At 64.7% G+C, this 56,874-nt stretch carries 49 protein-coding genes and 1 pseudogene (1 of these 50 only partly in view); 31 read left to right on the top strand and 19 right to left on the bottom strand.

Annotated features, from left to right (window positions below):
* Positions 1-97 precede the first annotated feature (97 nt).
* From ACW5W4_RS07240 to metJ, 3 genes are all read right to left on the bottom strand, one after another.
* Positions 98-436 (bottom strand): tRNA-binding protein, encoded by a 339-nt coding sequence (locus ACW5W4_RS07240; protein WP_456688923.1) that lies wholly within the window; start codon positions 434-436, stop codon positions 98-100.
* Positions 437-520: 84 nt separating this feature from the next.
* The gene (locus ACW5W4_RS07245; RefSeq protein ID WP_456688924.1) at positions 521-1,264 is read right to left on the bottom strand and encodes a helix-turn-helix domain-containing protein; all 744 of its coding nucleotides are present in this window, start codon (positions 1,262-1,264) and stop codon (positions 521-523) included.
* Positions 1,265-1,299: 35 nt separating this feature from the next.
* On the bottom strand, positions 1,300-1,623 hold the full coding sequence (gene metJ / locus ACW5W4_RS07250; RefSeq protein WP_042001009.1) for a met regulon transcriptional regulator MetJ: 324 nt from the start codon (positions 1,621-1,623) through the stop codon (positions 1,300-1,302).
* A 172-nt stretch (positions 1,624-1,795) separates the two neighbouring features.
* Here metJ and metB point away from each other — a divergent pair, with 172 nt between their 5' ends.
* Together metB and ACW5W4_RS07260 are read left to right on the top strand one after the other, a co-directional pair.
* Positions 1,796-2,962 (top strand): cystathionine gamma-synthase, encoded by a 1,167-nt coding sequence (gene metB, locus ACW5W4_RS07255; protein WP_456688925.1) that lies wholly within the window; start codon positions 1,796-1,798, stop codon positions 2,960-2,962.
* Positions 2,959-5,460 (top strand): bifunctional aspartate kinase/homoserine dehydrogenase II, encoded by a 2,502-nt coding sequence (locus ACW5W4_RS07260; protein ID WP_456688926.1) that lies wholly within the window; start codon positions 2,959-2,961, stop codon positions 5,458-5,460. Before metB ends, ACW5W4_RS07260 begins: the two co-directional genes overlap by 4 nt.
* Positions 5,461-5,561: 101 nt before the next feature.
* Here ACW5W4_RS07260 and ACW5W4_RS07265 read toward each other — a convergent pair whose 3' ends face one another.
* Both ACW5W4_RS07265 and ACW5W4_RS07270 read right to left on the bottom strand, forming a co-directional pair.
* Positions 5,562-6,251, bottom strand: coding sequence for an LrgB family protein (locus tag ACW5W4_RS07265; protein WP_427261973.1), 690 nt, complete (start codon positions 6,249-6,251; stop codon positions 5,562-5,564).
* A complete protein-coding gene (locus ACW5W4_RS07270; RefSeq protein ID WP_408793523.1) occupies positions 6,244-6,639 on the bottom strand; it encodes a CidA/LrgA family protein in 396 nt (131 codons plus the stop codon). Before ACW5W4_RS07270 ends, ACW5W4_RS07265 begins: the two co-directional genes overlap by 8 nt.
* Positions 6,640-6,764: 125 nt before the next feature.
* On the opposite strand from ACW5W4_RS07270, the gene ACW5W4_RS07275 reads away from it, so the two are divergent.
* The gene (locus tag ACW5W4_RS07275) at positions 6,765-7,655 is read left to right on the top strand and encodes a LysR substrate-binding domain-containing protein (protein WP_456688927.1); all 891 of its coding nucleotides are present in this window, start codon (positions 6,765-6,767) and stop codon (positions 7,653-7,655) included.
* On the opposite strand, the gene pdxR is transcribed toward ACW5W4_RS07275, so the two are convergent.
* Entirely contained in the window at positions 7,652-9,130 is a 1,479-nt protein-coding gene (gene pdxR, locus ACW5W4_RS07280) for a MocR-like pyridoxine biosynthesis transcription factor PdxR (protein ID WP_456688928.1), read from the bottom strand. The two genes, ACW5W4_RS07275 and pdxR, sit on opposite strands and share 4 nt — an antisense overlap.
* A 119-nt stretch (positions 9,131-9,249) precedes the next feature.
* Between pdxR and ACW5W4_RS07285 the strand changes: the two genes are divergently transcribed.
* Together ACW5W4_RS07285 and ACW5W4_RS07290 are read left to right on the top strand one after the other, a co-directional pair.
* Positions 9,250-9,687, top strand: coding sequence for a rhodanese-like domain-containing protein (locus ACW5W4_RS07285; RefSeq protein WP_408793529.1), 438 nt, complete (start codon positions 9,250-9,252; stop codon positions 9,685-9,687).
* Entirely contained in the window at positions 9,677-10,402 is a 726-nt protein-coding gene (locus ACW5W4_RS07290) for a GNAT family N-acetyltransferase (protein WP_456688929.1), read from the top strand. The genes ACW5W4_RS07285 and ACW5W4_RS07290 overlap by 11 nt, the downstream gene beginning before the upstream one ends.
* 162 nt (positions 10,403-10,564) lie before the next feature.
* Here ACW5W4_RS07290 and ybaK read toward each other — a convergent pair whose 3' ends face one another.
* Positions 10,565-11,035, bottom strand: coding sequence for a Cys-tRNA(Pro) deacylase (ybaK, locus tag ACW5W4_RS07295; protein WP_427261968.1), 471 nt, complete (start codon positions 11,033-11,035; stop codon positions 10,565-10,567).
* Positions 11,036-11,233: 198 nt separating this feature from the next.
* Here ybaK and ACW5W4_RS07300 point away from each other — a divergent pair, with 198 nt between their 5' ends.
* The gene (locus ACW5W4_RS07300) at positions 11,234-12,721 is read left to right on the top strand and encodes a sensor domain-containing diguanylate cyclase (protein ID WP_456688930.1); all 1,488 of its coding nucleotides are present in this window, start codon (positions 11,234-11,236) and stop codon (positions 12,719-12,721) included.
* A 93-nt stretch (positions 12,722-12,814) separates the two neighbouring features.
* Here the strand turns inward: ACW5W4_RS07300 and ppc are convergent, their stop codons facing one another.
* Together ppc and argE are read right to left on the bottom strand one after the other, a co-directional pair.
* Positions 12,815-15,448, bottom strand: a complete 2,634-nt coding sequence (gene ppc, locus ACW5W4_RS07305; RefSeq protein WP_456688931.1) for a phosphoenolpyruvate carboxylase — start codon at positions 15,446-15,448, stop codon at positions 12,815-12,817.
* 326 nt (positions 15,449-15,774) lie between these two features.
* Positions 15,775-16,920: an acetylornithine deacetylase gene (argE, locus tag ACW5W4_RS07310; protein WP_456688932.1), complete on the bottom strand. Its 1,146-nt coding sequence runs from the start codon at positions 16,918-16,920 to the stop codon at positions 15,775-15,777.
* 288 nt (positions 16,921-17,208) lie between these two features.
* Here argE and argC point away from each other — a divergent pair, with 288 nt between their 5' ends.
* From argC to argH, 6 genes are all read left to right on the top strand, one after another.
* Positions 17,209-18,216 (top strand): N-acetyl-gamma-glutamyl-phosphate reductase, encoded by a 1,008-nt coding sequence (gene argC / locus ACW5W4_RS07315; RefSeq protein WP_427261963.1) that lies wholly within the window; start codon positions 17,209-17,211, stop codon positions 18,214-18,216.
* Positions 18,217-18,231: 15 nt separating this feature from the next.
* Positions 18,232-19,011: an acetylglutamate kinase gene (gene argB, locus ACW5W4_RS07320; protein WP_408793550.1), complete on the top strand. Its 780-nt coding sequence runs from the start codon at positions 18,232-18,234 to the stop codon at positions 19,009-19,011.
* Positions 19,012-19,033: 22 nt separating this feature from the next.
* On the top strand, positions 19,034-19,945 hold the full coding sequence (locus tag ACW5W4_RS07325) for an ornithine carbamoyltransferase (RefSeq protein WP_427261962.1): 912 nt from the start codon (positions 19,034-19,036) through the stop codon (positions 19,943-19,945).
* Between the two features lie 51 nt (positions 19,946-19,996).
* Positions 19,997-21,232, top strand: a complete 1,236-nt coding sequence (locus ACW5W4_RS07330; protein ID WP_042000966.1) for an argininosuccinate synthase — start codon at positions 19,997-19,999, stop codon at positions 21,230-21,232.
* Between the two features lie 62 nt (positions 21,233-21,294).
* Positions 21,295-21,615 (top strand): hypothetical protein, encoded by a 321-nt coding sequence (locus ACW5W4_RS07335; protein WP_005891802.1) that lies wholly within the window; start codon positions 21,295-21,297, stop codon positions 21,613-21,615.
* A 102-nt stretch (positions 21,616-21,717) separates the two neighbouring features.
* Positions 21,718-23,103: an argininosuccinate lyase gene (argH, locus tag ACW5W4_RS07340; protein WP_456688933.1), complete on the top strand. Its 1,386-nt coding sequence runs from the start codon at positions 21,718-21,720 to the stop codon at positions 23,101-23,103.
* 103 nt (positions 23,104-23,206) lie between these two features.
* On the opposite strand, the gene ACW5W4_RS07345 is transcribed toward argH, so the two are convergent.
* On the bottom strand, positions 23,207-24,100 hold the full coding sequence (locus tag ACW5W4_RS07345; protein ID WP_456688934.1) for a LysR substrate-binding domain-containing protein: 894 nt from the start codon (positions 24,098-24,100) through the stop codon (positions 23,207-23,209).
* A gap of 96 nt (positions 24,101-24,196) precedes the next feature.
* Here ACW5W4_RS07345 and ACW5W4_RS07350 point away from each other — a divergent pair, with 96 nt between their 5' ends.
* The 4 genes from ACW5W4_RS07350 (at position 24,197) to ACW5W4_RS07365 (ending at position 26,246) form a co-directional block, all read left to right on the top strand.
* A complete protein-coding gene (locus ACW5W4_RS07350; RefSeq protein ID WP_456688935.1) occupies positions 24,197-24,523 on the top strand; it encodes a carboxymuconolactone decarboxylase family protein in 327 nt (108 codons plus the stop codon).
* Entirely contained in the window at positions 24,514-24,906 is a 393-nt protein-coding gene (locus tag ACW5W4_RS07355) for a tautomerase family protein (RefSeq protein WP_456688936.1), read from the top strand. The genes ACW5W4_RS07350 and ACW5W4_RS07355 overlap by 10 nt, the downstream gene beginning before the upstream one ends.
* Positions 24,903-25,427, top strand: coding sequence for a DUF4865 family protein (locus tag ACW5W4_RS07360; RefSeq protein WP_456688937.1), 525 nt, complete (start codon positions 24,903-24,905; stop codon positions 25,425-25,427). Before ACW5W4_RS07355 ends, ACW5W4_RS07360 begins: the two co-directional genes overlap by 4 nt.
* A 183-nt stretch (positions 25,428-25,610) precedes the next feature.
* Positions 25,611-26,246, top strand: a complete 636-nt coding sequence (locus tag ACW5W4_RS07365; RefSeq protein WP_456688938.1) for an FMN-binding negative transcriptional regulator — start codon at positions 25,611-25,613, stop codon at positions 26,244-26,246.
* Between the two features lie 146 nt (positions 26,247-26,392).
* Here the strand turns inward: ACW5W4_RS07365 and ACW5W4_RS07370 are convergent, their stop codons facing one another.
* The 5 genes from ACW5W4_RS07370 to ACW5W4_RS07390 form a co-directional block, all read right to left on the bottom strand.
* Positions 26,393-26,854 carry a GNAT family N-acetyltransferase gene (locus ACW5W4_RS07370; RefSeq protein WP_427261956.1) on the bottom strand — a complete coding sequence of 154 codons (462 nt, stop codon included), beginning with the start codon at positions 26,852-26,854 and terminating at the stop codon, positions 26,393-26,395.
* A gap of 37 nt (positions 26,855-26,891) precedes the next feature.
* Positions 26,892-27,104: a hypothetical protein gene (locus ACW5W4_RS07375; RefSeq protein ID WP_456688939.1), complete on the bottom strand. Its 213-nt coding sequence runs from the start codon at positions 27,102-27,104 to the stop codon at positions 26,892-26,894.
* An 88-nt stretch (positions 27,105-27,192) separates the two neighbouring features.
* A complete protein-coding gene (locus tag ACW5W4_RS07380) occupies positions 27,193-27,534 on the bottom strand; it encodes a DUF1294 domain-containing protein (RefSeq protein WP_456689014.1) in 342 nt (113 codons plus the stop codon).
* Positions 27,531-28,118: a sugar O-acetyltransferase gene (locus ACW5W4_RS07385; RefSeq protein WP_456688940.1), complete on the bottom strand. Its 588-nt coding sequence runs from the start codon at positions 28,116-28,118 to the stop codon at positions 27,531-27,533. Before ACW5W4_RS07385 ends, ACW5W4_RS07380 begins: the two co-directional genes overlap by 4 nt.
* Before the next feature lie 65 nt (positions 28,119-28,183).
* Positions 28,184-29,434, bottom strand: a complete 1,251-nt coding sequence (locus ACW5W4_RS07390) for an MgtC/SapB family protein (RefSeq protein WP_427261952.1) — start codon at positions 29,432-29,434, stop codon at positions 28,184-28,186.
* 285 nt (positions 29,435-29,719) lie between these two features.
* Here ACW5W4_RS07390 and ACW5W4_RS07395 point away from each other — a divergent pair.
* From ACW5W4_RS07395 to ACW5W4_RS07420, 6 genes and pseudogenes are all read left to right on the top strand, one after another.
* A pseudogene (locus ACW5W4_RS07395) lies at positions 29,720-29,815 on the top strand (alpha/beta hydrolase); the annotation flags it as partial.
* A 322-nt stretch (positions 29,816-30,137) separates the two neighbouring features.
* Positions 30,138-31,991: a M3 family metallopeptidase gene (locus tag ACW5W4_RS07400; protein WP_456688941.1), complete on the top strand. Its 1,854-nt coding sequence runs from the start codon at positions 30,138-30,140 to the stop codon at positions 31,989-31,991.
* Positions 31,992-32,647: 656 nt separating this feature from the next.
* Positions 32,648-33,991, top strand: a complete 1,344-nt coding sequence (locus tag ACW5W4_RS07405) for a TackOD1 domain-containing metal-binding protein (RefSeq protein WP_456688942.1) — start codon at positions 32,648-32,650, stop codon at positions 33,989-33,991.
* Positions 33,984-35,324: a glycosyltransferase family 2 protein gene (locus ACW5W4_RS07410; RefSeq protein ID WP_456688943.1), complete on the top strand. Its 1,341-nt coding sequence runs from the start codon at positions 33,984-33,986 to the stop codon at positions 35,322-35,324. Before ACW5W4_RS07405 ends, ACW5W4_RS07410 begins: the two co-directional genes overlap by 8 nt.
* Positions 35,324-36,373, top strand: coding sequence for an HlyD family secretion protein (locus ACW5W4_RS07415; protein WP_456688944.1), 1,050 nt, complete (start codon positions 35,324-35,326; stop codon positions 36,371-36,373). The genes ACW5W4_RS07410 and ACW5W4_RS07415 overlap by 1 nt, the downstream gene beginning before the upstream one ends.
* Positions 36,374-36,743: 370 nt before the next feature.
* Complete coding sequence (locus tag ACW5W4_RS07420) at positions 36,744-37,223, top strand: L,D-transpeptidase family protein (RefSeq protein ID WP_427261937.1); 480 nt, start codon at positions 36,744-36,746, stop codon at positions 37,221-37,223.
* A gap of 105 nt (positions 37,224-37,328) precedes the next feature.
* Here the strand turns inward: ACW5W4_RS07420 and ACW5W4_RS07425 are convergent, their stop codons facing one another.
* The gene (locus tag ACW5W4_RS07425; protein WP_456688945.1) at positions 37,329-38,525 is read right to left on the bottom strand and encodes an amino acid aminotransferase; all 1,197 of its coding nucleotides are present in this window, start codon (positions 38,523-38,525) and stop codon (positions 37,329-37,331) included.
* Positions 38,526-38,904: 379 nt separating this feature from the next.
* Here ACW5W4_RS07425 and bcsG point away from each other — a divergent pair, with 379 nt between their 5' ends.
* The 7 genes from bcsG to bcsC are packed head-to-tail and all read left to right on the top strand — an operon-like array spanning position 38,905 to position 50,772.
* Positions 38,905-40,563: a cellulose biosynthesis protein BcsG gene (gene bcsG, locus ACW5W4_RS07430; RefSeq protein ID WP_456688946.1), complete on the top strand. Its 1,659-nt coding sequence runs from the start codon at positions 38,905-38,907 to the stop codon at positions 40,561-40,563.
* A gap of 50 nt (positions 40,564-40,613) precedes the next feature.
* The gene (bcsR, locus tag ACW5W4_RS07435) at positions 40,614-40,781 is read left to right on the top strand and encodes a cellulose biosynthesis protein BcsR (protein ID WP_456688947.1); all 168 of its coding nucleotides are present in this window, start codon (positions 40,614-40,616) and stop codon (positions 40,779-40,781) included.
* On the top strand, positions 40,778-41,425 hold the full coding sequence (locus ACW5W4_RS07440; RefSeq protein ID WP_427261933.1) for a cellulose synthase operon protein YhjQ/BcsQ: 648 nt from the start codon (positions 40,778-40,780) through the stop codon (positions 41,423-41,425). The genes bcsR and ACW5W4_RS07440 overlap by 4 nt, the downstream gene beginning before the upstream one ends.
* Positions 41,422-43,992 carry a UDP-forming cellulose synthase catalytic subunit gene (gene bcsA / locus ACW5W4_RS07445; protein WP_456688948.1) on the top strand — a complete coding sequence of 857 codons (2,571 nt, stop codon included), beginning with the start codon at positions 41,422-41,424 and terminating at the stop codon, positions 43,990-43,992. The genes ACW5W4_RS07440 and bcsA overlap by 4 nt, the downstream gene beginning before the upstream one ends.
* Positions 43,989-46,235, top strand: coding sequence for a cellulose biosynthesis cyclic di-GMP-binding regulatory protein BcsB (gene bcsB / locus ACW5W4_RS07450; RefSeq protein WP_456688949.1), 2,247 nt, complete (start codon positions 43,989-43,991; stop codon positions 46,233-46,235). Before bcsA ends, bcsB begins: the two co-directional genes overlap by 4 nt.
* On the top strand, positions 46,235-47,344 hold the full coding sequence (gene bcsZ, locus ACW5W4_RS07455; protein WP_456688950.1) for a cellulose synthase complex periplasmic endoglucanase BcsZ: 1,110 nt from the start codon (positions 46,235-46,237) through the stop codon (positions 47,342-47,344). Before bcsB ends, bcsZ begins: the two co-directional genes overlap by 1 nt.
* Entirely contained in the window at positions 47,326-50,772 is a 3,447-nt protein-coding gene (gene bcsC / locus ACW5W4_RS07460) for a cellulose synthase complex outer membrane protein BcsC (protein ID WP_456688951.1), read from the top strand. Before bcsZ ends, bcsC begins: the two co-directional genes overlap by 19 nt.
* 28 nt (positions 50,773-50,800) lie before the next feature.
* On the opposite strand, the gene ACW5W4_RS07465 is transcribed toward bcsC, so the two are convergent.
* On the bottom strand, positions 50,801-51,076 hold the full coding sequence (locus tag ACW5W4_RS07465; RefSeq protein WP_456688952.1) for a metal/formaldehyde-sensitive transcriptional repressor: 276 nt from the start codon (positions 51,074-51,076) through the stop codon (positions 50,801-50,803).
* Positions 51,077-51,147: 71 nt separating this feature from the next.
* Here ACW5W4_RS07465 and dmeF point away from each other — a divergent pair, with 71 nt between their 5' ends.
* Positions 51,148-52,122 carry a CDF family Co(II)/Ni(II) efflux transporter DmeF gene (dmeF, locus tag ACW5W4_RS07470; protein ID WP_427261927.1) on the top strand — a complete coding sequence of 325 codons (975 nt, stop codon included), beginning with the start codon at positions 51,148-51,150 and terminating at the stop codon, positions 52,120-52,122.
* Positions 52,123-52,176: 54 nt separating this feature from the next.
* Here the strand turns inward: dmeF and ACW5W4_RS07475 are convergent, their stop codons facing one another.
* A complete protein-coding gene (locus ACW5W4_RS07475; protein WP_456688953.1) occupies positions 52,177-52,587 on the bottom strand; it encodes a hypothetical protein in 411 nt (136 codons plus the stop codon).
* A 265-nt stretch (positions 52,588-52,852) separates the two neighbouring features.
* On the opposite strand from ACW5W4_RS07475, the gene pulA reads away from it, so the two are divergent.
* The gene (pulA, locus tag ACW5W4_RS07480; RefSeq protein WP_456688954.1) at positions 52,853-56,500 is read left to right on the top strand and encodes a pullulanase-type alpha-1,6-glucosidase; all 3,648 of its coding nucleotides are present in this window, start codon (positions 52,853-52,855) and stop codon (positions 56,498-56,500) included.
* A gap of 200 nt (positions 56,501-56,700) precedes the next feature.
* Here the strand turns inward: pulA and ACW5W4_RS07485 are convergent, their stop codons facing one another.
* Positions 56,701-56,874, bottom strand: partial view of a zinc/cadmium/mercury/lead-transporting ATPase gene (locus ACW5W4_RS07485; RefSeq protein ID WP_456688955.1) — the 3' end only. The gene runs 2,223 nt beyond the window's last position; only the last 174 of its 2,397 coding nucleotides appear in the window; its start codon lies off the right edge, out of view; the stop codon is at positions 56,701-56,703.

The following is a 56,874-nucleotide window of genomic DNA, read 5'->3' on the forward strand; positions in this document are numbered from 1 at the left end:
GCCCTGTGCACTCACGGCGGGCGGGGCGGCCAGATTGCGCGGCGCCCATAACCACCCCCGGCGACCCCGGGGTCGCCTCTCTGTTTTCATGGGGCCATCAGCCCAGCTTGGCGCCGTTCTCCACCGCCTGTTCCGGGATGGCCATCACCACGGCGCCATCGGCCCGGTAGAAGCCGGTCAGCAGAAACTCCGACTGGACGGGGCCTATCTGCTTGGCCGGAAAGTTCACCACGGCGACGATCTGGCGTCCCACCAGATCCTCGGGGCGATAGAGATCCGTTATCTGGGCGCTGCTCTTGCGCACCCCCAGTTCGGGGCCGAAATCCGCCCACACCTTGTAGGCGGGCTTGCGCGCCTCGGGGAAGGGCTCGACCCGCACCAGGGTGCCCACCCTCAGCTCCACCATCTCGAATTGCTGCCAGCTTATGGTCTGCATCTTGGCTCCTCGTTGCCCATACCTTGCATGAGCCTCAGCATGCCTCGAATGCCCGGGGATTGTCTTCGGCAAAGAGCCGACCGGTTACGGCAAGTGGCCGTTTTGCCGGCGCCAGCGGGTGGGGGTGAGGCCGGTCTCGGCCAGGAAGCGCTCGGCGAAGGCCCCCTGATCCTGATAGCCGCAGCGGCTGGCCACCTCGCCGATGGGCAGGGCGGTTTGGGCCAGCAGGGTGCGCGCCAGGGCCATGCGCCGCCCGCGGATGTAGCGGGAGGCGCTCAGGCCGAACTGCTGGCGAAAGGCGTGCTTGAACTGGCTCTGGCCGAGGCAGGCGATGGCGGCGAGCCGCCCGTTGCCGAGGGGCTCGGCGAGGTGGGCCTCGATGTGGCGCTGCACTCTTGTCATGCGCGGGGTGAGGGCGGGGCCCATGCCCTGACCCTGGGCCAGCAGGCTCAGCCAGATCTGCTCCATGCCGGCCACGTGGCGACCCTGGCGCACCACCTGATGGAGGAAGGCGAGGTAGTGGCGCTGGGGCTCGTCCAGGGGGATGAAGGGGCGCTCGCCCAGGGCCTCCGGCAGCCAGAGGCTCTCCTGCACCAGAAACGAGAGCGCCGGATCCGCGGCGTAGTCGTGACGCAGGCCCGGGGCTATGATGCAGGCAAAGCCGGGGGCGAGGCGCCGCCCCTGACCCTGCACCTCGATCTCGAGGGGGCCGTCCAGGGGGATCACCAGCTGGGCATGGTCGTGACTGTGGCTCTGGATGTTGCTCTGGTAGCGGCGCAGGCTGAACGGGGGGCTGGATAAGGATGACGCGGCACAAGGCCGCGTCATCGAAGGGGAAAGATCATCTGCCATGGGCCGCCAGATCACTCGGCGTCGTAGTCTTCGATCTCTTTGCCCAGGGCCTCCATGATGGCGCGGGCTTCTGCCGGGACGCTGTCCGGATGATCCTTGCGAAGATCGTCGTCGCAGGGCAGCGGCTGACCGGTGAACGCATGGAGAAAGGCCTCGCAGAGCAGCTCGCTGTTGGTCGCATGACGCAGGTTGTTCACCTGGCGACGGGTGCGCTCGTCGGTCAACACCTTCAGCACCTTGAGCGGGATCGAGACGGTAATCTTCTTGACCTGTTCACTCTTCTTACCGTGTTCCGCATAGGGGCTGACGTAGTCGCCGTTCCACTCTGTACCCATGATTCACCTGTTCTCATTTGGCCTTGAGCGCGGATTTTAACCCTTAAGGAATTCAATGGCAATCCAACAGCAAAGCCATTTAGACGTCTAGAAGTGTTGACGGCCCTCTTGGGGTGGCGTAATGTCTCGGGCAATGGCGAGAGTGGACTCGCGCAAGGATGAGGAGAGAGAGATGACCCACAAGGCAACCCTGGCGGTGCGCACCGGCATAGAGACAGATACCCAGCATGGCGCCGTGGTGCCCCCCATCTATCTCTCCAGCAACTACACCTTTGCCGACTTCGGCGTGCCCCGTCAATACGATTATGCACGCTCCGGCAATCCGACCCGTGGCAATCTGGCGGACGCGCTGGCCGCCCTGGAAGGGGGGGCGGGCGCCGTGGTGACCGGCACCGGCATGGGGGCCATCCATCTGGTGACCCAGGCCCTGCTGCAGGCGGGGGATCTGCTGATCGCCCCCCATGACTGTTACGGCGGCACCTGGCGCCTGTTCGAATTCCTGGCCGCCAAGGGCAACTATCGCGTCAAGTTCGTCGATCAGGGGGACGAGCAGGCCCTGGCCGCCGCCCTGGCCGAGGGGCCCAGGCTGGTGTGGGTGGAGACACCCTCCAACCCGCTGCTGCGGGTGGTGGATGTGGCGGCCATCTGCGAGGCTTCCCACGCCGTGGGCGCCCTGGTGGCGGTGGACAACACCTTCCTCTCGCCGCTGTTGCAGCAACCCCTGGCCCTGGGGGCCGATCTGGTGGTCCACTCCACCACCAAGTACATCAATGGTCACTCCGACGTGGTGGGTGGGGTCGCCATCGCCAAGGAGGCCGAGCTGGCCGACAGCCTGCTGTGGTGGGCCAACTGCCTGGGGCTGACCAGCGGCGCCTTCGATTCCTATTTGACCCTGCGCGGCCTGCGCACCCTGGGGCCGCGCCTGCGCACCCATCAGGAGAACACCCAGCACATTCTGGCCTTCCTGCAGACCCAGCCCCTGGTCAAGACCATCTATCACCCCAGCCTGCCCAGCCACCCCGGCCACGAGATAGCCCGTCGCCAGCAATCCGGCTTCGGAGCCATGCTGAGCTTCGAGCTCGACTGCGACGAGGCGGGTCTGCGGGCCTTCCTCGGCGCCCTCAACTACTTCTCGGTGGCTGAGTCCCTGGGCGGGGTGGAGAGCCTGGTGGCTCACCCGGCCAGCATGACCCACAGGGCCATGAGCGCCGAGGCCCAGCAGGCGGCGGGGATCAGTCCCCAGCTGCTGCGGATCTCGGTGGGCATAGAGCACGGCGAGGATCTGGTGGCGGATCTGGCCCAGGCCCTGGCGGCGGCAGAGCGGGAGGCGGCGAAATGAGTCAGGCCGAGCAGAACGCCCCCTTGAGTGGGCAGGCAGCAGTGAACAACAAGCGAGACAGCGTGGAGGAGGTTGCCGTGACGGCAGGGGTGAAGCATAGACAGGTACACAAGTTTGGCGGCAGCAGCCTGGCCGACCCCGTCTGTTATCGCCGGGTGGCGGCCATCGTCGAACAGCAGGGAGATGGCAGCGAGCTGATCGTGGTGTCGGCGGCGGGCAAGACCACCAACCGGCTGATCCAGCTGGTGGAGCTGGCCGAGGCGGGGGACGAAGCGGCCGGTGAGGCCCTCCATGCCCTGCGTGCCTACCAGCAGGGGCTGATCGACGGCCTGCTGGAGGGGGAGCTGCACCAGAGCCTGACCGAGCAGCTCAACGGGGATCTCGGCCGCCTGGGCCAGACGCTGGAGGGGCAGTTCGACCGCTTCGAGCGCAACGGCCTGCTCGCCTTCGGGGAAGTCTGGTCGGCGCGCCTGCTGGCCGCCCTGCTCACCAGCCGGGGCGAACCCGCCATCTGGCTCGACGCCCGCAGCTTCCTGCGCGCCGAGGATGGCGCCCTGGTCAAGGTGGACGAGGCCCTCTCCAGCGAGTTGCTCAAGGCCCGTCTGGCCGAGCATGACGGCCGCATCGTGGTGACCGGCTTCATCGCCGCCGACATGGAGGGACGTTCCCTGCTGCTCGGGCGCAACGGCTCCGACTACAGCGCCAGCCTCCTGGCCCTGCTGGCGGAGGGCGAATCCACCACCATCTGGAGCGACGTGGCCGGGGTCTACAGCGCGGATCCGCGCCGGGTGAAGGAGGCGCGCCTGCTGGAGCGCCTGAGCCTGGCCGAGGCCAACGAGCTGGCCCGCCTGGGCTCCTCCGTGCTCCACTCCCGTACCCTGCAACCGGTGGCCGACAGCCGCCAGCGCCTCACCCTGCGCTGCAGCTACAACCCCGACGAGGGCTGCACCCACATCTTGCGCCGCGCGCCGCGCAGCAACGGGGCCCGCATCGTCAGCTCGGTGGATCAGATAGCCCTGATCGAACTCAAGGTGCTGGCCCAGGGGGACTTCGACCAGGCGGTCAAGACCATAGAGGCCCACCTGGCCCGCCATCGCCTGAGCCCCCTCACCCTGCAACGCCAGCCGGATCGGCGGGTGCTGCGCCTGGCCTACACCCTGGAGGTGGCGGTCGGCGCCTATGATCTGCTGCGGGACTTCCAGCTGCAGGGCAACTTCACCGGCCTGATCCAGAAGGAGGGCTACAGCCTGGTGGCCCTGGTGGGTGCCGGGGTGACCGACAACGCCGAGCAGTGTCACCGTTTCTACCAGCTGCTGTCGGATCAGCCCCAGGAGTTCGTCCAGGTGGCCAGAGACGGCCTGAGCCTGGTGGCCGTGCTGCGTCAGGTGGTACTCGAGCCCCTGCTCATCGCCCTGCACAGCGCCCTGTTCAGCCGCCCGACCCGGGTCGGCCTGGTGGTGTTTGGCAAGGGCAACATCGGCAGCCAGTGGCTCAGCCTCTATGGCCGCGAGCAGGCCCGCCTCGAGCGCGAGCTGAACGTGGCGCTCACCCTGTACGGGGTGTTCAACTCCCAGGGGGGCCTGCTGGACGAGGAGGGGCTGGATCCCATCAGGGTGCAGAAGCACTTCGAGCCCAGCCCCCTCATCTGGCCCGAGCTGCTGACCCAGCTGGAGCAGCACAGTTTTGACGCCCTGATCGCGCTGGATCTGACCGCCAGCGAGACGGTGAGCCGCTACTACCCGGATTTTGCCCAGCTCGGCTGCCACATCATCGCCGCCAACAAGTTCGCCGGCGCCGCCGAGAGCGAGTTCTACCAGCGCATCAAGCAGAGCTGCCGCGACCATCAGGTGCAGTGGCGCTACAACGCCACCGTGGGGGCCGGCCTGCCGATCCAGTCCAGCATCCAGATGCTGCGCCAGAGCGGCGACCCCATCCAGGGGGTCTCGGGGATCTTCTCCGGCACCCTCTCCTGGCTGTTCCAGCAATATGACGGCAGCCGCCCCTTCTCCGAGCTGGTAGACGCGGCCTGGCAGCAGGGGCTGACCGAGCCGGATCCCCGGGAGGATCTCTCCGGCCAGGACGTGCGCCGCAAGCTGCTCATTCTGGCGCGGGAGGCGGGCTTCGAGCTGGACTCCGCCGACATAGCGCTGGAGAACCTGGTGCCCCTGGCCCTGCGTCCGCTGTCGGTGGAGGGCTTCATGGACAGGCTGGATGAGCTCGACGGCCCCATCCAGTCCGCCTTCGAGGGGGCGCGCCGGGTCGGCAAGGTGCTGCGCTACGTGGCCCGCATCGAGCGCGGGGGCAAGGCCCGTGTCGGCCTGGAGGCGCTGGAGCCCCACCACCCGTTCGCGAACCTCTTGCCCTGCGACAACGTGTTCGCCATCGAGAGCGACAGCTACCGCACCAATCCCCTGGTGATCCAGGGGCCGGGGGCGGGGCGTGAGGTGACCGCCGGGGCCATCCAGTACGATCTGTGGCAGATCTGCGCCGCGCTGTGAGGCCGGGCAAGGAACGACAAAAGGGCGCCTTATGGCGCCCTATTTGTTGCTCCTGCTCCCTGGGGAAGAGCCCCGGATCATGGCGCCGCTTCGGGGCGCGCTCACCACAGCAGCTGGCCGAGCAGGGGGGCGAGCAGCACAGTCACCATGCCGGCGATCATCATCACCATGCTGGCGACCACCCCCTCTTCCTTGCCCATCTGATAGGCCCGGGCCGTGCCCGCCCCGTGGGCCGAGGCGCCAAAGCCCGCCCCCCTGCCGAGCCGGCTGCGGATGGCGAGGCGGCGCAGCACGCACTCCCCTACCGCCATGCCGATCACCCCGGTCAGCACCACGAACAGGGCGGTCAGATCGCTCTGGCCCCCGACGCTCCGGCTCGCCTCCACCGCGAACGGCGTGGTGATGGAGCGCATGGCGAGGCTGCGTTGCAGCAGATCCGACAAGCCGAACCAGCGGGCCAGCAGCACCGAACTACCCACCGCCATCACCACGGAGGCGAGCACCCCGAGGGAGAGGGAGAGCCAGTGCTTGCGCATCAGGGCCCGGTTCTCGTAGACGGGAATGGCGAAGGCGACCGTGGCCGGGCCCAGCAGCCAGAGCAGCCAGTGACTGTCGGCCATATAGGCCTCGTAGGGGATGTGGCAGAGCAGCACCAGGGCGACCAGCAGGGCCGGGGCCAGCAGCAGCGGCATCAGCGGCAGTATCTGCACCCGGCGATAGAGCCACTTGCTGAGGTAGTAGAACAGCAGGGTGAGCGCCAGGCAGAGCAGGCTCAAGGCTTGGCTAGTCATGGCGGCGATGCCTGCGGGCCAGCCTGAGCTCGAGCCGGTAGACCCTGTCCACCACCAGGGCCGTGGTGGCGAGTACCAGCACGGTACTGAGCCCTATCACCAGCAGGATCCGCACCCCCTGATGGAGCATCAGCTCCTGATAGTTGACCACGGCCACCACGGCGGGCACGAAGAACAGCAGCATCTCCGCCAGCAGCCAGCGGGATCCCGCACTGAACCAGCGGGTCTTGACCACCCCGAGCAGGATCAGGGCGAGCAGGGCCAGCATGCCGGTGAGGTTGGCGGGCAGGGGCAGGTGGAACAGGCGCACGGCGCCATCGGCCAGCCACCAGATGGCGGCCAGCAGGGCGACCTGCAAGGGGGTGAGCAACCAGGAGGGCAGTGACATGGGGGCGGGCCGGTTGTTGAGACTGGCACCAGTGTAGCGCCGGGACAAACCTGCAAAAAATGAATTTAAATTATCAAAATCATGCCAAATTGGCATGATATAGCCCCCATCAGCGGAGAGAGTCCATGGATATCCGAGCCCTGCGTTACTTCGTCGAGCTGGTGCGCGAGCAGAGTTTCACCCGCGCCTCCCAGCGGCTGTTCGTCACCCAGCCCACCATCAGCAAGATGATCCGCAACCTGGAAGAGGAGCTGGGCCAGCCCCTGCTCAGCCGGGTGGGCCGCCGCTTCACCCTGACCGACGGGGGGAGGGTGCTGTTCGCCCGGGGCCAGGAGATACTGGCCCAGATGCAGCAGCTGGAGACGGAGCTGGCGGACTTGCAGAGCCTCAAGGGGGGACGGCTGGCCCTGGGCATGCCCCCCATGGTAGGCCACGTCTATGCGGATCTCATTCGCCGCTATCGCAGTCGCTACCCCGCCATCGAGCTCTCCATCGTCGAATATGGCGGTCGGCGCATCGAGCAGGCGGTGCTGGAGGGGGAGCTGGATCTCGCCATCACCATGCTGCCGGCCCGGGAGACGGCCGAGCTGGAGACCCTGGATCTCGACTGCTACCCGATCCAGCTGGTGCTGCCCGCCGAGCCCCGCTGGCGCGAGCGAGCCTGCGTGCGCCTCTCGGATCTGCGGGAAGAGCCCCTGCTGCTCTACACCCAGGCCTTCACCCTGAGCGAGCGCATCGAACAGGCCTGCCTCGCCGAGGGATTCACCCCCCAGGTGGCGGCGCGCAGCAGCCAGTGGGATTTTCTCACCGCCATGGTGCGCAGCGGCATGGGGGTCGCCTTCCTGCCCGAACCCGTCTGCCGCCGCCTGACCCAGGATGGCCTGATCCTGCGCCCCCTGTTGCCGGAGATGAGCTGGCGGCTCGGGGTGATCTGGCCGAGGGGCCGCTACCTCTCCCGCAGTGCCGAGGCCTGGCTGGCCCTTTGCCGAGAGCGTCAGCAGGGAGGGTCGGCCTAACCCCCGGGCTGAGCCGGATCGTCCGGCGCCTGGGCCATCAGCCGGCCCAGGGCGCGGCAGAGCTGGCGCAGGCTGGCGTTGTCGAGCGCCCCATAGCCGAGCAGCCAGCCTTCGTGGCGGGGCGGCGACGCCGCGTCTGGCGGGGTCAGGTAGAAGTCGCTCAAGGGGCGCAGCCCCAGCCCCTGGCGATTGGCCCGGGCCGTCCAGCGCGCCTCCTCCCCCGGGGGGAGCAGGGCGCACAGCTGCAAGCCGGCGCCGGTATGGATGGGGGTCAGGGCCGGGCACTGGCTGGCCAGGGTCTCCACCAGCAGGTCGCGGCGGCTGCGGTAGAGGGGGCGCATCTGGCGCAGGTGGGCGGCGAAGTGTCCTCCCTGGATGAAGTCGGCCGTCACCCCCTGCAACAGCTGGTTGCTGTGGCCGTCGATGGCGGCGCGGGCCTGGCAGAAGGGGGCCATCAGGGCGTGGGGCAGCACCAGATAGGCGAGGCGAAGGGATCCGAAAAGCACCTTGCTGAAGGTGCCAACGTAGAGCACCCGCCCCTGGCTGTCCAGCCCCTGCAGGGCGGGGAGCGGACGTTGGTCATACTGGAACTCGCCGTCATAGTCGTCCTCTATGATCCAGGCGTTGTGGCGCGTCGCCTCGGCCAGCAGCGCCATCCGCCTTGGCAGGCTCATGGCCATGCCGAGGGGATACTGGTGGGAGGGGGTGCAGTAGATGAGCCTGGGGGCGGGCAAGGATCCGACCGGATTGAGCCCCTCTTCGTCCACGGGCACGGGATGCACCCTGGCCCCGGCGCTCACCATGGCGCTGCGGGCCCCTGGGTAGCCCGGCTCCTCCAGCCAGACGCAGTCCCCCGGATCCGTGAGCAGCTGGGCGGCGAGCTGGATCCCCTGCTGGGAGCTGGTGAGGATCAGGATCTGCTCCGGATCGCAGTTGACTCCCCGCGACTGCATCAGATAGCCGGCGATGGCCTCGCGCAGGGCCGGCAGTCCCTGGGGATCGCCGTAGCGCATCAGCTGTTCCCCCTCCCGGCGCCAGCGCTGCTGCAACAGCTTGCCCCACAGCTCGCCGGGGAAGGCGAGGGCATCGGCCTGACCCGCCCCGAAATTGGGCCTGGGGTTGACCTCCTCGCGGCAGCTGCCGCTGGCCTGCATGGCCTCGCCGCGCCGGGAAAGGGATCGCGCCGCCCTGAGCGGGGCGGACCTGGGGGGCGTCTGGCGCGGTGCTATGGCGACGAAGCTGCCGGCCCCCACCTTGCGCACCAGATAGCCCTCGGCCTCGAGCCTGGCGTAGGCCAGCTCCACTGTGCTGCGGGACAGGGCGAGATCCCGGGCCAGGGCCCGGCTGGCGGGCAAGCGGCTGTGGAGGGGCAGCTGACCGGCCAGGATGGCGGTGCGCAGGGCGCGTACCAGCTGCTCGTGCAGTGGCAAGTCCCCCTGCTGCAGATTGGCGAACAGGGTCGGCAGGGCGGGCATGGTGGGCTCCGGGTGGTGAATTGGTCTGGTCTGTCTGCCAGAATTGGCTATCTTGGCAGGGCCATTATGGCGCTAGATTAGGCTCATTGACCACCCGCATCATGTAGAGGGAGATAACCATGAGTGCCGTTCTCGCCACCGGATTGGCCAGCCCCCAGGCTGCCGTCAGCTTCTTTACCGACCAGCTCGCCTATCGCACCGACCCGGCCGATCTCGCCGCCGACCTGCTGGCGGGGGAGGCCGCCATCGTCGTCATCGACACCCGCTCCCCGGGGCACTATGCCGAGGGCCATATTCCCGGCGCCCTCTCCTTGCCCCACCGCACCATGGACGCGGCCAGCACGGCCTCCCTGGATCGGGATCTCGTCTATGTCTGCTACTGCGATGGCATCGGCTGCAACGGCTCGACCCGCGGCGCCCTGAAACTGGCGGCCCTGGGCTTCAAGGTGAAGGAGTTGATCGGCGGATTGCACTGGTGGCGCCAGGACGGCTTTGCCGTCGCCACCGGCCAGGCGCCCGGTCGCCTGCTGGCAGGGGGGAGCGACTGTGGCTGCTGAGGTGGAGATAAACGGCTTCGGTCAGGCGGTCGGCGCCAAGCTGGCACATTGGGCGGGGGCCGAATTCCCTCCCCATCAGGTCATGAGTGGTTGGGGCTGCCGCCTGGAGCCCCTGGATCCCGCGCGCCACTGCCCCTCGCTCTGGCAGGCCTTTGCCGCCGATGATGGCGCCATGTGGACCTACCTTACCAGCGGCCCCTTCGCGGACGAGCCGGCCATGCTGGCCTGGTTGCAGCAGTGCGCCGCCAAGGAGGATCCCCAGTTCTACACGATCGTCGATGAGGCGAGCGGCCGGGCGCTGGGGCTGGCCAGCTACCTGCGCATCGACCCCCAGGCGGGCAGCATGGAGGTGGGCTGGCTCCATTTTTCTCCCGCCATGCAGCGCACCCGCCTCTCCACGGCGGCCATGGCGCTGATGATGGCGCGGGCCTTCGCCCTGGGGTATCGCCGCTACGAGTGGAAGTGCAACGGGCTTAACGTGCCGTCCCGTCAGGCGGCACTGCGGCTGGGGTTCAGCTATGAGGGAACCTTCCGCCAGGCCAGGGTGGACAAGGGGCGCAACCGGGATACCGCCTGGTTCTCGGTGATCGACGGCGAATGGCCCGCCCTGCAGCGTGGCTTCGAGCGTTGGCTGGACGACGCCAACTTCGACGCACAGGGGCGCCAGCGGCTGCGGCTATCGGATCTGACCGCCGCCTGCCGGGTGACGCCATAGTCTGTGGTCCCGCCTGACTGGCAAAGCTGAAGAGGCCCCGCTTGCGGGGCCTCTCTCATGCTGCAAGCTGCCCAGCCATGGCGCCGACCCATGGCGCTCGCTCGTGCCTTGCTCTGGGGCATGCAGTCCATGGCGTTCGCTCGTGGGGCTTATTCGCGGCGCTTATTCGTGGGGCTCGCCGATGGGGGCGGCGAGCCACTTCAGCAGCGCAATCATGTCCTTGGGCGCCACCCCCACCGAGAGGCCGCGCTTGCCGCCGCTCACCAGGATCTCGTCGAACGCCATGGCGGAGTCGTCCAGCACGGTCGGCAGCGGCTTCTTCTGGGCCAGGGGGCTGATGCCCCCCACCTTGTAGCCGGTCAGCTTCTCGGCATCGGCCGGTTTCATCATCTCCACCTTCTTGAGCCCGGTGGCCTTGGCGAGCTGCTTGAGGCTGCACATACCGGAGGAGGGCACTATGGCCACCACCGCCTGCTTGTCGTGATGGGCGAGCAGGGTCTTGAACACCTGAGCCTGGGGCAGGCCGAGCTGGGCCGCGGCATGTTTGCCGAAGTCGTCGTGGGCCTCACACTCGTAGGGGTAGAGCCTGTGGGGGATCTTGAGCTTTTTAAGCAGGTTGATTGCGGGGGTCATGGAGATTCCTTGAATCGCGACAAGGTCAGAGAGTGTGCGCTCAGGGGGCTGGCATGGCAAGTGGCCCGCGCCCCTGGCCGCCTCCCGGGGCGACCAACATTAGCGCAGTCGAATGTTCGCACCTATGCTCTGGGGTCTCAGCCCCGCGTGCCTATGCCAGTTGTGGTTATATGTGGACTATCGAAAGGAATCGTAGCCATGAATATCCCCGTGATCCGTCCTCCCGATGAGGATACCGACGCGCTTGGGCGTTATGATGCCCAGGCCAGATTGACCGCGATCGACCGCGCCTATGGCATAGTCGCGTTCGATCTCAGCGGTCGCATTGTGTCGGTCAACCCCAGGTTCTGTGCCATCCTCGGCTACGCTCCCGAGGAGCTGATCGGCCAGTCCCATCTCCTGCTGGTTCCCTCCGAGCAACGGGGTGAACATGGCCGTTTCTGGCAGGGGGTGCTCTGCGGCGAGATCTATGCCGGCAAGTGCCGCCGCATCATGCGCAGCGGCAGGAGCGTCTGGATCCATGCCACCTACACGGCCATCACCGACGAGGCGGGCTCGCTGCTCGGGGTGATCAAGCTGGCTCACGACATCACCTCGGAGGTATTGGCCGAGCTGCGTGTCGAGCAGCAGAGCCAGCTGTTCGACATCATAGTCGCCGCCCATCAGAGTTTTCTGCTCGATCGCAACCTCGCCTCCGCCTGCGACACCGTGTTCGAGCGGTTGCTGAGCGTGAGCCAGAGCGCCTACGGCTTCATCGGCATAGTCCAGCACGAGGAGAAGGGGCTCAGCCTCTATATCCCCTCCATCTCCAATGTCTCCTGGGATGAGGCCACCCATGCCTGGTACGAGCAGCAGCGCCAGGAAAGGGGGGGGCTCATCTTCAGCAAGCTCGACAACCTGTTCGGTCATGTGGTGACCCACAACACCCTGGTGTGCTGCAACGATCTGCCGCGCCACCCGGCGAGCCGCGGCGTCTCTCCCCATGGCCATCCCCATCTGGACAGCTTCCTCGGCATCCCGATCCGCCACAAGGGGGAGGCCATCGGCATGATAGCCCTGGCGAATCGTCCCGGCGGCTTCGACGAGGCCCTGGTCACCCTGCTCGAGCCGCTCACCACCACCCTCGGCACCCTGATCCATGCCCGCAACCTGGAAGATGAGCGCAGCCGGATGGAACGGGTGCTGCGCTTCAATGCCGAGCACGATTTTCTCACCAAGCTGCCCAACCGCAGCAGCTTCTTCAGCCAGGCCAACCTCTTGCTAGAGCACATCCAGCGCCACCCCGCCGAGGGGGAGGCCTGCTGTCTGGCCCTGATCGATATCGATTTCTTCAAGCAGATCAACGATGAACACGGCCATCTTGCCGGAGATGCCGTACTCAGGGAACTGGCCCAGTTGCTGATGCAGACGGTGCGCAGTCAGGATCTGGTGGCCCGCTTTGGTGGGGAGGAGTTCATCATGCTGCTGCGCCGCACCACGCTGGAAGCGGCCCACGGCATCATGGAGCGTACCCGCCAGCAGATAGCGAACCACCCCTTCTTGCATCAGCGCCAGGAGATTGCCGTCACCATCAGCGCGGGCATCACCCCCTACCAGATGAGTTATCGCTGCATGGACGACTGGCTGCAATGCGTGGATCAGCGCCTCTACGAGGCCAAGCGGCGGGGGCGCAACCGGATCGCATAGGGTCTGTGGTCAGCAGGACACACAGGATCCATGGAACGAAAAAGGGCGCCAATCTGGCGCCCTTTGACTATGTGATTGCCCGTTTGCCAGCCATCAACCCGTGTTGCGCATGCCGGCGGCGATACCGGCGATGGTGACCATCAGCGCCTGATCTATCTCCTCGTGCAGGGACTCCGGGTCGCGGCGCGAGCGGTTGAGCAGCTCGGCCTGCAGCACGTTGAGGGGATCCGTGTAGGGGTTGCGCAGCTTGATGGACTCCTTGATCCAGGGCTGATCGTCCAGCAGGTCCCCTTGCGGGCGCAGGGCCAGCACCACATCGGCGGCGTCGGCGAGTTCCTGGCGCAGCTGCTTGCCGAGCGGCCAGAGGTTCTCCGGCACCAGGCGGGTGTCATAGTACTCCGCCAGCCAGCTGTCGGCCTTGAGGAACACCATCTCCAGCATCTCGAGGCGGGTGCGGAAGAAGGGCCACTGGCGGCTCATCTCTTCCAGCACGGCCTGGTGACCGTTGTCGATGGCCTGTTGCAGCCCCTGGTGGGCGCCGAGCCAGGCCGGCAGCATCAGCCGGTTCTGGGTCCAGGCGAAGATCCAGGGGATGGCGCGCAGGCTCTCGACGCCGCCATTGGGCTTGCGCTTGGCAGGGCGGGAGCCGAGCGGCAGCTTGCCGAGCTCCATCTCCGGGGTGGCGGCGCGGAAATAGGGCACGAAGTCCGGGTGGCCGCGCACTATGCTGCGATAGTGCTCGCAGGAGGACTCGGCCACCTGCTCGATCACGGTGCGCCAGCTCTCTTTGGGCTTGGGCGGTGGCAGCAGGTTGCCCTCCAGCACGGCGCTGGTGTAGAGGTTCAGGCTGTTGATGGCCACCTTGGGCAGGCCGAACTTGAAGCGGATCATCTCCCCTTGCTCGGTGACCCTCAGGCCGCCGCGCAGGGATCCCGGCGGTTGGGAGAGGATCGCCTGATGGGCGGGGGCGCCGCCGCGACCGACGGTGCCGCCGCGGCCATGGAACAGGGTCAGGCGCACCTTGTTGGTCTCGGCCAGGGCCACCAGGGACTCCATGGCGGCGTACTGGGCCCAGCCGGCGGCCATCATGCCCGCATCCTTGGCCGAATCCGAGTAGCCGATCATCACGTATTGGCGACCCTGGATGTAGCCGCGATACCAGTCCACCGACAGCAGGCGATCCATGACGGCGGTGCCCGCCATCAGGTCTTCCTGGGTCTCGAACAGCGGCGCGACCGGCATGCGGAAGGTGCAACCGGCCTCTTTGAGCAACAGCTGCACCGCCAGCACGTCCGACGGGGCGCCCGCCATGGAGATGATGTAGATGCCGAACGCATCCGGATCATGGGCGGCGATCACCTTGCAGGTGTCGATGGTCTCCTGGGTCTCGTCGCTCGGCGTCCAGTCGGTCGGCAGCAGGGGGCGGCGGGAGTTCAGTTCGTTCAGCAGGAAGGCCTGCTTGTCGTCCTCGCTCCACTCGGCGTAGTCCCCCATGCCCAGATAACGGGTCAGCTCGGAGAAGACCTGGCCGTGGCGCTCGCCATCCTGACGGATGTCCAGCTTGACCAGATGGATGCCAAAACAGGCCAGCTTGCGCAGTACGTCCAGCAGCATGCCATCGGCGATGTTGCCCATGCCGCAGGCGTGCAATGAGTGGTAGCAGAGCTCCAGGGGCTCGCGCAGCTGGGCCGTGGTCTTGACCAGATCCCGGCTCTCGCTCACCTGGCCCTGCACCTTGGCGGTGAGGTACTCCTGGGTCTCGCGCAGCTGCTCGCGCAGCTCGCGCACCAGGGCGCGATAGGGTTCGGCACTGTCGCCGACGCGATCGCGTACCGCCTGGGTGCAGTCGGACATGGAGAGCTCCGAGGTGAGCTCCTTGATGTCCTTGTAGAACAGGCTCACCGCCATCCAGCGGCCCAGCTCCAGCACCTCGGCGGTCACCTTGGCGGTGACGAAGGGGTTGCCGTCACGGTCGCCCCCCATCCAGGAGGTGAACTTGACCGGGGCTGCGTCCAGGGGCAGGCGCACCCCCAGGTGTTGCTGCAACCGTTCGTCCAGGTTGCGCATGAATTCGGGGATCGCGGGCCAGAGGCTGTTTTCCACCACGGCGAAGCCCCATTTGGCCTCGTCCACCGGGGTGGGGCGCTGTACCCGGATCTCGTTGGTGTGCCAGGCCTGATTGACCAGCTGTTCGATGCGATTGAGGATCTTGTCCCGCTCACGGGGCAGCAGATCGGAGAGCTCCAGCGCCTCCAGGCAGTCGTTGAGCTGCACATGCTTGTGGATCAGGGTGCGACGGGTCACCTCGGTGGGGTGAGCGGTCAGCACCAGATCGATATCCAGCTCGCGCACCGCCTGGATGATGGCCTCTTGCGACAGGTTGGACGCCTTGAGCTTGGCGAACATCTGCTCCAGGGGATCCGGGTTGCACTCCTGTTCTTCGCTGCGGCGGGAGATGGTGTGGAACTGTTCGGCCACGTTGGCCAGGTTGAGGAACTGGCTGAAGGCGCGGGCCACCGGCAACAGTTCGTCGTCCGAGAGGGTGCGCAGGGTGTCGAGCAGGCGATCCCTGTCGGCCTCGTTGCCCTTGCGAGAGGACTTGGCCAGTTGACGAATGGTTTCGATCTTGTCGAGGAAAGCCTGTCCCTGATGATCCTTGATGGATTTACCCAGCAGCTGGCCCAGCATGCCTACGTTGGCCCGTAGAGCGGCGTACTTTTCGTTCATTCCACATCCTTATTCTGGTTGGTGCCTCTCTCCTTCCAAGGTGAGAGACAGCCTCACTTATTGTTGTGCGATTACAACATATGCTCCGTCATCTTAGGGGGACAATCTACCCAGAATGTCTGCGCGAGGTCAAATAACAGGCCGATTAAGAACATGTATTTTCGATGAACCTGGTACTGGACCGAGTCCGTTTGTCCCGCCTTCTGTCATGTAACTTTCCTACATATCAGATTGCGCCTCCCTGCGCTCGGTAGCCGCCTCACCCCGCCCCTTTGATTGTGACGGCGCCGGGTGAGTCGTGTTGATGGCCGGAGCCCGGCCCTGGCCTAGCAGCAGAAGCGGCGGATCAGGTGTTGCAGCACCGACTTGGTCGGCTCGACGAACGACAGATCCAGGTATTCGTCCGGCTGGTGGGCCTGGGCGATGTGGCCCGGGCCCATCACTATGGTCTGGCAGCCCAGCTGCTGGATGAAGGGGGCCTCGGTGCAGTAGTTGACCGACTCCGCCGCCCGGCCGCTCGCCTGCTGTGCCTCGCGTACCAGCTGGGAATCGGCGTCACAGGCATAGGCGGGGATGGGTTCGTGCAGGTGCTGCAGGTGCAGGCAGCCCGGCTGGTGGATTTCGATGGGGGAGAGCGCCTCCTTGAGCAGGCCCATCAGCTCCTCCGGGCCTACCTGGGGGGTGGGGCGCATGTCGATGTGCAGCTCGCAGCAGCCACAGATGCGGTTCGGGCTGTCGCCCCCCTGGATATAGCCCAGATTCAGGGTCGGCTGGGGCACCTTGAAGCGGTGATCTGCATACTTATCCTTGAGGCTCTGCTGCAGCCTCAGCACCTGGCCCATGGCCTGGTGCATGATCTCCAGGGCGTTGACGCCGTTGGCGGGATCCGAGCTGTGACCGCTCTTGCCCGTGATGCGGATGGCTTCGGACATGTGGCCCTTGTGGGCCACCACGGGCACCAGGCCGGTGGGTTCGCCGATCACCGCATAGTCGGGTTTGAGTTCGGCCGCCGCGGCAATGGCGCGGGCCCCCGCCATGGTGGTCTCCTCGTCGGCGGTGGCCAGGATGCGCAGGGGCTTGGTGAGGGTCTTGAGATCGATATCCTTGAGCGCCTCCACGATGAAGGCGAAGAAGCCCTTCATGTCGATGGTGCCCAGGCCGTACAGGCGGTTGCCCTCCTCGGTCACCTTGAAGGGATCCTTGCGCCAGGCGCCCTGATCGAAGGGCACCGTATCGGTATGGCCCGCCAGCAGCAGCCCCCCCTCTCCCTGACCATAGGTCGCCACCAGATTGAACTTGCCGGGCAGATCCGGCAGGGCCGTCACTTCGCAGCGAAAGCCGAGCTGGCCAAACCAGTCCGCCAGCAGTCGGATCACCCCCTCGTTGCTCTGATCCCACTTGGGATCCGTGCTGCTGATGGAAGGAATTGCAATAATATTCTTATAAAGTGAAAAAAAATCCTGATTGGCCACTAGCTCCTCCTTGCACCCTAGGAAGGTTTCTGTTAGAAAATACAAATGCAAACTGAGTGAATGAATATTCTATTCTTGCGCTCACCGATAAGGCTCTAGTTGTAAGGGAAAGTCAATGTTCTGTCACCTGATCTATCACCGACGACGCAACCCCGCCTGAATTGTCTCCGCGTGAGCCAGCCAGCTCATCGCCCCTTGCCTGGCAAGGCAGAAGAGGCGATTCATGGCCTCTTAATCTTTATGCAGCATCATGCTGTGAACCCAGACCTCAGATTTTGGAATCGATCAATGCTTAACACCGTTATCGTCGGTGCCAGTGGCTACGCGGGAGCAGAGCTGGCCGCCCTGGTGCAGAACCACCCTCAACTCAAGCTGTTCGGCCTCTATGTCTCCGCCGGCAGCCAGGACGCTCACAAGCGTTTCTCCTCTCTGCATCCCCAGTGGGTGGGGGAGCTGGATCAGCCGTTGCTGCCCCTGGACGAAGACGGCATGACCCGGATCCTGACCCAGGCCGACCTGGTGCTGCTGGCCACCGCCCACGAGGTGAGCGCCGAGCTCGCCCCCAAGTTCCTGGCCAAGGGGCTGCCGGTGTTCGATCTCTCCGGCGCCTTCCGGGTGCAGGATCAGCAGTTCTATCAGGATTACTACGGCTTCACCCATGAGAACGAGCAGTGGCTCGCCCAGGCGGCCTATGGTCTGGCGGAGTGGAATGCCGATGCGATCAACGCCGCCCAGCTGATTGCGGTGCCCGGTTGCTACCCCACCGCCTCCCTGTGCGCCCTCAAGCCGCTGCAGCAGGCGGGTCTCATCAAGGCGGAGTGGCAGCCCATCATCAATGCGGTCTCCGGTGTCTCGGGCGCCGGGCGCAAGGCAGCGGTCAATACCAGCTTCTGCGAGGTGAGCCTGAGCCCCTACGGCACCTTCACTCACCGGCATCAGCCGGAGATCAGCCACCACCTGGGCAAGGGGGTGCTGTTCCAGCCTCACCTTGGCAACTATGTGCGCGGCATCCTGGCCACCATCTACGTGCAGCTGGCGGACGACGTGACCCCGGAGCAGGTGGATCAGGCCTATCTCGCCGCCTACGAAGGCAAGCCTCTGGTGCGCCTCACCGGCCAGATGCCCTCCATCCGTGGCGTGGCCAGTACGCCCTATTGCGATCTGGCCTGGCAGCAGCAGGGCAACATGCTGGTGGTGGTCTCCGCCATCGACAACCTGCTCAAGGGGGCGGCCTCCCAGGCCATCCAGTGCGTGAACATCAAGTTTGGTTTTGAACCGGCCACGGGCCTGATTTAAGGAAGGGTGAAGAAAATGGACAAACAGACACTGGTAATCAAGTTGGGTGGTGCCCTCATCGAGAACGACGAGGCCCTGACCGCCCTGTTCGCCACCCTGAAAACCTTCCTGGACGATCAGCACAGACCCCTGGTGCTGGTGCACGGCGGTGGCTGCCTGGTGGATGATCTGCTCAAGGGGCTGGGGATGACCTCCAGCAAGAAGAACGGCCTGCGGGTGACCCCGTTCGAGCAGATCCCCTTCATCGCCGGTGCCCTGGCCGGTACCGCCAACAAGCAGATGATGGCCAAGGCCATCGCCTGCGGCATCCCGGCCGTGGGCCTGTGCCTGGCCGATGGCGGCCTGTGCCAGGTGGTGCAGCTGGATCCGCAGCTCGGCGCGGTCGGCGACTGCACCCCGGGCAACCCGGCCCTGGTGCAGGGGGTGCTCTCCCAGCAGTTCCTGCCGGTCATCAGCTCCATCGGCATCACGGCGGAGGGTCAGCTGATGAACGTCAACGCGGATCAGGCGGCCACGGCGATTGCCGAAGCCCTGGGCGCCGACCTGGTGATGCTGTCGGATGTGAGCGGCATCCTGGATGGCAAGGGCAAGCTGGTGCCGCAGCTCGATAAACAGACGGCGCTGGATCTGATGGAGAAAGGGGTCATCACCGATGGTATGGCGGTCAAGGTGAAGGCGGCGCTCCATGCCGCAGAGACCCTGGGCAAGCCGGTCTGTGTCGCCAGCTGGCGCTACCCGGATCAGCTGCTCCAGCTGCTTGGCGGCGCCGCCATCGGCACCCAGGTTACCCTCTAAGGCACGACAAAAGGACGATTCGATGCAACACCTGCTCAAAGACAGCGACCTCAGCAAGGCCCAGATCCTGGCGTTGATAGCCCTGGGCAAACAGGTCAAGGCCGATCCCAAGAAGTATGCCCATGCTCTGGCGGGCAAGGCGGTGGTGACCCTGTTCGAGAAGCCCTCCCTGCGTACCCGGGTCACCTTCGACATCGGCATCGCCAAGCTGGGTGGCCACAGCGTCTACCTGGATCAGCAGAACGGGGCCCTGGGCAAGCGGGAATCCGTGCAGGATTTTGCCGCCAACCTGTCCCGCTGGTGTGACGCCATCGTCGCCCGGGTATTCGATCACCAGACGCTGGTTGATCTGCAGCAGTACGCGACCGTGCCCGTGGTCAACAGCCTGTGCAACCTCTACCACCCCTGCCAGGGGCTGGCGGACTTCATGACCATCGCCGAGCACTACGACGATCTGTCCAAGGTGAAGCTCGCCTACCTCGGCGATGGCAACAACGTCAGCCACTCCCTGCTGCTGCTGGGGGCGACGCTCGGCACCGACGTCACCCTGATCTGCCCCAAGGGTCACGGCCCGGATACCCAGATCTTCCTCGAGGCTCAGGCCCTGGCGGCCGAGTCGGGGGCCACCATCCATATCAGCGATGACGTCGCCGATATCGAAGGCTTTGACGTGGTTTATACCGACACCTGGGTCTCCATGGGTGACAACACCCCGATGGAACAGGTAAAAGAGATCTTCATGCCTTATCAGATCAACCAGGCCCTGCTCGACCGGACCGGCATCGCGCATGTGCTGCACTGCCAGCCGGCCCACCGGGAACTGGAGATCACCTCGGAAGTGATGGATGGCCCCGCCTCCCTCATTCTGGACGAGGCAGAGAACCGGATGCATATCCAGAACGCCGTGCTGCTGACCCTGCTGGGTCACAAATGAGCGACCGACCCTGTTTTTAATGTTTTCAAGATTGATCATGGAGAGAAGTAAATGAGCGGAATCAACAAGATAGTACTGGCTTACTCGGGCGGACTGGATACCTCGGCCATCATTCCCTGGCTCAAAGAGCACTACAACGCCGAAATCATCGCCTTCGTTGCCGACGTCGGTCAGGGCGAAGACGATCTGGAAGGGGTGGAAGAGAAGGCCCTGGCCTCCGGCGCCGCCAAGTGTGTGGTCTATGACCTGAAGGAAGAGTTCGTCAAGGACTACGTCTATCCGACCCTGAAGACGGGCGCCATCTATGAGGGCACCTACCTGCTGGGTACCTCCATGGCCCGTCCGGTGATCGCCAAGGCCATGGTGGAAGTGGCCAAGGCCGAAGGGGCCGACGCCATCGCCCACGGTTGCACCGGCAAGGGCAACGACCAGGTGCGTTTCGAAGGGGCCGTGGCCTCCCTGGCGCCCCAGCTGAAAGTGATCGCCCCCTGGCGCATCTGGGACATGCGTTCCCGTGAAGAGCTGCTCGCCTATCTGGAAGCGCGCAACATCCCCTGCAAGGCGACCCTGAAGAAGATCTACAGCCGTGACGCCAACGCCTGGCATATCTCCACCGAAGGTGGCGAGCTGGAGAGCACCTGGAACGAGCCGTCCGAAGCGGTCTGGCAGTGGACCGTCTCCCCGGAGCAGGCACCGAATGAGCCGGAATACGTCAAGCTGACCGTCAAGCAGGGCGAGATCGTGGCCGTGGACGACCAGCCCCTGAGCCCCTATCAGGTGCTGGTGACCCTGAACGAGCGTGCCGGCAAGCACGGCGTCGGTCGCATCGACATCACAGAGAACCGTCTGGTGGGCATGAAGTCCCGCGGCTGCTACGAGACCCCGGGTGGCACCGTCATGATGGCGGCCCTGCGCGCCATCGAAGAGCTGGTGCTGGACAAGCCCACCCGCGCCTGGCGCGAGAAGCTGGGTGCCGAGTTCTCCCACCTGGTCTATGACGGCCGCTGGTTCACCCCCCTGTGCAAGGCGGTGCTGGCGTCCGCCAATGCCATCGCCGAGGATCTGGACGGTGAAGTGGTGCTGAAGATGTACAAGGGCCAGGTGAGCGCGACCCAGAAGCGCTCCGGCAACAGCCTCTACTCCGAAGACTTCGCCACCTTCGGCGCCGATGAGGTGTACGACCAGAGCCATGCCGAAGGCTTCATCCGCCTCTACACCCTGGCCAGCCGCATTCGTGCCCTGAAAGAGCAGAATCTGGCGGTGGGCGGTGACCATACCCACGGTTGATACTGTGTCTCAGCCAATCAGGAATAATCCTGATTGGCTGAATAAACCAAGGATGAAATGATATGAATATGAAGCTATGGATGGCTGTATTCTCAACGTTTTTACTCGCTGCATGTGCAACCAAGCAGTACCCTCAAGCCCCCTTGGTTAGTGCCGAAGAGTCAGCTGTATTTGACTGCCAGGCGATCAACGTGGAAATTGCCAAAACTCGTAGCATTCAGGCAGAGATTGAACGTACTGGTGAGTTTGATGGTAAGACAGTCCTTGGTGCATTAGGCGATTTCGGTATTGGCAATGGAATTGCTAAGACTGAGGCAAGACAAAAGGCGAGTGATCGCCTGACACAGCTGCGAGCATTGGAAGCTGCCAAATGCAGTGGTTAGGATGGTTGATTACGGAACATGGTTTTTCTTAGTTACCAATGTTGATTGGAAGAATTTTGAGCTCTTCTGGTAGAAGAGCTTTTCGCATTCAAGGAGAGCAGTATGGCACTTTGGGGTGGACGCTTCAGTCAGGGGGCCGATAGCCGGTTCAAGCAATTCAACGACTCGCTGCGCTTCGATTACCGGCTGGCGGAGCAGGACATTCAAGGCTCCATGGCCTGGGCCCGCGCCCTGGTCACGGTGGGTGTGCTGACCCAGGACGAACAGGGTCGGCTGCAACAGGCGCTGGAGGTGCTGCTCGCCTCGGTGCAGCAGGATCCCCGGCAGATCCTGAGCTCGGATGCCGAAGACATCCACTCCTGGGTCGAGGGAAAGCTCATCGATGCCGTCGGCGATCTCGGCAAGAAGCTGCACACCGGCCGCTCGCGCAACGATCAGGTCGCCACCGATCTGAAACTCTGGTGCAAGGCGCAAGGAGAGCTGCTCGCCGCCTCCATCACGGCTCTGCAACAGGGGCTGGTGGCCTGTGCCCGCGCCAACCAGGCCGCCGTGCTGCCCGGTTACACCCACCTGCAGCGTGCCCAGCCGGTCACCTTCGCCCACTGGGCTCTGGCCTATGTGGAGATGCTGGAGCGGGACCATTCCCGCCTGCAGGATGCCCTCAAGCGTCTCGACACCAGCCCGCTCGGCTGCGGCGCGCTGGCAGGCACCGCCTATGCCATCGACCGCGAAGCCTTGGCGCTCGACATGGGCTTTGCCGGCGCCACCCGCAACAGCCTGGATTCGGTCTCGGATCGGGATCACGTGGTGGAGCTGATGCACGTGGCGTCGCTCTCCATGGCCCACCTGTCGCGCTTTGCCGAAGATCTCATCTTCTACAACACCGGCGAGGCGGGCTTTGTCGAACTGTCCGATGCGGTCACTTCGGGGTCCTCCCTGATGCCGCAGAAGAAGAACCCGGACGCGCTGGAGCTCATTCGTGGCAAGACCGGCCGGGTAGTGGGCGCCCAGATGGGCATGCTGATGAGCCTGAAAGCATTGCCGTTGGCCTACAACAAGGACATGCAGGAAGACAAGGAAGGGCTGTTTGACGCGCTGGATACCTGGCACGACTGTCTCGACATGGCGGCCCTGGTGCTGATCGACTTGAAGGTCAATGGCGAGCGCACCAAGGCGGCGGCCCAGGGTGGCTACGCCAACGCCACCGAGCTGGCGGACTACCTGGTGGCCAAGGGCATTCCGTTTCGCGAGGCGCACCATATCGTCGGTGAAGTGGTGGTCCAGGCCATCAAGCTGAAGAAGCCGCTGGAGGAGCTGTCCCTCAGCGAATTCCAGGGTTTCAGTCCTGTCATCGGCGAGGATGTCTACCCGAACCTGGAGCTGGAAGCGACCCTGGCCAAACGGGTCGCCAAGGGGGGCGTCGCCCGGGAGCAGGTAGAAGGCGCGCTGGCCGCCGCCGAAGCCTGGCTGGCCAAGCGGGTGGGCTGATCCCCGCGGCGCGCCAGCGCAATGACAAGAAAAACGGCAACCTCAGGGTTGCCGTTTTTTTATGCACTTTCTTGGACGGGGTGACCGACCCTCGCAGAGGCACTCAGCCCCTGTGCCCGGCGCTGGCCTGATGCACGGCGTCCGTGAGCAGGCGTTGCAACTGGCGCCTGGCCTCGTCGGTCTCATGGTTGGCGCCGAGCAGCACCACCCCCAGGGTGCCCGGTGACGGCAGCACGGCGCCGAGGGGCGCTAGGCTGGCCGGCATGCCGATGGCGGAACGCACCGTGATCCCGAGCCCGGCCTGCACGGCGGCCCAGATCCCGCCGAGGCTCTGGCTGGTGAAGGCGATGCGCCAGGGGATCCCGGCCTCGTCGAGGGCGCGGATGGCCCGTGTCCGCATCAGGCAGGGGGCATCGAAGAGCACCAGGGGCAAAGGCTCCCCCCGCGCGAGCAAAGGGGCAGGATCCCACTCGGGGTGGGCAATCCAGGCCAGCTGCGCCACCTCGATGAGGGGAAGATCCTCCCGCTCTCCCTGTGGCTGCCAGGCGAGAGCCATGTCGAGGGTGCCTTCCCTGATCCCCTGCACCAGGGCCCCGTTGCGATCGATGCGGGTCGTCATGTGCAGGGCCGGGTGCTGGCGGCAGAGGGGCCCCAGCACGGCGGGGAGCAAAGATTCGCCGAAGTCCTCCTGCACCCCGAGCCGGATCTCCCCTTGCAGCAGCTCTCCTTTCAGGGCGAGCACGGCTTCGTCATTGAGCTCCAGCAGCCGTTTGGCATAGCTCAGCAGGCGCTCGCCGCTGGCCGTCGGCACCAGGTGACGGCCCTGCTTCATGACCAGATCGGTGCCGCACTGCTGTTCGAGTTTTTTCAACTGGGCGCTGACCGCCGAGGTGGAGCGGCACAGCCGCTGCGCCGCCAGGGCGAAGCTGCCGCACTCCAGCCCCAGCACGTAGCTGCGCAGGGCATCGAGATCCAGGCTGGGGGGAAGGGGTGACATTATCGTCCTTATAATCGGGATTGTTGGTCTTGAATATTTCGATTTTTTAAATTGTAGCAGTGAGGGAGAGTGGCTTCATCCACCAAGGAGATAGCCATGACACCCGATGTTCCCGATCGCGCCACCCTGGCGCAGCTTGCCCCCCGACTCGCCCGACTGGCGGAAGAGACGCTGTTTGGCGATATCTGGCAGCGGCCCGCCCTGTCAGCCCGCGAGCGCAGCCTGATCACCCTGGCCATACTGGCGTCCCTGGGCCGGGTGCAACAGCTGCCCTGGCACATCGCATTCGCCCGGCAAAACGGCCTGACGCGGGATGAGCTGGAAGAGCTGTTCACCCATCTCGCCTTCTACGCCGGTTTGCCCGCCGCAGTGACGGCCGTGGGCTATCTGCCCGCCCGCGAGGAGGCGACCCCATGCCGCTGACCCGCATCACGGTGCGCGAGGGGATGAGCGACGCGCGCCTGCAACAGCTCAGCGCCCTCTATCACCAGACCCTGGTGGAGGTGTTCGAGGTGCCGCCGGAGGACAAGTTCCAGATCCTCGAGATCCTGCCGGCCGGTGCCCTCATCTATCACCCCCACTACCAGACCGGCCGCCGGGACCAAGGCTTCATCCTGTTCCAGATCCTGGCGGGAAAGCCCCGCAGCACCGCGGTCAAGGAGCGGCTCTATGCCCGGCTCGCCGAGCGGCTGCATGCTGAGCTGGGGATCCATCCCGACAACCTCATGGTGGTGATCCAGATGAACGGCAGTGAGGAGTGGAGTTTCGGCCAGGGCCGGATGTTTCGGCAGGAGGTGAGCCTATGATCGCCATGCACTACAGATTCACCCTGCCGGCGGACTACGACATGGGGCTGATCGAGGCGAGGATCGCCAACCATGGCGCCAAGCTGGATGGTTTCCCCGGTCTGCTGTTCAAGGCCTATCTCTACAGCCGCCAGGACGATGGGGCCCTGCCGGGGCAGGAGAACCGCTATGCCCCCTTCTATGTGTGGCACAACGCCGAGGCCATGGACCGATTCCTGGCGAGCGAGGGATTCGCGGCGCTCACCCGGCATTTCGGCTGGCCCCGCATCCAGACATGGCAGCTGCTGCGGGCGCCGGATCCGGCCTCCCTCGACGGGGCTTGCATGGCCAGGCTGCGGCGCACCAAGGTCGCTTCCCACGACCAGCTGACCGGGCTGCATGGCGAGGCCATGGTGAGCGGCTGGGATCTCTCCCGCTGGGAGTGGCTGGAGGCGGATCTTCTCCCCTCGCTCCCCTCGTCAATGCCCCCGGAGGCCGAACTCTATCGTATCGGCTATCTGGCCAAGGGGAGGGGGGAGTGACAGGGCAGAGGGGCTGAGCGGGAGGAGGGGTCAGTCCCCTGGCCGTCACGTCGGTGTGGTGCCCGTGGCTGGCCCGCGCCGCTGGCGGTGCCGGTCGGCAGATTCGGGGTGACGGCCGGCGCCAGGCAGGGCATGATCCCCCGTATTGCGTATGGACACGCCAACCGGAACCAAGGAGCCCCCATGTATCTGCCACCCCATTTCGCCGTCACCGAGCCCGAGGCGCTGCACGCGCTGATACGGGCCTATCCGCTGGGGGCCCTGATCACTCATGGGGAAGGAGGGCTGGATGCCAACCACCTGCCGTTCGAGTTCGATACCGATGAGGGGGCGCAAGGAGTGCTGCGGGCCCATGTGGCACGCAACAACCCGCTCTGGCAGGAGGTGAAGGATGGCGACGAGGTGCTGGTGATCTTCCGGGCCGCCGAGGGCTACATCTCCCCCAACTGGTATCCGAGCAAGCAGGTGCACCACAAACAGGTGCCTACCTGGAACTATGCGGTGGTGCATGCCCATGGCCGCATCCGGGTGCGGGACGAGGCCCGCTTCGTGCGCCGCCTGCTGGCCACCCTGACCCGCACCCAGGAGGCTGCCGAGCCAAGGCCCTGGAAGATGGCGGATGCGCCGAGGGACTATGTGGAAGCCATGGTGGCGGCCGTGGTGGGCATAGAGATCGAGATCGATCGGCTGGTGGGCAAGTTCAAGCTGAGCCAGAACAAGGAGGAGGGGGACCGGCTGGGGGTCGTCGATGCTTTGCAGGCCAAGGGCCAGACCGCGCTGGCGGAGGCGATGCAACAGTCACCACTCTCGCCGCGATAGCGATACATTCCGCCATGTGGAGAGATAGTAAAACGGCAACCCATGGGTTGCCGTTGTTGATGGCGCGTCCGTTCAGAGCATCATTGGCCAGACGGCTGGCGCCATAGCGTCCATTTCGAGACCAGCCATGGGGCTGGCTGCCTGGACTACAATGCCTTGCGCATCAATGCATTGGGGATCATGACGCCGCGGCGGACTGGATACCTTCGCTCCTCCACATGAAAGCCATGCAGTGCGAAGAAGGGTTCCGCCGTCTTGCTCACATCGGCCGTCAGTTCGTCGATACCCAATAACCTGGCCTCTTCATGAAGGCGCATCATCAAGCGGGTGCCGACCCCTTGTCGTGCATGAGAGCCAGCCACGAAAAAGTGGTCGATATAGCCATTGGGCTGAACGTCAGCATACCCGGCGATGTCACCATCAATGTCAGCGACAAAGGGGCGTAATGTCCTGATATGGTCAGCCCACAGCGTCGGGGAAATATCCTCGGGCGCCCATGCCTGAATCTGCTCCGCTGTGTACTCTGCCGATGCAACTTCATGCACTGCCGATAAAAAAACCTTAAATAACGCGGCTTCATCCCCGATGTTGAATCGTCGAATGTTCATTGTTTCCTCTCTGGATAACGGAGACTGGGTGCCCGGCTCAGAGATCCCTGAATGGCTTGAGCTTCTCTTCCTCGATGACGATGGCCTCCAGATTGGCGACCCGCTCCTGCAACTCCTTGATGACGAGATCCTGCTTGCCGAGGCGATCCGTGATGCGGGCATCCCCCAACTGGTAGCGGGTGCGTTTGCCGAGATAGCCAAACAGCACGCTGATAAAGACGATCAGGACTATGCCTGTCCACATGGTCATAAGAACCTCCTTGCACTGAACGGGATAACCGGCTGGCCTTGTTGTCTCATGCCGATCCGTTGGCGGCCATGGCCGGGAGCTTGTCCGCTCATGTCCCCTGCCAGAGCGGCCGGCTGATCCAGAGCCCCCACAGGCTGAGGTGCAGCAGCACGATAAACCAGAACCGCAGCCGATAGCTGCCCTTCTGGGTCTTGTGGCGCAGCCACTGGCGGGCCACCAGGGCGCCGGGCCAGCCGCCGCACAGCTCCAACAGATGGAGGCGGGCTTCGGGGACGCGCCAGCCGCCGCGAATGGCCTGGCGCTTGTCGTGGGCGTAGGCCAGCACTGTGAGCAGGCTCATGGTGGTGACCAGGGCCAGCGGCCACCAGTTGGCCCCCTCAATGCCGAGCCAGGCGGTCCAGGTCAGGGGCAGCAGGGCCAGGGCCATCATGACAGCCACGCCTGATCCCGGGGCTCGTCCGGGCTGAGGGTGCGGATGACGTTGGCCGGATTGCCCACCGCGACCGAGTCCGCCGGTATGTCCCGGGTCACCACGGCGCCGGCCCCTATGATGGAACGCGGCCCTATGGTGACGCCGGGGCAGATGATGGCGCCGCCGCCAATCCAGCAGTCATCGCCGATGCGTACCGGCTTGTTGTAGGCGGTCCAGCTGCGGCGCGCCAGATAGTCCATGTCGTGGGTGGCGGTGTAGATCTGCACGTTGGGAGCCAGCAGCACATGGCTGCCGATGTGCACCTCGCCCACGTCGAGAATGGTGACGTTGAAGTTGAAGAAGGTCTGCTCGCCGATGTGGATGTTGCGGCCAAACTCGCAGGTGAAGGGGGTGCTGATCCAGCAGGAGTCGGGGCAGTGGCCAAACAGCTCGGCGCAGATCTGCCGGCGCAGGGCCTGATCCCCCGCCGCCGAGGCGTTGAGCCGGGCCAGCAGCGCCTGGCCGCGAATGCGATCGCTGGCTATCTCCTCGCTCTGGCTGTCGAGGGCGCCCCCCGCCAATACCTTGTCCCAGTCGCTCATGGGGTCGATTTCTCCGCTGGTCTGTGAGGCGGCCAGTATACCTCCGGCCGCGTCCGGGATCCTCCTCAGGCGAAGGGCAGGGCCAGCAGGGCGGACATCAGATAGGCCGCCAGCACCCGGCTGCCCAGGCGGCGACCCCCTATCACCAGGGCCAGCACCCCCTTGACCAGGGAGTTGACCAGCCCGGCCAGCAGTATGCCCCGGGTGGCCACCTCCAGGGTCAGTTCCTTGCTGGTGAGCTGGGAGAGCGACAATGTGATGGCGTCCACGTCGGTGATCCCCGACACCAGGGCCAGCAGATAGACCCCGGAGTCGCCCACCTCGCTCTGCAGCAGGGTGGCCAGGAAGCCGATGAGGGCCAGCAGCAGGCCGAACTTGATGGCGGTGGCGAGATCCAGCGGGTTGCGGGTCTCGGGCTGGACGGGCTCATCCGGGGTTGCCTCCCGCTGGCGCCAGAACCAGAAGGCAAAGCCGTAGACGACCAGCCCCAGGATCAGCAGGGGCGGGGCCAGGCGCAGGGCCAGATCCCGCTGGATGAGCAGCACCAGCACCAGCAGTCGCAGCCACATGGTGGCCCCCGCCAGCAATATGCCGGTGGCCAGCAGTCGCTCCAGCCCGGGCTGCTCCTTGTTGAGCCGGGCAAATTGCAGGGTGAGGGCGGTGGAGGAGGCCAGTCCCGCCAGCATGCTGGTGAGCACCAGCCCGGCACGGGTGCCGAGCAGGCGCACCGCGAAGTGGCCCGAGAAGGAGATGGCGGCGATGACCACCACCATCAGCCAGATCTGGAAGGGGTTGAAGGCGTTGAGGGGCCCCATCTCCTGGTTCGGCAGCACGGGCAGCAGCACCAGGGAGATGAGCAAGAAGCGCAGGGTGGCGTGAAACTCCGTCTCGCTCAGAAACAGCATGCCTTGCTGGATCTTGCCCTTGAGCCCCATCAGGAGCGCCGCCAGCACGGCGCAGGCCACCGCCTCGCTCGGGCTCAGCAGCACGGACATCAGCCCCAGCAGATAGGTGAGCACCATGGCCACCGAGCTGGTGAGGCCGAACTCCCCCTGCCAGCGTTGGGCCAGCCAGATGGAGAGGGTGCAGCCCATCAGCACCGCCAGCAGGCCGAGCAGGGGCAGCCAGGTGCCCAGGGTCGGCAGCAGCAGGGCGCAGACGCCGCCCAGCAGGCCGATGAGACCATAGGTGCGCATCCCGGCGACGCGCTGGTTGTCCCCCAGCTGGCGCACCTGCCAGCCCCGCTCCAGCCCTATGATGAGGCCGATGGCCAGGGAGACCAGGGCCCCGTTGATGGGGTCTGCATCGATCCACATGCCGAACTCCTTGCTCATGCGCCTCTGCCTGGATCCCATGATGGCACAGCGCGCACGGGGGAGCCGGGGTCTGGCTCACACTGCGCTCGACTGGCGCTTTGCACCGAATTGATATGAGTAAAAGAGATAAGCAAAGCGTTTATTCTTGGTTCTGTGCATAACGAGGTCACGGCATGCTGACTCCATCCCAGATAAAGGAGTATCACCATGAAGATGACCAAGACAGCCCTCACCCTCTTCGCATTGCTGACCCTCGGTCAGGCCCATGCCGCCGAGGTGTGGTTGCTCAACGTCTCTGCCCAGATCGTCGCCAGCCGCAACGATCCCTGGATGCGCTTCGAGCGAGCCGAATATTGGCATCGCCAGTGGCAGGTGCCCCTCTCGGCCCTGGTGCTGCTTGCGATCAACAATCTTACTGCGGGGCGTGTTGGCTAGTGATCGGCTCCCCGTTTTGTTGCCGGCGATCGGAACAGCCGCCCTCGCGCCAGGCGCCCTGACCAGGGTATCCAATCCCCCGCCCATGCTGGTGGGCCCGCCCCGGCGGCGCCTCGTTGCCACTGGCTTGAAACAACGATAATCAAGCAGGGAACGCCGGGTGGGCGAAGACAGGAAAGCGGGCTTCTGCTAGCTTGGCTTGGCGCATCCCTGCGCACATCGACAAGGGGCCGACCCGGATTGACCCCATAACAACAAGAGGGAACTTATGAATTCCATTGCCAGGAATTATCTCAACCAGCTCAACGCCGACTACCTGAGGGTACACAGGCGCAAGGAGGATCTGTTCTGGTCCACCTATATGGGCACCAGCGACGATCAGGCCGGTTTCACGGCCGCCGAGCAGGCCTACAAGGGGTTCTGCGCCGATCCGGCCCGTCTGCCCGCCTTGCGGGAGATGCTGAGTCAGGCCGAGGAGACGGATCTCAAACGTGGTCTCGAGGGCTGGATTGCCTTCTTCGAGTGCAACGTCATCGAAGACCCCAGGGCCTCAGCCCTGATGGACGAGCTGGTGGCCGCAGAGGCGGATCTCTTCGCCCGCCGCAAGGGGCTCAAACTCACCTTGCTGGACGAGCAGGGCCGTCAGGTGCCCGGCAGCCTGCCCGCCGCCAGCACGGCGCTGGCCGCCAGTGCGGATGAGGCGGTGCGCCAGAGTGCGCTCGCCATGTTCCACCGCCTGGAGCAGTGGGTGGTCGGCAACGGCTTTCTCGAGGTGGTGGCCCTGCGCAACCGCTTCGCCCGGGCCATGGGCTATAACGACTACTTCGACTACAAGGTGCACAAGAACGAGCAGATGAGCCCGGCGCAGCTGTTCGCCGTGCTGGACGACTTTATTGCCCGCACCGAGCAGCGGGTGCACCAGAGCCTGGCGGAGCTGAAGGCCGCCAAGGGGGAGGCGGCCCTGCTGCCCCACAACCTGCGCTACAGCGTGAGCGGCGACGTGACCCGCCAGCTCGATCCTTACGTGCCCTTCTCCCGGGCGCTGAAGGATTGGGTCCAGAGCTTCCGTCGCCTCGGCATCCAGTATCGCGGCGCCACCCTGACCCTGGATCTGCTGACCCGGGAGGGGAAATACGAGAACGGCTTCTGCCACGGCCCTGTGCCGAGCTTCTGGCAGGAGGGGCAGTGGGTCCCGGCTGTGGTCAACTTCACCAGTCTGGCGGATCCTGCCCAGGTGGGCAGCGGCTGGAGCGGGCTCAACACCTTGTTCCACGAGGGGGGCCACGCGGCGCATTTTGCCAACGTCACCGGCAACGCCCCCTGCTTCTCCCAGGAGTTTCCCCCCACCTCCATGGCCTATGCCGAGACCCAGTCCATGTTCTGCGACAGCCTGCTGGACGACGCCGACTGGCTCAAACGCTATGCCAGAAACGCGGCGGGAGAGGCGATCCCCGATTCGCTCATCAGGGCCATGATAGAGGCACGCCAGCCGTTTCGGGCCTTCAACGAGCGCCAGATAGCGCTGGTGGCCTACTTCGAGCGGGATCTCTACGCCATGGCAGACGCCGAGCGCACCCCAGAGGCTGTGCTGGCACTGGCCCGTCGCTGGGAGCGCACCATCCTCGGGGTAGAGAGCCCGCGCCCGCTGCTGGCCATTCCGCACCTGCTCAATCAGGAGTCGGCCTGCGCCTACCATGGCTATCTGCTGGCGCTGATGGCGGTGGAGCAGACCCGCGCCTATTTCCTTGCGCGCGACGGCTACCTCACCGACAACCCGCGCATCGGGCCGGATCTGGCCGCCCACTACTGGGGGCCGGGCAACGGCATGACCCATGACGAGACGCTGCGCAGCCTCACTGGCGAGGGCTTCAGTGCCGCTCCCCTGGCCGAGGCGTGCAACCGGAGCGTGGCCGAGGCGTGGCAGCAGGCCCAGGCGTGCATGGCGGCGGCGCACCAGCGCCCGCCGGCAGGGGAGGGAGCGCCGCTCGATGCCCATATCCGGGTGGTGCACGGGGCCGAGCTTATCGCCGACAACAGCGAGTCGGAGGCGCGCATGCTGGCGGACTTCGAGGCCTGGATCCGGCGCCTGGAGACCGCAGATCCGGCGCCATCCCTTGCCTGAGTCCGGTGTCATATCGTTGAAGGAGCTCCATAAGGGGCTCTTTTTGTCTGAGGGGCGATGCCTCGGGATGGCGGGAGGGAGGGGGATCGCCGCCTGCCTCGGGTGATCTGGGCGGGCAGGCATGCCGCGATCCCATGGCGACATCGAATGTCGCGATGAGAACATGTCTATTTGTTAATTCTTATCGTGAATAATCTGCGCCAGCCAGCCTATGTGACGGCGAGAAGGTGATCCCCGTCCAATGGCGACCTGGTTCGGCCCCTTCCCCACTCATTTTTGCTACCGTGAAATTACTTCGTCCCATCCTCGGGACGGCTCCTCTGCCCCCTGGGCCCTGCCGTTGACTATTTCCCGGCCAGACCCAGAATCGGCCCCCTCGCCACCCCCGACGCGAGTCGGGCTCGGAAAGTCGCAGGTCTCATTTCAGAGACGGCTGGACCGCACATGAAACATGGCGCCAGCTCCCAACCCCTTCATAGCGTTCGCCATTTTCATGACCTTCGTCGAGAGAGTCGACGATGCCGTCGGCATCAAACCTGGCCGAGGGGGATGCGCGCAGATGCGATGCCTCTTTACCAGCCATAGTTGATGCTGAGGTGCCGGTTCCTTCATTGAGTCGGTGCCTGTTTTTTAGTCTATGGAAGAGGCTATGTCCCATGATGAGTACGAGTGAACAACCCTGCCCGATCGCGTTGCTGGGAGGCTCGGTGGATGTTGCCACCCAGCCTCTTGCCGATTGGTCTCAATGGAATGCAGAGCAACAGCCGGTGTTATTGCTCAACCTGCCGGCCGAAGAGCAAGATCGGGTATTGCAGGCGGTTCGCCGCGATCCCTCCCGTTATTTGCAACCTGTCTTCTGCGTGGCGAAGAGCCCGCTTGCGCCCATGCTGGCCGATGGTCTCCTGCCCCAGCTGGATGAGCGAGTGCCCGACATACTGGAACGTTTGGCGCTGCTGACGCCGCGTGAGCATCCGGACGAGCTGGAAAAACTGGCGCGCTACAGCTGGCCCCGCGCGCATTTCCGCCTGTTGCCTCGCTGGCAGGCGGGATGTCGCCAGGGGTACGGCTATCCGCTGCTCGACTGCCTGCTGGGCAGCGAGGCCGAGGCCTCCTTGCCGCAGCTGGTGGCGGAGCGCCTGCTGCAAAACGAGCAACTGGTGGATCGGGTGCGTCTGTGCAACGGCTGTCATTCGGCCCATATCAACTTCGTCGATGTGTGCCCAGAGTGCTCCCACATCGCCATCCAGGCCAAGCCTGCCGTGCACTGTTTCACCTGTGGGCATGTGGATGATCAGGATGTCTTCATGAAGCAGGGGATGCTGCGCTGCCCCAAGTGTGTGACCACCTTGCGCCACATCGGTGTGGACTACGATCGGCCGCTGGAGAAGTATCGCTGCCTCTCCTGTCACGCCCGTTTCATGGAGGCGGTGGTGCAGGCTCGCTGTCACGAATGCGGTCAGGTGCACAAGCCCGATGATCTGATGGTGTCGCCCATCTATGAATACCGTATCGGCAAGCTGGCGCGCCATATTGCCCGCGAGGGCACCCAGCAGTTGCATCTCCCCTTGGCCTGGGGGACGCCCATGGCAATGGATCACTTCCCCTGGCTGTTGCAGTGGAATAACAACCTGCTGCAGCGCCATGGTGGCAGCCATACCCTGCTGGCGATCCGGGTTGAGCATCTGGCCGATCTGCGGGCCGAGCTGGGGCTGCTGAAGACGCAGCAACGGCTGGCGGCCTTGCTCGCCCGGTTGCAGGCGCTGTTTCGGGATACCGATGTGGTTTGCCAATATGCCGACGATCAGCTGTTGCTGCTGTTGCCATACACGGACGAGGACGACTGGCATATCTTGCAGGGCCGGATCCAGGCACTGAACCACATAGAGGGGCTCGATTCCCTGAGGCTCGATGTGAAGGTGCAGCCCCTGCCCATGACCCTGGGTGAAGAGACAGGCCAGTGGTTGAGCCGCTGGCTGGATGGGGGCATCCCGCATGCATGACTGGATGAACACGGTGCACTATATCCTGATGGAGATGCTGGGCAGTCTGCAATTCTCCCCCGGGATGATCCTGCAGCTGTTGCCCATGTTGCTGCTGATGGAGGTGCCGCTGATGGCGCTGACCCTGATCGGGATCCTCAAGTGGTATGCCCGTCAGGTGCCCAGAACCTCCGATCTGCCGCTATCCAGACGCTGCCCCAGGGTCTCCTGCATCATCACCTGCTACGGGGAGGGGGAGGCCATCCGCTCCACCATCCTGACCCTCAAGGAGCAGCTGTATCGGGGGCACATGGAGATCATTGCGGTGATCGATGGCGCCAACGCCAACGCGCATACCTATCGGGCGGCCCTGAGCTGTGTCGAGGCGTTTCAGGGATGCGAGAGACGGACGCTGGTGTTGCTGCCCAAGTGGCAGCGTGGCGGGCGGGTATCGACCCTCAACGCGGGCCTGGCGGCAGCGACCGGTGAGATAGTGATGAATGCCGATGGGGATACCTCATTTGACAACAACATGATCGATGAGATCGTCGCCTGTTTCGACGATCCCGATGTGCCCGCCGTCGGCGGGGCGCTGCGGGTGCGCAACTTGCGGGATGGACTGCTGACCCGGATGCAGGGGATTGAATACATGATCTCCATGCAGGGGGGCAAGACGGGACTGAGCGAGTGGAATCTGATCAACAACATCTCAGGGGCATTCGGGGCGTTTCGCCGAGATTTCCTGCGCCAGATCGGAGGCTGGGATACCCATACGGCCGAAGATCTGGATCTGACGGTGCGGATAAAGCACTACCTCAAGCGTCATCCCCGCCTGAAGATCGGTTTCGCCCCCCGCGCCATCGGCCACACCGATGCGCCAGCGGATCTGGTCACCCTGGCCAATCAGCGGCTGCGCTGGGATGGTGACCTGCTTTTTCTCTATCTGCGCAAACACAAGCTGTCGCTGACCCCCCGTATCCTGGGATGGAAGACCTTCCTGTTCACCCTGGTCTACGGGGTGGCGCAAAACGTGGTGTTGCCGCTGCTGGTCATGGGTTACAGCTGGTGGCTGGTGCTCAGCTATCCTGGCCAGTTTGTGGCGGCCTTGATGCTCTGCCTCTATCTGGCCTACCTGTTTCTCACCCTGGTCAATTTTCTGGTGTTCCTGCTCGCGATCTCCGAGCGGCCCTGGGCCGATCTGCGGTTGTTGCCCTGGGTGTGTCTGTACCCTGTCTATACGCTGCTGATGCGCCTGTGGTGCGCGGTGGCATTGCTCAATGAACTATTCCGGCGTGGCCACGAAGAGAGCAGCATGGCGCCCTGGTGGGTATTAAAACGAGGAAACAAATTCTGATGAAAGTGACATTCAATCCCCCCAAGAAACAGGATGCCACCTCGGATGAGGGGATCCGCGTCCTGTATGCCCCCGCCAGGCGCATCGCCTTTCGGGCACGCTGGTACCTGCTCCTGCTGCTGGCCTTCAGTCCTGCCATCATATTGCTCTGGTATCTGGGACGAGAGTGGTGGCTGACCCAGGCGCCGGCCATCATCACCACCGAGCCGCAACTGGTGGTGGCCAATGGCGATGGTTTTATTCGCAACATCTATGCCTCCCCCGGGCAATCCGTCGCCAGAGGCGATGCCCTGATGCAGTTTGAGTCGCCGACGCTGCAAGCCAACATTGAAGGACGCAGGTCGCGTCTGAAGGCCATCGAGCTGAACAAGGAGAGTGCAGAGCACGAGATATTGCGCAACCTGAATGAGCAGATAGGCATAGCCGAACGGGGCTCACGTGAACAGGAGGGTATCTACCAGGAGTATGCGGGCTACAGGAAGGAGAAGCTGGTATCCAGCGCCGAGTATGCCAGCGTGCTGCTGAGCTGGACTCAATCCCGTATCGCCCTGCAAAGAGCCAGGTCGGAGAAGACCCAGCAAGAGTTGCAGATCCTGGAGGATCACCTGACGGGGCCACTGGCCAGTGCTCGCCACCTGCTGGCACAGGAGCTGACGGAGATGGAAGCCATCTCCAGGCAGCAACAGCCCCAGGCTCCGGCAACGGGAAGGGTCTCTGACGTATTGGTGCAAGAGGGCGACTGGGTCTTTTCGGGCGCCCCCCTTGCCTTGATCTCCAAGCATGAGGATCCCTTGGTCATTGCCTATGTGCTGCCCAAATATTTGTCCTCGATGGAGACGGGCCACAGGGCCATCGTCAAGCTGCCGAGCGGAGAGCGGCTGGCGGCCAGGGTGGCCAGACCGGTCGAACTGGCCGACAAGCTGCCGGCGCAGCTCGCCGCCCCGTTCGAAGGGGAGAAGGCGACGCTCAAGGTCGCCTTGTCACTGGATGAAAAGCTGCCGCCCGGTTTGCTGGTCGAGGGACTGCCGGTCACTGTGCTGTTTGATTGAGTCAAAGCGCCGTGCCGCCCTGGGCTGCACGGCGCTTTCATCTGATGTTCCCGCGTCACGTCGTCGGGGAGCACCATACTGCATACCTCTTGTCTGACCCGCTCGACTCGCGTATCCACCCCGCCTGCTCCTCCGCTTCGTCATCTCGCCATCCGGCATCGCCGTCCCCCTGGACGAGATCCTGGCTACCAATATGATTTGTTTATGGTTTCCGAATTGATCGCCGAGGTGGCTACATGATGGCGACAGATATGTTTTGCTGGGTATATTGAGTATTGATGGCGATCCAATATCATGGCGCTCGCCGCCAAGGGGCGGCATTCAGATGACGTGTATCAGGAGCCCGCACAGAGGCTCGTCGAGGGATGGAATGAGAGCCGTATTCTTGTGTGTACTGGGCCTGTGGCCCGCATTGAGTTTCGCCAGTCTGGGCATGAGCGCGGACATGGTGGTCGTGAACAAGTCCTCCTACAGCCTGAGCCTGATGAAGGATGGCAAGGAGCTGAAACGCTACTGGATAGCCCTGGGGCCGGCCCCCAAGGGTCACAAGCAGCGGGAGGGGGATCAGCGCACCCCTGAGGGACGCTATACCCTGGATTACAAGAAGAGTGACTCCAACTTCTATCGGGCCATCCACATCAACTACCCGAACCTGGACGACATCCAGACGGCCAACGAGCTCGGGGTCAGGCCGGGGGGCATGATCATGATCCACGGTCAGCGCAACGGCAATGGCTCCAGCCTGCAGCCGTCCAACTGGACCAATGGCTGCATCGCCTTGCTCAACAAGGACATGGACGAGGTGTGGGACGCCATCGAACCCGGCACCCCCATCGTCATCCACCCCTGACGAGACAGGGGTCCAGACAGCAGAACGGCAGGCCATGGGCCTGCCGTTTTCTTTGTTGCCTGAGGCCCCAGCTGGTCCTGCGGTGGGCCGCCGGGAGTCGGTGCCTTACCCCTTGAGCACGGCGGCGAAGGCGTCGGCCACGTATTCCACGTTGCGGCTGTTGAGGCCGGCCACGCACATGCGCCCCGATTGCACCAGGTAGACGGCGAACTCTTCCCGCAGGCGATCCACCTGGCTCGGGGTCAGCCCCGTGTAGCTGAACATGCCGCGCTGGCTGATGAAGTAGCCAAAGTCGCGGCCCGGCACCTTGGCGCAGAGCACCTCGAACAGCTGCTTGCGCATGGCCTTGATGCGGGTGCGCATCTCGGCCACTTCCTCGACCCACATGGCGTGCAGCTCGGGCTGGCTCATCACGGCCGCGGCGACCTGGCCGCCGTGGGTGGGGGGGCTGGAGTAGTTGCGGCGCACCGTGGCCTTCATCTGACCCAGCACCCGGCTCGCCTCTTCGGCGTCTTTGCAGATGACCGACAGGCCGCCGCAGCGCTCGCCGTAGAAGGAGAGGTTCTTGGAAAACGAGTTGCTGACGAAGAAGCTGACCCCGGCGGCCACCATGGCGCGGATGGCGTAGGCATCCTCTTCCAGCCCGTCACCGAAGCCCTGATAGGCGATGTCCATAAAGGGAATGAGCCCCTTGTCCACCACCAGCGCGATCACTTGGTCCCACTGGGCGCGGGAGAGATCCACCCCGGTCGGGTTGTGACAGCAGGGGTGCAGCAGCACTATGCTTTTCGCCGGCAGCTGGCCCAGGCAGTCGATCATGGCGTCGAACTGCACGCCGCCGCTGGCCGCATCGTAGTAGGGGTAGTCATGGACCCTGATGCCGGCCCCTTCGAACATCGCCTTGTGGTTGTCCCAGGTGGGATTGCTGACCCACACCTCGGAGCTCGGGAAGTAGCGCTTGAGCAGGTCGGCCCCGATCTTCAGGGCGCCCGAGCCGCCTATGGTCTGGATGGTGGCGATGCGGCCGGCTTTCACCGCCTCGTGATCGGCGCCAAACAGCAGGTGTTGCACGGCGGTGCGGTAGTTGGCGGCGCCTTCCATCGGCTGGTAGGGACGCGGCGCCGGGGCGCTCGCACGCTGGGCTTCGGCCTGCTGCACCGAGGGCAGCAGCGGAATGCGGCCCTGCTCGTCGTAATAGAGGCCTATCCCCAGGTTCACCTTCTGCTCACGGGTGTCTTTGTGGAAGGTCTCGACCAGGGTCAGTATGGGGTCGCCAGCATAGGCATCGACGTGTTCAAACATGGGGGGTCCTTGAGGTTGGCTGTCCAATTTCGCCGGCATGGGCCGGGGTTGACATCATGGCGTAATCTTTAGTTCCCCTCAAGTGATGAGAAATCCCCTCGGTGTGACAGCTATTGTCGCCTTGTGGCTATCCTGAGAGACGTGCCGGATCCATTTCTCCCACCGCCAGGAGGGCCGCCGACCGCTGCGGGAGGGTAGGATTTGTTCGGGTGCCGGTGCTATGATTGGCTCCTTGTGGCACCTTTCTGCACGGGACGGGCCGTCTGCTGGGGTAACGGTGTCACGAGATACAGTTGCATAATGAGACGATTACTATTGTCAATAGCCGGTCATGTCCGGCGCCTTCGCAATGACGCTGATGAGAAGTGACCCATTTTCGATGACCAGACGCACCGACATCCCCTCTTCTCCTTGGCTGGACTGGCAAGGACTGGGAGGCTGGAATATCTATTTCCTCTTCAAGCTGGCCTTGCTCTGGGCCGGGTACCTCAACTTTCATCCGCTGCCCAACCTAGTGTTTGCCTGCGCCCTGCTGTTGCCGCTGCGCAGGCCAGGCTTGCGCAGGGTGCGCCACTGGCTGGCGCTGCCGGCGGGGCTGGCCTTGCTCTATCACGACACCTGGTTGCCGGGCATCGACAGCATCATGAGCCAGGGCAGCCAGATCTTCTCCTTTACCCTGGATTACTGGTTCGACCTGCTGTCGCGCTTCATCAATTGGGAGATGGTGGGCGCCGCCTTCGTGATGATCTGCCTCTACCTGTTCCTGGCCCAGTGGCTGCGCTTCACCCCCTGGATAGTGATCGCCCTGCTCTGGTTGTGGTTGGTGCCCATCCTGGGCAACCCCTTCCATGGCCTGCTTTCGGCCGCGACGGCGCTCTCCTCCGGTGTCCAGGCAGAGCGCCAGGAGCCTGCCGCCGTGGAGGATGAGGCGCTGACGCTGCAACTGGAGCAGAGCGCCCCCCCCACCAATGAGAATCTGACCGCCTACCTCAACGACTTCTACAACGAGGAGAGGGGGCGCAGGGTCATCTTTCCCAGCGAATTGCCGGTACAGGCCACCCCCTTCGACGTGCTGATCATCAACATTTGCTCGCTGGCCTGGAGCGACGTGGAGGCGAGCGGCCTGGTCGAACACCCCGTGTGGCAGCATTTCGACCTGCGTTTCACCCACTTCAACTCGGCGACTTCCTACAGCGGCCCGGCCTCCATCCGTCTGCTGCGCGCCAGCTGTGGCCAGCCCAGCCATGAGGGGCTCTATGCGGTGGCACCACGTCAGTGCCTGTTGATGGAAAACCTCGCGACCCTCGGTTTCGAGAAACAGGTCGCCATGGATCACTCCGGATCCTTCGGCAACTACCTCAAGGACTTGAACGCCAATGCCGGGCTGGACGTGGCTCTCATGAACCAGCAGGGGCTGCCCCATGACATCGCCTCGTTCGATGGGGAGCCCATCTTCCGCGGCGATGCGCTGTTTGCGCGCTGGGTCGAGCAGCGGGCGCAAAGCGATGCCGTCCGCAACACCACCTTCTTCAATCTGATCGCCCTGCATGACGGCAACCGTTTCGCGGCCAGCAAGCAGATCGCCCCCTTCAAACCGCGCCTGAAGACCCTGCTCGATCAGCTGGATCACTTCATGAGCGAGCTGGAGTCCTCCGGCCGCAAGGTAGCGGTGATCCTGGTGCCGGAACACGGTGCGGCGTTGTCGGGGGATCGCATGCAGATGTCGGGGCTGCGGGATATTCCCAGCCCCACCATCACTCAGGTACCCGTGGGAGTGGCCCTGCTTGGCACCAAGGCCAAACATGAGCAGACCCGCATCATCGATGCGCCGAGCAGCTATCTGGCCATCTCGGAGCTGGTCTCCCGTCTGGTGAAAGGGGATCTGTTTGGCAGCGAGACCATCGACTGGCCCCGGTTGCTGCAGGGATTGCCACAGACGCAGGCCGTCTCTGAGAACAGTGGGTCCGTGGTGATCGAGTATCAGGACAAGTATCACATCCTGTTGGGCAAGGGGGACTGGGTTCCCTATCCCCAGTGAATTGCGAGGCCATGAGCGTGAAACAGCAACCGCAAACCCCAGGCGCGTCATTGGACGTCAGGGTCGAAGACTTCGCGGCAACCGATATCGAGCTGCTGCAGAAGACCTTCGGCGTGACGCTGCCCTACCATGACATCGCCCGCCAAGAGCATCTGGTGGCCCTGTGTCGTCGCTTCCCGCTGTTGGCGGAGCTGTCGGTCAAGGGGGTGGCATCATGATGAGAATTGGCTTGCAGGGGCTGCGCGATGGCGTGGGAACCAGTTCCATCGTGGCGGGTCTGGCCTATGCCGCCTGGCAACAGGGGGCCCGGGTGCTGGTGGTGGATCTCTGCCCGCAGGGGCAGCTGGGGCTGCACTTCGGCCTATCGTACGACACCCCCGGCGGCTGGAGCACCTTGCGCCGCCCCGATCAGGAGTGGCGCCAGGGACTGCATCACTGCCAGCATGGCCTGGATCTGCTGCTGCATGGTGGCGGAGAGGGGGCCTTCAACTGGCTGGAGCTGGTGGAGGGTTATGATCTGTTGCTGCTGGATCTGCCCCGGTCGTTGCAGGTGCCTCACCTCGATCGCCAGCTGACGGTGATCCATGCCGATGCCAATTGTCATGTACGTCTCTATCGGCACACATTCGCGCGGCAGGAGCAGCTGCTGGTCACCCAGTTTGCCAGCGGTCGGGCCCTGCAGCAGGACCTGCTGGAGCTCTGGCAGGATGGGGGCGCGCCCCTGCTCAGCATCCGGCTGCACCGGGATGAGGCCATGGCGGAGTCCCTGGCCGCCAAGCAGCCGGTCGGTCAATACCAGCCAGAGAGCCTGATCGCCAGTGAACTGGTGGCGCTGGCCCGCTGGTGTCTGGAGCCCGCATGAATGCCTTTCGCTGGTTGACGCCCCCCGCCGGACACTGGCTGCGGCTACGCTACCGCTGGCTGCGTCGGCGTGGGGCCTCGCGCCTTGGCGCCACAGGATTGACCCTGGCCTGGTTGCTGGCCTGGCTGCTGTTGCCGCTGGAGCGATCCAACTGGCAACTGGTGCTGGCCCATGGTCGCGAGCTGTTCCCCCACATGGATCGCCCCCGTTTCGGCGATCCGCTGCGGGGACTGCTGCAGGTTGTCTGGCTGCTGATCTGCCGTCCCGAGCCCAGACCCTTCCAGTGGCCCGCCTCCTGGCGTCGAGCCTGGCGCTGGGGCACCAGGGCGCTCTCCGAGCAGTTGCGCAAGCCCGAGGAGGTGGGGGTCGAGGTCGAACGGAAGGCGCCTCGCAGTGCTCGCTGGCAGAGCGTGCTGCTCTGCGTGGTGGCCGGCCTTTTCTCCCTGCTCTGCATCACCCAACCCTTCGATCTCGAGCAGCAGCTGGTATTCGTGCTGCTGCTGGCCGCCATGGCCTGGGTGCTGCGCGCCGTGCCGGGTCGTTATCCCATGCTGATGATGATGGTGCTCTCCCTCACCGTCTCCTGCCGCTACATCTGGTGGCGCTACACCTCCACCCTGGACTGGCTCGACCCCATGAGCCTGTTTTGCGGCATGTTGCTGCTGTTTGCCGAAACCTACGCCTGGGTGGTGCTGATCCTGGGTTACTGGCAGACCGCGTGGCCATTGCACCGCTCCCCCGCCCGGCTGCCGGACGATCCCGCCACCTGGCCGAGCGTGGATCTGATGATCCCCACCTACAACGAGGACCTCGCCATCGTCAAGGGCACCGTCTATGCGGCGCTGGCGCTGGACTGGCCCAGGGAGAAGCTCACCATCTGGCTGCTGGACGATGGCGGTCGCGAGGCGTTTCGCCAGTTTGCCGAGGAGGCCGGGATCCGCTACGTGGCCCGCACCACCCATGAGCACGCCAAGGCGGGCAACATCAACAACGCCCTGCGTCAGGCCAGCGGCGATCTGGTGGCCATCTTCGACTGCGACCACCTGCCGACCCGATCCTTCTTGCAGATGACGGTGGGCTGGTTCTTCAAGGATCCGAAGCTCGGGGTGGTTCAGACCCCGCACCACTTCTTCTCGGCCGATCCGTTCGAGCGCAACCTGAAGCGTTTTCGCAAGATGCCCAACGAAGGGGCGCTCTTCTACGGCCTGGTGCAAGATGGCAACGACATGTGGGATGCCACCTTCTTCTGCGGCTCCTGCGCCGTCATCAAGCGCTCGGCCCTCGACGAGATCGGCGGGATTGCGGTGGAGACGGTGACCGAGGATGCCCACACCTCCTTGCGGCTGCACCGGCTCGGCTATACCTCGGCCTACATTCGCATTCCCCAGGCGGCGGGGCTGGCGACCGAGAGCCTCTCCGCCCACATAGGCCAGCGTATCCGCTGGGCGCGCGGCATGGTGCAGATCTTGCGCCTCGACAACCCCTTGTTCGGCAAGGGGATGAACCTGGGCCAGCGGCTGTGCTACTTCAACGCCATGCTGCATTTCCTGTCGGGGATCCCGCGCCTCATCTTCCTGACCGCGCCGCTCGCCTTCCTGATCCTGCACGCCTACATCATCTATGCCCCGGCGGCGGCCATCGCGCTCTATATGCTGCCCCACATCTTCCACAGCGCCATCACCAACTCCCGCTTGCAGGGCAAGGTGCGCCACTCCTTCTGGGGTGAGGTCTACGAGACGGTGCTGGCCTGGTATATCGCCCGGCCGACCACGGTGGCCCTGTTCGCACCCCATAAGGGCACCTTCAACGTGACCGCCAAGGGGGGCCTGACCGAGGAAGTTTATTTGGACCTGGGGGTCTCCCGCCCCTATCTGGTGCTGATCCTGCTCAATCTGCTCGGCCTGGGTTTCGGTATCTGGCGCATCAACACCGGACTGGTGGACGAGGTGCCCACCGTGCTGCTCAGCATGCTCTGGACCCTCTACAACCTGACCATTCTGGGGGGGGCGCTGGCGGTGGCCTTCGAGTCGCGTCAGGTGCGCACCAACCCCAGGGTCGAGATGAGCTTGCCGGCCGCCATCATGCTCGCCGACGGCCATATCTATCCCTGCACCCTGAAGGACTACTCCAACGGCGGTGTGGGCATCGAGCTCGCCACCCGGCTGCCGCTGCAGGGCAAGGAGCAAGTCTGGCTGCTGCTGCACCATGGCCAGCGCGAGGCGGCCTTCCCGGCCAGGGTACAGCGCGCCTTTGGGGACAAGCTGGGGCTGGAGCTCGACCCCATGGACAAGGCGCAGCACATCGCCTTCATCCAGTGCACCTTCGCCCGCGCCGATACCTGGTCCCTGTGGCAGCAGCGGCTCGGCCAGGATCGCCCGCTCCACAGCCTGCTCGATATTACTCTGCTCGGCTGGAGCGCCTACTGGCGCCTGCTGCGCGATTCGCCGTTTGGCGGCATTTGCTTCGTTTGCGAGAGGCTGGGTCGCTGGCTGTTCTCGTTTGTTCCACGTCGCGTCTCACCGGATTTCCGGTATCAGGCTCCGACCTCACAGACAGTGAAAGGATGATGAAACCACAACGCTATCTAGTCCCTATCCTGCTGATGACCCAGTGTGCGGTCGCGGCCGAGCCGCAACTGGCCGCGCCTGATGTAGGACCGCTGCCGCCCTTTCCCGCACCGATCCGCACCCAGGCGCTGACCCTGGAGCAGCTGGCCGCCACCCCGGGCACCCTCTCCCTGAGCGGCGTGGTGCCGGATGGCCTGGCCGATTTCACCGTGCGCCGTGACGAGGTGGTCACCCGCGCCGACCTGGCCGTCGACTACACGCCGTCCCCCTCCCTGCTGCCGCTCATCTCCCAGCTCAAGGTCTATTTCAATGACGAGCTGATGGGGGTGACCGCCTTCAACCAGGAGCAGATGGGGCAGCTCAGTCAGGCCAGCTTCGCGCTGGATCCTCGCTACGCCAAGGACTTCAACCGCCTCAAGTTCAACTTCATCGGCCACTACCAGAAGGTGTGCGAGAACCCGGCCAGCGAGACGCTCTGGCTCAACGTCAACCGCGATAGCAAGTTGACGTTGCAACTACAGACGCTGCCGGTGCGCAACGAGCTCTCCTTCTTCCCCATGCCCTTCCTCGATAGCCAGGATCACGGCAAGCTGGAGCTGCCCATGGTGTTTGCCGGCCAGCCTTCCCTGACCGGGCAGCAGGCCGCGGCCGTGCTGGCCTCCTGGTTCGGGGTGCAGGCCCAGTGGCGCGGGCAGCACTTTCCGGTCGCCTTCAATCAGGTGCCGGAGCGCAACGGCGTGGTGTTCGCCACCAACGCGGCGCGCCCCGACTTCCTGGCGGATTACCCCGAGGTGAAGGGGCCGACCATCGACATGATCAGCGCCCCGGACAACCCCTATATCAAGCTGCTGCTGGTGCTGGGACGCAATGACGAGGATCTGCTGATGGCGAGCCGGGCCCTGGCCCAGGGCAATGTGCTGCTGCGCGGCCAGAGCGTGCGGGTCGAAGAGTTGAAGCCGCTGGCGCCGCGTCAGCCCTATGACGCGCCGAACTGGGTGCGTCTCGACCGGCCGGTGCGCCTCGGCGAACTCATTGACTACCCGAACCAGCTGCAGGCGACCGGCCGCAACCTGTGGCCCCTCAGCCTGACCCTGCGTCTGCCGCCGGATCTCTACATCATCGGCTCCCAGGGGCTGCGGCTGGATCTGAAGTATCACTACACCTCACCGACCAGCCGCGATGGTTCGCGGCTGGACGTCTCGATCAACGACCAGTTCATGAAGTCCTACTCGTTGCCGCCCGATGATATCCAGGGTGAGCAGCTGATCAGCCTGCCGCTGTGGCTGTTCGGGGATGGTGACGAGCGGGTGCTGCGCATGCCGGGTCTCAAGACGGGGCAGCCCAACCGCCTCGGCTTCGCCTTCGAGTACGCCCGGCAGTACATGGGGGGCAGTTCAGACGGCAGCTGCAACATGACCATGCCCACGGGCCAGCAGGTGCGCATCGATGACAACTCCACCATCGATGTCACCGGCTATCGGCACTTCCTCGAGATGCCCAACCTGCGCGCCTTCGCCGGCGCCGGCTTCCCGTTCAGCCGGATGGCCGATCTCTCCGAGACCCAGGTGGTGATGCCGGCCAGGCCGCTGCCGGCGCAGATCACCACCCTGCTCGATACGGCCGGTGCCATCGGTGCCGAGACCGGCTACCCGACCCTGGCGCTGCGGCTGGCCGACGACTGGACCAAGGTGCGGGACGCGGATCTCGATACCCTGTTGATCGGCTCGCTGCCCGCCGAGTTTCGTGGTGATGCCGAGCCCGACGCCCTGCTCGAGATGACCCGCAGCTGGGTCAACCAGCCGATGCAGCCCCTTGGCAACGAGTTCCTGCGCACCCTGGAGGATCGCAGAGCCGAGGCCCGGGTGGGGATGCGCGGCAACACCGCCATCGCGGCCATCCTCGGCTTGCAGTCACCGAGCCATGAGCAGCGCAGTCTGGTGGCCCTGCTGGCCGACAGCGGCAGCGGTGCCGACCTGCTCAACGAGGCGATGCAGACCCCGGCCCTGCGCGAACGAGTGGCGGGTTCGGTCGCCATCGTCCGTGAGTCCGGCGTGACCAGCCTGGATGTGGGCGAGCGTTATGAGGTCGGCAACCTGCCCTGGTGGGAGAAGCTGTGGCACCGTTTCGCCAATCATCCCGTCTACCTGGCCATGGTGGCCTTGGCCAGCATGTTGTTGCTGGGTTGGGGTCTGCGGGTTCTGCTGGCCGGCATCAGCCGCCGTCGCCTGAAGGAAGAGCAATAATGAACGCGATGAAAACCGTATCTGGTGGCCTGCTGCTGTGGGCCCTCTCCATGCTGCCGGCCATGGCCGGCTGCGATTGGCCCGAGTGGCAGCGCTTCAAACAGGACTACATCAGCGAGGATGGCCGGGTCATCGACCCGGCGGGCGGCAAACGGATCACCACCTCGGAGGGGCAGAGTTACGGCCTCTTCTTCGCCCTGGTCAATCACGACAAAGAGACCTTCGATCGGCTGCTGCAGTGGACCGAGATCCAGCTCTCACGCGGCGATCTGACCGGTTTCCTGCCGGCCTGGCAGTGGGGTGAGCGTTCCGATGGCAGCTGGGGCGTGCAGGATGACAACAGCGCCTCCGATTCAGACATGTGGATTGCCTACAGCCTGCTCGAGGCCGGCCGCCTGTGGGACAATCACAGCTACGAATCCATCGGCACCCTGCTGCTGCGTCGGGTCGCCCGTGAAGAGGTGGCCAGGCTGCCCGGGCTGGGGCCCATCGCCCTGCCGGGTCCGCGCGGCTTCGCCGGCGAGGGGCGCTGGACGCTGAACCCCAGCTATCTGCCGCCCCAGTTGCTGGCCCGCTTCGAGCCCATGTTCGGCCCCTGGAAGGAGATGCGGGCCCTGCTGCCCCGCTTCCTGATGGAGAGTGCGCCGCAGGGGTTTGCCCCCGACTGGATCGACTGGAGCGACACCGCCGGCTGGCAGGTCAGCGAAGGGAAGGGGACAGTGGGGGGCTATGACGCCATCCGGGTCTATCTGTGGCTCGGCATGCTGAGCGATGAGGATCCGGCCAAGGCGGCGCTGCTGCAACATTACGCGCCTATGCGTACCCTGCTGGCCGAGGGCAAGGTGCCTGAGAAGGTCGATACCCAGACGGGCCAGGTCAGCAGCTGGGGTGGCGCCGGTTTCGCCGCCGCCCTGCTCCCCCTGATGCAGGGGCAACCGGGGCTGGAGACGCTGCGTGAGCAGGTGAGCCAGCAAGGCATGGATGCCGATGCCTACTATGGCAGTGTGCTGACCCTGTTCGGGTCTGGCTGGGATCAAGGACGCTATCGTTTCGCCGCCGACGGTACCCTGGTGCCGAATTGGAACGCAACATGCCAAGACGCACACTGACCGCCAGCCTGCTGCTTGGCGTATTGCTGACCGGCCTTCCCGCCCATGGCGCGGTGGAGCCGGTGAGCTGGCTGCTGGAGCAGATCCGCATTGGCGAGGCGACCGGTCGTGAGGATCTGGTCAGCAACTCCCTCTATTCCCTCTCCCTCATCGACGAGGCCCACCCCGAGCTGCTGGCCGCCCAGGCCAGGCTGGCCCTGCGCCAGGGCAAGGTGGAGGAGGCCAAGCGGCTGCTGGCCCAGCTCGGCCAGGTGGCGCCAGACTCGCTGCTCTATCGGCAGGGGATGGCCAATCTGGCGCTCAATGAGCCTGCCAAGCGCCAGCAGTTGCAGCAGGCTCGTCTGTTTGTCAGTGCCGGCCGTCTGGAGGAAGCGCTGACCCTCTATCGGGGGCTCTTTGCCGATGGTCAGCCACCCAATCTCGAGGTGGCGGTCGAATATGCCCTGCTGCAAGCCAGGATCCCCGCCCAGCATGCCAGGGGGATGATGGCGCTGCAGGCGCTGGAACGGCAGTACCCCGGTCAATCCGGGGTGCGTGCCGGTCTGGCACGCCACCTGCTCAATGATGGGCGCAGCCAGGAGGCGTTTACCATCCTGGGCAAGATGGCGCAGAGCCCGGGCAGCCGGAGTGAGGCCTCTGACATCTGGCTGGCGGCCATCAAGTCGATGCCGGTCGGGCCGCAGAGCATCCAGGCCCTCGAGCAGTACATAGTTACGTTCGGTAGCGGAGATGAGGTCGATGAGGCCCAGACCCTGTTGGCCGATCATCAACGCCAGTGGGCGTCGCCGGCCTTCCGCGCCCGCCAGCAGGCGCTGGCGCGGCGCGAGAGCGGCAGCGCCTCGCTGTCCGAGCTGCGGCGTGCGGCCGCCCAGAACCCGGACGATATCGAGCTGATGGGGGCCCTCGGTCAGGCCTACTCCCGCAACAACCAGCGCGCACTGGCCATCGCCCAGTTCGAAAAGGTGCTGCGCCAGCCCGATGTCAGTGATCGTCAGAAGTGGCAGGGGCTGCTCGATACCAACCGCTACTGGCTGCTGCTCGAGCAGGCGGACAAGGCCCAGCAGAAGGGGGATCTTGCCCGCGCCCAGAGCCTCTATCAGCAGGCGGTGCGCCTCGATGGCCGTGAGCCGGAAGGGTGGCTCGGGGTGGGGGATGCCCAGCTCGCCCGCGGCAACAAGACAGAGGCCGAGCGCACCTATCGCAAGGTGCTCGCCCTCGCCCCCGGCAATGAGCGGGCCTTGCGTCGACTGTTTGATCTCTACCGGGAAGAGGATCTGGCCAAGGCGCTGGCCTTCATCGAGCAGACTCGCAGTCGCAACCTGGCTTCACTCGGCCACGACTTGAAGGCCGAACTGCTGCAACAGGAGGCCGACCTGCTGGAGCAGCAGGGGGATTTGGACGCCGCCCTGGCCAAGCGCCAGCAGGCGCTGGCCATGGCGCCGCAGGATGTCTGGCTGGCCTATCGCACCGCCAACCTGCTGGCGGCGACCGGCCATCCCGAGCAGGGCGAGAAGCTGCTGCGCGATCGCCTCGTCGCCACTTCGCGCGACACCACACTGCGTTACGCCACCGCGCTCTATCTGGCCGGGCAGGACAAGGACAGCGAGGCTCGTACCCTGCTGGCCGGTGAGCCTGCCAGTGGCTGGAGCGACGACATGCGCGAACTCGATGCCAGGCTGGCCCGTGGTGTCAGCTTCAACGAGGCGCGGCGGTTGCGCGCCGCAGGGGACGAGGCGGCGGCCGAGAGGCTGCTTGCCGAGCTGCTGCCAGATGAGCAGGCACTGCGGATGTTGGCCGAGTGGGCCCAGGAGCGGGGTGACTGGCAGGTGGCCGAGCAGCATTACCGCACCCTGCTGGTCAAGGATCCGGATGATCCGCAGACCCGCCTCGGCATGGCCGAGCTGCTGCTGGCCAAGGGGGATCGGGCGGGTGCGCGCGCCTATCTGCCGGCCTGGCCGGCTTCGCCGCTGCCGGCTGGCCAAGCCAACTTCTATCGGCAGGTTGCCAACCTCTACCATGAGCTGGGGGATGAGCAGACGGCGAGCGCCATCTTCGACGCCCTCTCGACCGAGGTGGCGCGCCAACCGGCTTCCGAGGCGTCGGCCCTGTTCTGGCGCGACGCCGCCCGTCAGCGCTTCGCGCAAGGGGACAACGAGGGGGCGCTGGCGCTGGATCGCAAGGCGCTGACCGCCGCTGGGCTGGCGCCGGGCGAGGATATCGACGATGGCTCCCTGACCCGGTTCGGCCGCGCCCGTGACGGGGAGGGGTGGCTCGGCGCCGGGCTGCGCAGCGATCTCGACAAACACTACCGCCAGAGTCAGACCACGGTGTCGCTCGACAGCGATTACTGGGGCGACAAGGGCACGGGCGGGGTCTCGGATCTGCGCGCCCTGACCCAGATGCTGCAGCTCGATACCCCGCTGGTGGCGGGCCGCGCCTTCGGTCGTCTGGAGTGGGTGCACCTGGATGCCGGGACGCTGCCGGATGCCCCCTATCGGGAGAAGTTTGGCACCTGCGACCAGCGTGATTGCTACGGCGAACGGCAACAGAGGAGCGACGGCGTCACGCTGGCGGCCGGCTGGGCCAACGAACGCGTCGCCTTCGATCTCGGTACCACCCCGCTTGGCTTTGAGGTGGTTGACTGGGTCGGCGGTGCCAGCGTCAAGAGCGATTGGCACGATTTTGGTTTTACCTTTACGGCCTCGCGCCGGCCGGTCAGCAGTTCGCTGCTCTCCTATGCCGGCACCGTCGATCCCGGCACCGGCATCCGTTGGGGCGGGGTCAGGGCCAATGGTGTGCGCGTCGATGCCAGTCACGATCTGGGGGGGGCCGTCGGCTACTGGGGCAGCCTGCAACAGCATCTGCTGACCGGCAAGAATGTCGAGGACAACTGGCGTACCCGCCTGATGGGGGGCACCTACTACAAGGTGGTCAATGAGGAACATCGCCGGGTCAGCGTCGGCCTGAGCAGCATGTTGTGGCGCTTCGAGCACGATCTGAGCGCCTACACCCTGGGGCAGGGGGGCTACTACAGCCCGCAGCGCTACTTCTCGCTGGCGGTGCCGGTCAACTACCGGCAGCGAACCCCGGACTGGTCGTGGGAGCTGGGGGGCTCTGTCTCCTGGTCGGCCTCCAAAACCGATGACGGGTTGCGCTATCCGTTGCAGGGGTTGATCCCCGAGACACTGCCGGATCGGGATGCGCTGGAGGAGGGGAGCAGCAGCACCGGCTTCGGCTATACCCTCAACGCCCTGGTGGAGCATCGGCTGACCGAGCACTGGCGGGTCGGCGGGCGGGTCGACATCCAGCAGGCGGATGACTACGCGCCGAGCCACTTCCTGCTCTATCTGCGTTATACCTTCAAGCCGTGGCAGGGGGATCTCGACCTGCCGCCACAGCCGCTGACCCCTTACGCGGACTTCGATTGACCGCTGCGCCCGGCTTGCCCGGGCGCACTCATTTCAGATAGGAGCGCAGCACCCGCACCACCTGATCCAGATCTTCCAGCCGCTCGGCATGGGTGGCCTCCTCGGCGCCAAGGTGTTCGCGCATGTGCCCCTCCAGCACCTCCAACATCAGGCCGTTGACGGCGCCGCGAATGGCGGCGATCTGTTGCAGGATGGCGGCGCAGTCGGTCTCCTGTTCCAGGGCGCTCTCCAGGGCGCCTGTCTGTCCCTTGATGCGCCTGACCCGGGCCAGCAGCTTCTTCTTGTCGTGAATGGTGTGTGACATGCAGGATCCTCTCGCGCAATAAAACTATACTGGGGTATAGTATATCGCATCGTCGTCCTCAGGAGAAATCCATGTCATCCCTCGCCTCGTCTCACTGTCATCAAGCCATAGTGCACCAGGGGAATCCCCTGGCGGAACGCAAGACCCGCTGGGCCGTGCTGCTCACCGTCATCATGATGGTGGCGGAGATAAGCGGCGGCTGGTTCTACAACTCCATGGCGCTGCTGGCGGATGGCTGGCACATGAGCTCCCACGCCCTGGCGCTGGGTCTGTCGGTACTGGCCTATCGCGCTGCCCGTCATTTTGCCCGCGACCACAGATTCAGCTTCGGCACCTGGAAGATAGAGGTGCTGGGGGGCTTCACCAGCGCCCTGCTGCTGGTGGGGGTGGCCGGACTCATGCTGTTCGAATCGGTGGCCAGGTTGCTGGATCCCAGCCCCATCCACTATCAGCAGGCGATCGGCATCGCCCTGGTCGGCCTCTCGGTGAACCTGGCCTGCGCCTGGCTGCTCAGGGACGACCACGGTCATCACCATGGTCATGATCATCACCACAATCATCACCACGGTCATCATCACGACCACCAAGATGATCATGGTCACGACCAGGATCACCATCACGGCCATCAGGATCTCAATCTGCGCGCTGCCTATCTGCACGTGCTGGCGGATGCGGCCACCTCGGTGCTGGCCATCCTGGCGCTGGTGGGGGGCATGTTGTGGGGGGCCGACTGGCTGGATCCCCTGATGGGCATAGTGGGGGCCGTGCTGGTGGCGGTGTGGGCCTGGGGCCTGCTGCGCGACACCGGGCGGGTGCTGCTGGATGCGGAGATGGACGCTCCCCTGGTGGCGGAGATCCGCGAGCTGATAGCCGAGCTGCCGGATACCGAGATCCGCGACCTGCATGTCTGGCGGGTGGGTCAGGTGCAGTATGCCTGCGTGCTCTCCCTGCTGATGGCGGCCCCGGTGCCTGCCCAGCAGATCCGCGAGCGGCTCGCCATCCACGAGGAGCTGGTGCACGTCACCATCGAAATTGCCCGGCCATGAATGCGTGACCCGCACGCCATGCCATGAGGAGGGCGACCCGGCTCGTCGCTCGCCTCAGGAATGCTTGCCCTCTTCCTCGTGCGGTTGCTGCTGCCAGATGGCCCCCAGCAACAACTTGAGCAGCAGCTCGGGCGGGTTGTCCAGCAAGCGGCCAGACTCCAGCAGCAGATGGCCATCGGCGCGAAAGCCCAGGCTGGCGTGCCGTATCTCCCCTTCTCCCATCACCTGGATGAGACCCTGCAGGGCGCCCCGCTCCCCCGGCTGGCAACGCAGCCTCAGCTCCCGCGGCTCCCCCAACAGGGTGAAGGCGCGGCTCATGGGGGGCGTCTCCTCATAGTCTGGCCAGCTGAAGAAGTGATACTGCTCGGCGAGCGCCCCGCCCTGCTGGCAGAATTGGTCAAACAGCTGGCCGATGGCCAGATACTCCCGATCCAGCCGCCTGGCCTGTTCGTCGATGGATTTCATCCGTTTCTCCCCGCGCTGTTCCCGATCCGTCCCTGCACCCACCCGATAACCGGGTCCTTGACCGGTATGAACCGGTTCGGCTGGTGAGTCTGTGAGCCCGATCCAATTTCTGTTATGAAAACGTTATCTTGTTGAAAGTGTATGGTTTTTATGCACAACCGCTCACATTTAGCCCTTGAGTCGCTGATTAATATGGACCGGCTCGGCACCGACCGGGCCTGAACGTCTCGACCCTCGGGACTCACACAGCGGGAATAATAAAAATATGGATATGAAGATGACCAAGGTGGCGCTGGTAACGGCCTCACTGCTCGCCCTATTGTCCGGCTGCAACGGCAGCGGATCTGACGACAACGACAGCAGCGCCGACCCTGTGGCGCGTCTGCCGCAGGTGGATCCGCCCAAGGAGTTGCTGGTGGCTGGCCCGAATGAAGCTGTCGTCGCCCTGGTGGATACCCAGACGGCGGCGGCGCGCGGGGCCACCGGCCCCTTCGCCAACCACAGCCTGCATCTGTGGAACAACGATGCCTGCAACGCGACCGCCGACAGCGGCCTCAATACCGGTTGGGATGACGGCAGCAAGACCCCGGCGGAGGCTGACAGTTTCGGCCCGGCCTGGGTGGTGCCGCTTTCCAAGATGGAGGGCTGCATCAACTTCATCGCGCGCAACGGTGATCTGGCCAATCTGACCGGCGCCGACATGAAGGTCATCTTCAGCGAGCACCCGGATCGCACCGTGGCCATCGTCGCGGGCAAGAACGAGATCTTCGGCAGCCGGGCCGAAGCCTTCACCGCCGCCTTCGGTGTGGCGGGGGCCAGCGCCCACCTCATCGACGACAACACCCTGATCTGGCAAGGGGGCAAGGACAAGCCCCATGTGCGCCTCTACTACACAGAGTCCGGCACCATCAGCGCCAATGGCGAAGGGGTATTCGACTTCCCCTACCTCAAGCTGACCCCGACCAGCCTGACGGCGGAGCAGCAGGCCAAGTACCCCCATCTCAAGGATGCCGCCGCCTTCGCCCTGCCGGCCGGGAAAGATCTCAAGCCCCTGCTCAAGGGGGAACTGGTGGCCATCGGCACCGATGCCGACGGCATCCTGCAGGGGGCCACCCTGGTGCAGAGCGCCGGTGCCCTCGATGCCCTCTACGCCGATGCCGCCACCCAGCTCGACTACGGCGCCATCATGGAGGGGGGCAACGTCACCTTCCGGCTCTGGGCGCCGACCGCCAAGTCGGTCAAGCTGGCGCTGTTCGACGAGCAGCACAAGCCTCTCGGCGAGCGCGCCATGGTGCTGGACGGCGCCAGTGGCAGCTGGAGCCTGCTGGGGGGCAGCGATCTCGTCGGCAAGTACTATCGCTATGCCATCGAGGTCTATCATCCGCTCAGCCGCAAGCTGGAATCCTACCAGGTGACCGACCCTTACTCCCTGAGCCTGGCGATGAACTCGGAGTTCAGCCAGGTGGTGGATCTCGACGATCCGGCCCTCAAACCCGAGGGCTGGGACGGCCTCAAGGCGCCCCACAGCCAGCAGAACCCCGCCGACATCGTCATCTATGAGGCCCATGTGCGAGACCTCACCGGCAATGACGAATCCACGCCCCCCGAGCACAGGGGCAAGTTCCTCGGGCTGACCGACAGCGACAGCGTACCCGTCACCCACCTCAAATCCCTGGCCAAGAGCGGCGTCAGCCACCTGCACCTGCTGCCCATCTTCGATATCGCCACCGTCAACGAGGATCCGGCCAAGGTGGCCAACATCGACGACGACTTCAGCAAGCTGTGCGAGGTCAATGCCGAGGTCAAGAACTCCAAGTTTGCCAGCCACTGCGGCGGCGGTGAGACCATTGCGGCGGTGCTGGCGGATCTGCAAGCCAGCGACAGCAAGGATAACCCTGTGGTGCAGGAGCTGTATGGCTATCTGCGCGGGGTGGACTCCTTCAACTGGGGTTATGACCCCTACCACTACACGGCGCCGGAAGGCTCCTACGCTACCGATGCCGAGGGCAGCCAGCGCATCCTGGAGCTGCGCGAGATGGTCAAGGCCATCAAGCAGGACATCGGCATGAACCTGGTGATGGACGTGGTCTACAACCACACCAACGAGGCGGGTCTGGGTTCCAAGTCGGTGCTCGACAAGATAGTGCCCTGGTACTACCAGCGCCTCAATCCCGAGACGGGCTCGGTCGAGAACTCCACCTGCTGCTCCAACACGGCGCCCGAACACGCCATGTTCGCCAAGCTGATGGATGACTCCCTGGTGACCTGGGCGCGGGACTACAAGATAGATGCGTTCCGCTTCGATCTCATGGGTCACCACCCGAAAGATCAGATGGTGCAGGCCCTGGCCGCGGTGAAACAGGTCAACCCCGAGGTCTATTTCTACGGCGAGGGTTGGAACTTCGGCGAGGTGCAGGATGACAAGCGCTTCGTGCAGGCGACCCAGAAACACCTGGCCGGCACCGGCATCGGCTCCTTCTCCGATCGGCTGCGGGACGCGGTGCGCGGCGGCAGTCCGTTCGATGGCGACGAAGCCATTCGCAAGACCCAGGGCTTTGGCAACGGCGCCCTGGTGGATGCCAACGAGCTGGATGGCGTCGATCTCGCCACCGCCCTGCACCAGTCCGATCTGGTGCGCCTCGGCATGGCCGGCAACCTCAAGGAGTTCGTGCTGACCGACAAGGACGGCATTCCGAAGAAGGGCGCCGACATCGACTACAACGGCCAGGCCGCCGGTTATGCCCAGGATCCGGTCGAAGTGCAGAACTATGTCTCCAAGCACGACAACCAGACCCTGTTTGACATCAACGTCTACAAGGCGCCGGTGGGGGCCGACCTGGTGCGGATGCAGGGGGTGTCGCTCGCAACCGCCATGCTGGGGCAGGGCATTCCCTTCACCCATGCGGGCAGCGAGCTGTTGCGCTCCAAGTCCATGGAGCGGGACAGCTATGACTCCGGCGACTGGTACAACCGGGTCGATTACGGCTTGAGTGACAATAATTTCGACCAAGGGATGCCGCGCAAGGACAAGGATGGCGACAACTACCCGCTGATCGATCTGGTGCTCGGCAAGCACGCCCAGCCGGGGCCGGCCGAGATGGCGCAGATGGTGAGCTTCTACCAGGAACTGGCCGAGTTGCGTCAATCCTCCCGTCTGCTGCGTCTGGGCAGCGGGTCTGAGGTGATCAAGCGGGTCGATTTTCGCAATACCGGGCCGGATCAGACTCCGGGTCTCATCGTGATGAGCGTGGATGACGGTGTGGGGGCAGGCGCGGATCTGGATACGGCCATCGACGGCCTGGTGGTGATGATCAACGCCACCAATGGGCCCCAGCGCATCGGCGATTTCCGTGACGGCAAGGATCAGCCCATCGATCTCTCCGGCATGGTATTGAGCTCGGCCCATCGCGGGAGTGACAGCATCGCCAGTGGCGCCGCCGTGGATGGGGACCAGCTGACCCTGGGGGCCTGGTCTGCCGCCGTGTTCGTCAAGCCCCAGAGTGGCGCCCAGGGCGCGGGTCTGCCGGTGGGCAAGAAGACGGATCTCAGCACTGTGCCGCCGTTTGGCAACACGGCCGTCTATCTGAAGGGGCTGCTCGGCGAATGGGGCGAGGTCAATCAGATGCTCTTCACTGGCAACTTCATGTACGAGTTCACCGCCCAGGTGGCGGCGGATCAGCTGGGGAACACCGAGGTCAAGATTGCGGACGCCAGCTGGGGGCCGGTCAACTACGGCACCTGCAACGCCGGTGACAAGCTGGTGGTAGGCACGCCGCTGACCCTGTGCGCCGGTGGTTCAACCGGTAACGTCGGGTTGGCGCTGGACAAGGCGGGCAGTTACCAGTTCGTCTTCACCGCCATGAGCAAGGACAAACCCACTCTGAGCGTCAGCTTCACCGCGCCTACCCCATAAGCAAAGCGATAGCGCCTCCGGGCTGGCTCGGCAGCCCGGGGTTGAATTCCACCTTGCCAAGGGTGGGATAACGCCGAGAGAGTAAGCAAAGCGCGACTGCCAACCGGCAGCCGCGCTTTTTTATTGCAGGTGCAGGGGAAGGGAAAGAGAAAGAGAGAAGCCGTCACCCGAGGTGACGGCTTTGTGTTGCTGGCTGAACCTCAGCGCCTGCGCAGCAGGCGCAGGGCGTTGGCCGTCACCAGGGCGGTGGCGCCGGTATCGGCCAGCACGGCAATCCACAGACCCGTGATGCCGAGCAGGCTGGTGACCAGGAAGATGGCCTTGAGCCCCAGCGCCAGGGCGATGTTCTGGTGGATATTGGCGAGCGCCGCGCG

Source organism: Aeromonas crassostreae (assembly GCF_054052445.1).

Coding starts and splice junctions, on each gene's coding strand:
- ACW5W4_RS07240 (WP_456688923.1), bottom strand. CDS start 436: ATGCAGACCATAAGCTGGCAGCAATTCGAGATGGTGGAGCTGAGGGTG.
- ACW5W4_RS07245 (WP_456688924.1), bottom strand. CDS start 1,264: ATGACGCGGCCTTGTGCCGCGTCATCCTTATCCAGCCCCCCGTTCAGC.
- metJ (WP_042001009.1), bottom strand. CDS start 1,623: ATGGGTACAGAGTGGAACGGCGACTACGTCAGCCCCTATGCGGAACAC.
- metB (WP_456688925.1), top strand. CDS start 1,796: ATGACCCACAAGGCAACCCTGGCGGTGCGCACCGGCATAGAGACAGAT.
- ACW5W4_RS07260 (WP_456688926.1), top strand. CDS start 2,959: ATGAGTCAGGCCGAGCAGAACGCCCCCTTGAGTGGGCAGGCAGCAGTG.
- ACW5W4_RS07265 (WP_427261973.1), bottom strand. CDS start 6,251: ATGACTAGCCAAGCCTTGAGCCTGCTCTGCCTGGCGCTCACCCTGCTG.
- ACW5W4_RS07270 (WP_408793523.1), bottom strand. CDS start 6,639: ATGTCACTGCCCTCCTGGTTGCTCACCCCCTTGCAGGTCGCCCTGCTG.
- ACW5W4_RS07275 (WP_456688927.1), top strand. CDS start 6,765: ATGGATATCCGAGCCCTGCGTTACTTCGTCGAGCTGGTGCGCGAGCAG.
- pdxR (WP_456688928.1), bottom strand. CDS start 9,130: ATGCCCGCCCTGCCGACCCTGTTCGCCAATCTGCAGCAGGGGGACTTG.
- ACW5W4_RS07285 (WP_408793529.1), top strand. CDS start 9,250: ATGAGTGCCGTTCTCGCCACCGGATTGGCCAGCCCCCAGGCTGCCGTC.
- ybaK (WP_427261968.1), bottom strand. CDS start 11,035: ATGACCCCCGCAATCAACCTGCTTAAAAAGCTCAAGATCCCCCACAGG.
- ACW5W4_RS07300 (WP_456688930.1), top strand. CDS start 11,234: ATGAATATCCCCGTGATCCGTCCTCCCGATGAGGATACCGACGCGCTT.
- ppc (WP_456688931.1), bottom strand. CDS start 15,448: ATGAACGAAAAGTACGCCGCTCTACGGGCCAACGTAGGCATGCTGGGC.
- argC (WP_427261963.1), top strand. CDS start 17,209: ATGCTTAACACCGTTATCGTCGGTGCCAGTGGCTACGCGGGAGCAGAG.
- argB (WP_408793550.1), top strand. CDS start 18,232: ATGGACAAACAGACACTGGTAATCAAGTTGGGTGGTGCCCTCATCGAG.
- ACW5W4_RS07325 (WP_427261962.1), top strand. CDS start 19,034: ATGCAACACCTGCTCAAAGACAGCGACCTCAGCAAGGCCCAGATCCTG.
- ACW5W4_RS07330 (WP_042000966.1), top strand. CDS start 19,997: ATGAGCGGAATCAACAAGATAGTACTGGCTTACTCGGGCGGACTGGAT.
- ACW5W4_RS07335 (WP_005891802.1), top strand. CDS start 21,295: ATGAATATGAAGCTATGGATGGCTGTATTCTCAACGTTTTTACTCGCT.
- argH (WP_456688933.1), top strand. CDS start 21,718: ATGGCACTTTGGGGTGGACGCTTCAGTCAGGGGGCCGATAGCCGGTTC.
- ACW5W4_RS07345 (WP_456688934.1), bottom strand. CDS start 24,100: ATGTCACCCCTTCCCCCCAGCCTGGATCTCGATGCCCTGCGCAGCTAC.
- ACW5W4_RS07350 (WP_456688935.1), top strand. CDS start 24,197: ATGACACCCGATGTTCCCGATCGCGCCACCCTGGCGCAGCTTGCCCCC.
- ACW5W4_RS07355 (WP_456688936.1), top strand. CDS start 24,514: ATGCCGCTGACCCGCATCACGGTGCGCGAGGGGATGAGCGACGCGCGC.
- ACW5W4_RS07360 (WP_456688937.1), top strand. CDS start 24,903: ATGATCGCCATGCACTACAGATTCACCCTGCCGGCGGACTACGACATG.
- ACW5W4_RS07365 (WP_456688938.1), top strand. CDS start 25,611: ATGTATCTGCCACCCCATTTCGCCGTCACCGAGCCCGAGGCGCTGCAC.
- ACW5W4_RS07370 (WP_427261956.1), bottom strand. CDS start 26,854: ATGAACATTCGACGATTCAACATCGGGGATGAAGCCGCGTTATTTAAG.
- ACW5W4_RS07375 (WP_456688939.1), bottom strand. CDS start 27,104: ATGACCATGTGGACAGGCATAGTCCTGATCGTCTTTATCAGCGTGCTG.
- ACW5W4_RS07380 (WP_456689014.1), bottom strand. CDS start 27,534: ATGATGGCCCTGGCCCTGCTGCCCCTGACCTGGACCGCCTGGCTCGGC.
- ACW5W4_RS07385 (WP_456688940.1), bottom strand. CDS start 28,118: ATGAGCGACTGGGACAAGGTATTGGCGGGGGGCGCCCTCGACAGCCAG.
- ACW5W4_RS07390 (WP_427261952.1), bottom strand. CDS start 29,434: ATGTGGATCGATGCAGACCCCATCAACGGGGCCCTGGTCTCCCTGGCC.
- ACW5W4_RS07400 (WP_456688941.1), top strand. CDS start 30,138: ATGAATTCCATTGCCAGGAATTATCTCAACCAGCTCAACGCCGACTAC.
- ACW5W4_RS07405 (WP_456688942.1), top strand. CDS start 32,648: ATGATGAGTACGAGTGAACAACCCTGCCCGATCGCGTTGCTGGGAGGC.
- ACW5W4_RS07410 (WP_456688943.1), top strand. CDS start 33,984: ATGCATGACTGGATGAACACGGTGCACTATATCCTGATGGAGATGCTG.
- ACW5W4_RS07415 (WP_456688944.1), top strand. CDS start 35,324: ATGAAAGTGACATTCAATCCCCCCAAGAAACAGGATGCCACCTCGGAT.
- ACW5W4_RS07420 (WP_427261937.1), top strand. CDS start 36,744: ATGAGAGCCGTATTCTTGTGTGTACTGGGCCTGTGGCCCGCATTGAGT.
- ACW5W4_RS07425 (WP_456688945.1), bottom strand. CDS start 38,525: ATGTTTGAACACGTCGATGCCTATGCTGGCGACCCCATACTGACCCTG.
- bcsG (WP_456688946.1), top strand. CDS start 38,905: ATGACCAGACGCACCGACATCCCCTCTTCTCCTTGGCTGGACTGGCAA.
- ACW5W4_RS07440 (WP_427261933.1), top strand. CDS start 40,778: ATGATGAGAATTGGCTTGCAGGGGCTGCGCGATGGCGTGGGAACCAGT.
- bcsA (WP_456688948.1), top strand. CDS start 41,422: ATGAATGCCTTTCGCTGGTTGACGCCCCCCGCCGGACACTGGCTGCGG.
- bcsB (WP_456688949.1), top strand. CDS start 43,989: ATGATGAAACCACAACGCTATCTAGTCCCTATCCTGCTGATGACCCAG.
- bcsZ (WP_456688950.1), top strand. CDS start 46,235: ATGAACGCGATGAAAACCGTATCTGGTGGCCTGCTGCTGTGGGCCCTC.
- bcsC (WP_456688951.1), top strand. CDS start 47,326: ATGCCAAGACGCACACTGACCGCCAGCCTGCTGCTTGGCGTATTGCTG.
- ACW5W4_RS07465 (WP_456688952.1), bottom strand. CDS start 51,076: ATGTCACACACCATTCACGACAAGAAGAAGCTGCTGGCCCGGGTCAGG.
- dmeF (WP_427261927.1), top strand. CDS start 51,148: ATGTCATCCCTCGCCTCGTCTCACTGTCATCAAGCCATAGTGCACCAG.
- ACW5W4_RS07475 (WP_456688953.1), bottom strand. CDS start 52,587: ATGAAATCCATCGACGAACAGGCCAGGCGGCTGGATCGGGAGTATCTG.
- pulA (WP_456688954.1), top strand. CDS start 52,853: ATGGATATGAAGATGACCAAGGTGGCGCTGGTAACGGCCTCACTGCTC.